This is a genomic window from Thermaerobacter composti (genome assembly GCF_033582035.1).
GTDB lineage: Bacteria > Bacillota > Sulfobacillia > Thermaerobacterales > Thermaerobacteraceae > Thermaerobacter > Thermaerobacter composti.
Genome location: NZ_CP132508.1, coordinates 2,883,576 through 2,939,572, shown reverse-complemented (window position 1 = coordinate 2,939,572; position 55,997 = coordinate 2,883,576). Strand labels below are relative to the sequence as shown.

Annotated in this window: 61 protein-coding genes and 5 tRNA genes (2 of these 66 cut by a window edge); 65 read left to right on the top strand and 1 reads right to left on the bottom strand. The window is 72.2% G+C overall.

Annotation, left to right across the window (positions count from 1 at the left end):
- From Q5761_RS12050 to rpsI, 63 genes are all read left to right on the top strand, one after another.
- Positions 1–1,073, top strand: the 3' portion of a protein-coding gene (locus Q5761_RS12050) for a PIN/TRAM domain-containing protein (protein WP_318750704.1). It extends 40 nt beyond the left edge of the window; 1,073 of the gene's 1,113 nt are visible here — the last part of the coding sequence; the start codon falls outside the window, past its left edge; the stop codon is at positions 1,071–1,073.
- Positions 1,070–2,524 carry a 2-C-methyl-D-erythritol 2,4-cyclodiphosphate synthase gene (ispF, locus tag Q5761_RS12045; RefSeq protein WP_318750703.1) on the top strand — a complete coding sequence of 485 codons (1,455 nt, stop codon included), beginning with the start codon at positions 1,070–1,072 and terminating at the stop codon, positions 2,522–2,524. The genes Q5761_RS12050 and ispF overlap by 4 nt, the downstream gene beginning before the upstream one ends.
- Before the next feature lie 570 nt (positions 2,525–3,094).
- The gene (locus Q5761_RS12040) at positions 3,095–4,168 is read left to right on the top strand and encodes a septal ring lytic transglycosylase RlpA family protein (protein ID WP_318750702.1); all 1,074 of its coding nucleotides are present in this window, start codon (positions 3,095–3,097) and stop codon (positions 4,166–4,168) included.
- A gap of 538 nt (positions 4,169–4,706) precedes the next feature.
- Positions 4,707–5,441 carry a serine O-acetyltransferase gene (gene cysE, locus Q5761_RS12035; protein ID WP_243123670.1) on the top strand — a complete coding sequence of 245 codons (735 nt, stop codon included), beginning with the start codon at positions 4,707–4,709 and terminating at the stop codon, positions 5,439–5,441.
- 131 nt (positions 5,442–5,572) lie between these two features.
- Positions 5,573–7,150 (top strand): cysteine--tRNA ligase, encoded by a 1,578-nt coding sequence (gene cysS, locus Q5761_RS12030; RefSeq protein WP_318751655.1) that lies wholly within the window; start codon positions 5,573–5,575, stop codon positions 7,148–7,150.
- Positions 7,147–7,938 carry a 23S rRNA (guanosine(2251)-2'-O)-methyltransferase RlmB gene (gene rlmB, locus Q5761_RS12025; RefSeq protein ID WP_318750701.1) on the top strand — a complete coding sequence of 264 codons (792 nt, stop codon included), beginning with the start codon at positions 7,147–7,149 and terminating at the stop codon, positions 7,936–7,938. The genes cysS and rlmB overlap by 4 nt, the downstream gene beginning before the upstream one ends.
- 214 nt (positions 7,939–8,152) lie before the next feature.
- Positions 8,153–8,836, top strand: coding sequence for an RNA polymerase sporulation sigma factor SigH (gene sigH / locus Q5761_RS12020; RefSeq protein WP_207669917.1), 684 nt, complete (start codon positions 8,153–8,155; stop codon positions 8,834–8,836).
- 221 nt (positions 8,837–9,057) lie between these two features.
- Positions 9,058–9,129: transfer RNA gene (locus tag Q5761_RS12015), tRNA-Thr, on the top strand.
- Positions 9,130–9,242: 113 nt separating this feature from the next.
- Positions 9,243–9,325, top strand: a tRNA-Tyr gene (locus Q5761_RS12010).
- 5 nt (positions 9,326–9,330) lie between these two features.
- A tRNA-Met gene (locus Q5761_RS12005) sits at positions 9,331–9,407 on the top strand.
- A gap of 40 nt (positions 9,408–9,447) precedes the next feature.
- Positions 9,448–9,520: transfer RNA gene (locus tag Q5761_RS12000), tRNA-Thr, on the top strand.
- 395 nt (positions 9,521–9,915) lie between these two features.
- Entirely contained in the window at positions 9,916–11,103 is a 1,188-nt protein-coding gene (gene tuf, locus Q5761_RS11995) for an elongation factor Tu (protein WP_135224557.1), read from the top strand.
- Positions 11,104–11,305: 202 nt separating this feature from the next.
- Positions 11,306–11,455 carry a 50S ribosomal protein L33 gene (gene rpmG, locus Q5761_RS11990; RefSeq protein ID WP_135224556.1) on the top strand — a complete coding sequence of 50 codons (150 nt, stop codon included), beginning with the start codon at positions 11,306–11,308 and terminating at the stop codon, positions 11,453–11,455.
- Positions 11,456–11,540: 85 nt separating this feature from the next.
- A tRNA-Trp gene (locus tag Q5761_RS11985) sits at positions 11,541–11,618 on the top strand.
- Between the two features lie 544 nt (positions 11,619–12,162).
- The gene (secE, locus tag Q5761_RS11980) at positions 12,163–12,456 is read left to right on the top strand and encodes a preprotein translocase subunit SecE (protein WP_243123668.1); all 294 of its coding nucleotides are present in this window, start codon (positions 12,163–12,165) and stop codon (positions 12,454–12,456) included.
- 401 nt (positions 12,457–12,857) lie between these two features.
- Positions 12,858–13,427, top strand: coding sequence for a transcription termination/antitermination protein NusG (nusG, locus tag Q5761_RS11975; RefSeq protein ID WP_318751654.1), 570 nt, complete (start codon positions 12,858–12,860; stop codon positions 13,425–13,427).
- 96 nt (positions 13,428–13,523) lie between these two features.
- Positions 13,524–13,952: a 50S ribosomal protein L11 gene (gene rplK, locus Q5761_RS11970; RefSeq protein WP_135224554.1), complete on the top strand. Its 429-nt coding sequence runs from the start codon at positions 13,524–13,526 to the stop codon at positions 13,950–13,952.
- A gap of 314 nt (positions 13,953–14,266) precedes the next feature.
- A complete protein-coding gene (gene rplA / locus Q5761_RS11965) occupies positions 14,267–14,968 on the top strand; it encodes a 50S ribosomal protein L1 (RefSeq protein ID WP_135224553.1) in 702 nt (233 codons plus the stop codon).
- A 560-nt stretch (positions 14,969–15,528) separates the two neighbouring features.
- Positions 15,529–16,056, top strand: coding sequence for a 50S ribosomal protein L10 (rplJ, locus tag Q5761_RS11960; RefSeq protein ID WP_318750700.1), 528 nt, complete (start codon positions 15,529–15,531; stop codon positions 16,054–16,056).
- Positions 16,057–16,161: 105 nt separating this feature from the next.
- A complete protein-coding gene (gene rplL / locus Q5761_RS11955) occupies positions 16,162–16,548 on the top strand; it encodes a 50S ribosomal protein L7/L12 (protein WP_135224551.1) in 387 nt (128 codons plus the stop codon).
- 978 nt (positions 16,549–17,526) lie between these two features.
- A complete protein-coding gene (gene rpoB / locus Q5761_RS11950) occupies positions 17,527–21,237 on the top strand; it encodes a DNA-directed RNA polymerase subunit beta (protein WP_318750699.1) in 3,711 nt (1,236 codons plus the stop codon).
- A gap of 3 nt (positions 21,238–21,240) precedes the next feature.
- Positions 21,241–25,104 carry a DNA-directed RNA polymerase subunit beta' gene (gene rpoC / locus Q5761_RS11945; RefSeq protein ID WP_318750698.1) on the top strand — a complete coding sequence of 1,288 codons (3,864 nt, stop codon included), beginning with the start codon at positions 21,241–21,243 and terminating at the stop codon, positions 25,102–25,104.
- Positions 25,105–25,252: 148 nt separating this feature from the next.
- Positions 25,253–25,504, top strand: a complete 252-nt coding sequence (locus tag Q5761_RS11940) for a ribosomal L7Ae/L30e/S12e/Gadd45 family protein (protein ID WP_135224548.1) — start codon at positions 25,253–25,255, stop codon at positions 25,502–25,504.
- 47 nt (positions 25,505–25,551) lie between these two features.
- Positions 25,552–25,926: a 30S ribosomal protein S12 gene (gene rpsL, locus Q5761_RS11935; protein ID WP_135224547.1), complete on the top strand. Its 375-nt coding sequence runs from the start codon at positions 25,552–25,554 to the stop codon at positions 25,924–25,926.
- 226 nt (positions 25,927–26,152) lie between these two features.
- Entirely contained in the window at positions 26,153–26,623 is a 471-nt protein-coding gene (gene rpsG / locus Q5761_RS11930) for a 30S ribosomal protein S7 (RefSeq protein WP_135224546.1), read from the top strand.
- A 61-nt stretch (positions 26,624–26,684) separates the two neighbouring features.
- Positions 26,685–28,781: an elongation factor G gene (gene fusA, locus Q5761_RS11925; protein WP_318750697.1), complete on the top strand. Its 2,097-nt coding sequence runs from the start codon at positions 26,685–26,687 to the stop codon at positions 28,779–28,781.
- Positions 28,782–28,838: 57 nt separating this feature from the next.
- Positions 28,839–30,026, top strand: coding sequence for an elongation factor Tu (gene tuf / locus Q5761_RS11920; protein ID WP_135224557.1), 1,188 nt, complete (start codon positions 28,839–28,841; stop codon positions 30,024–30,026).
- Between the two features lie 36 nt (positions 30,027–30,062).
- Positions 30,063–30,371: a 30S ribosomal protein S10 gene (gene rpsJ / locus Q5761_RS11915; protein ID WP_135224543.1), complete on the top strand. Its 309-nt coding sequence runs from the start codon at positions 30,063–30,065 to the stop codon at positions 30,369–30,371.
- A gap of 58 nt (positions 30,372–30,429) precedes the next feature.
- Complete coding sequence (gene rplC / locus Q5761_RS11910; RefSeq protein WP_135224542.1) at positions 30,430–31,080, top strand: 50S ribosomal protein L3; 651 nt, start codon at positions 30,430–30,432, stop codon at positions 31,078–31,080.
- A gap of 32 nt (positions 31,081–31,112) precedes the next feature.
- A complete protein-coding gene (gene rplD / locus Q5761_RS11905; protein WP_135224541.1) occupies positions 31,113–31,751 on the top strand; it encodes a 50S ribosomal protein L4 in 639 nt (212 codons plus the stop codon).
- Positions 31,751–32,044: a 50S ribosomal protein L23 gene (rplW, locus tag Q5761_RS11900; RefSeq protein WP_207669939.1), complete on the top strand. Its 294-nt coding sequence runs from the start codon at positions 31,751–31,753 to the stop codon at positions 32,042–32,044. Before rplD ends, rplW begins: the two co-directional genes overlap by 1 nt.
- A gap of 60 nt (positions 32,045–32,104) precedes the next feature.
- Positions 32,105–32,929, top strand: a complete 825-nt coding sequence (gene rplB, locus Q5761_RS11895) for a 50S ribosomal protein L2 (protein ID WP_318750696.1) — start codon at positions 32,105–32,107, stop codon at positions 32,927–32,929.
- Positions 32,930–33,044: 115 nt separating this feature from the next.
- Positions 33,045–33,329 (top strand): 30S ribosomal protein S19, encoded by a 285-nt coding sequence (rpsS, locus tag Q5761_RS11890; protein ID WP_318750695.1) that lies wholly within the window; start codon positions 33,045–33,047, stop codon positions 33,327–33,329.
- Between the two features lie 26 nt (positions 33,330–33,355).
- Entirely contained in the window at positions 33,356–33,697 is a 342-nt protein-coding gene (gene rplV, locus Q5761_RS11885; protein WP_135224537.1) for a 50S ribosomal protein L22, read from the top strand.
- A 1-nt stretch (position 33,698) separates the two neighbouring features.
- Positions 33,699–34,373 (top strand): 30S ribosomal protein S3, encoded by a 675-nt coding sequence (gene rpsC, locus Q5761_RS11880; protein ID WP_135224536.1) that lies wholly within the window; start codon positions 33,699–33,701, stop codon positions 34,371–34,373.
- A 3-nt stretch (positions 34,374–34,376) separates the two neighbouring features.
- Positions 34,377–34,808: a 50S ribosomal protein L16 gene (rplP, locus tag Q5761_RS11875; protein WP_135224535.1), complete on the top strand. Its 432-nt coding sequence runs from the start codon at positions 34,377–34,379 to the stop codon at positions 34,806–34,808.
- A complete protein-coding gene (rpmC, locus tag Q5761_RS11870) occupies positions 34,798–35,019 on the top strand; it encodes a 50S ribosomal protein L29 (protein WP_318750694.1) in 222 nt (73 codons plus the stop codon). The genes rplP and rpmC overlap by 11 nt, the downstream gene beginning before the upstream one ends.
- Positions 35,020–35,027: 8 nt before the next feature.
- Positions 35,028–35,345 carry a 30S ribosomal protein S17 gene (rpsQ, locus tag Q5761_RS11865; protein WP_135224533.1) on the top strand — a complete coding sequence of 106 codons (318 nt, stop codon included), beginning with the start codon at positions 35,028–35,030 and terminating at the stop codon, positions 35,343–35,345.
- Positions 35,346–35,381: 36 nt separating this feature from the next.
- Positions 35,382–35,750: a 50S ribosomal protein L14 gene (gene rplN / locus Q5761_RS11860; protein WP_135224532.1), complete on the top strand. Its 369-nt coding sequence runs from the start codon at positions 35,382–35,384 to the stop codon at positions 35,748–35,750.
- 66 nt (positions 35,751–35,816) lie between these two features.
- Positions 35,817–36,143: a 50S ribosomal protein L24 gene (gene rplX / locus Q5761_RS11855; protein WP_135224531.1), complete on the top strand. Its 327-nt coding sequence runs from the start codon at positions 35,817–35,819 to the stop codon at positions 36,141–36,143.
- A gap of 113 nt (positions 36,144–36,256) precedes the next feature.
- Entirely contained in the window at positions 36,257–36,808 is a 552-nt protein-coding gene (rplE, locus tag Q5761_RS11850; protein WP_135224530.1) for a 50S ribosomal protein L5, read from the top strand.
- A gap of 12 nt (positions 36,809–36,820) precedes the next feature.
- Positions 36,821–37,006 carry a type Z 30S ribosomal protein S14 gene (locus Q5761_RS11845; protein ID WP_135224529.1) on the top strand — a complete coding sequence of 62 codons (186 nt, stop codon included), beginning with the start codon at positions 36,821–36,823 and terminating at the stop codon, positions 37,004–37,006.
- 33 nt (positions 37,007–37,039) lie between these two features.
- The gene (gene rpsH, locus Q5761_RS11840) at positions 37,040–37,438 is read left to right on the top strand and encodes a 30S ribosomal protein S8 (protein WP_135224528.1); all 399 of its coding nucleotides are present in this window, start codon (positions 37,040–37,042) and stop codon (positions 37,436–37,438) included.
- Between the two features lie 85 nt (positions 37,439–37,523).
- On the top strand, positions 37,524–38,072 hold the full coding sequence (gene rplF / locus Q5761_RS11835; RefSeq protein ID WP_135224527.1) for a 50S ribosomal protein L6: 549 nt from the start codon (positions 37,524–37,526) through the stop codon (positions 38,070–38,072).
- A gap of 32 nt (positions 38,073–38,104) precedes the next feature.
- Positions 38,105–38,479 carry a 50S ribosomal protein L18 gene (gene rplR, locus Q5761_RS11830; RefSeq protein ID WP_135224526.1) on the top strand — a complete coding sequence of 125 codons (375 nt, stop codon included), beginning with the start codon at positions 38,105–38,107 and terminating at the stop codon, positions 38,477–38,479.
- Positions 38,480–38,503: 24 nt separating this feature from the next.
- Entirely contained in the window at positions 38,504–39,013 is a 510-nt protein-coding gene (gene rpsE, locus Q5761_RS11825; protein ID WP_135224525.1) for a 30S ribosomal protein S5, read from the top strand.
- A gap of 49 nt (positions 39,014–39,062) precedes the next feature.
- Positions 39,063–39,509 (top strand): 50S ribosomal protein L15, encoded by a 447-nt coding sequence (gene rplO / locus Q5761_RS11820; RefSeq protein ID WP_135224524.1) that lies wholly within the window; start codon positions 39,063–39,065, stop codon positions 39,507–39,509.
- A 1-nt stretch (position 39,510) separates the two neighbouring features.
- Positions 39,511–40,779, top strand: coding sequence for a preprotein translocase subunit SecY (secY, locus tag Q5761_RS11815; RefSeq protein ID WP_318750693.1), 1,269 nt, complete (start codon positions 39,511–39,513; stop codon positions 40,777–40,779).
- Between the two features lie 240 nt (positions 40,780–41,019).
- Positions 41,020–41,670, top strand: a complete 651-nt coding sequence (locus tag Q5761_RS11810) for an adenylate kinase (RefSeq protein WP_135224522.1) — start codon at positions 41,020–41,022, stop codon at positions 41,668–41,670.
- On the top strand, positions 41,667–42,422 hold the full coding sequence (gene map, locus Q5761_RS11805) for a type I methionyl aminopeptidase (protein ID WP_318750692.1): 756 nt from the start codon (positions 41,667–41,669) through the stop codon (positions 42,420–42,422). The genes Q5761_RS11810 and map overlap by 4 nt, the downstream gene beginning before the upstream one ends.
- 132 nt (positions 42,423–42,554) lie before the next feature.
- Complete coding sequence (locus Q5761_RS11800; RefSeq protein WP_135224520.1) at positions 42,555–42,872, top strand: KOW domain-containing RNA-binding protein; 318 nt, start codon at positions 42,555–42,557, stop codon at positions 42,870–42,872.
- Between the two features lie 4 nt (positions 42,873–42,876).
- Positions 42,877–43,101, top strand: a complete 225-nt coding sequence (gene infA, locus Q5761_RS11795) for a translation initiation factor IF-1 (RefSeq protein ID WP_006902860.1) — start codon at positions 42,877–42,879, stop codon at positions 43,099–43,101.
- A 93-nt stretch (positions 43,102–43,194) separates the two neighbouring features.
- Positions 43,195–43,308, top strand: coding sequence for a 50S ribosomal protein L36 (gene rpmJ / locus Q5761_RS11790; protein ID WP_006902861.1), 114 nt, complete (start codon positions 43,195–43,197; stop codon positions 43,306–43,308).
- Positions 43,309–43,324: 16 nt separating this feature from the next.
- Positions 43,325–43,705, top strand: coding sequence for a 30S ribosomal protein S13 (gene rpsM, locus Q5761_RS11785; RefSeq protein WP_318750691.1), 381 nt, complete (start codon positions 43,325–43,327; stop codon positions 43,703–43,705).
- Positions 43,706–43,724: 19 nt separating this feature from the next.
- Positions 43,725–44,147: a 30S ribosomal protein S11 gene (gene rpsK, locus Q5761_RS11780; protein WP_135224517.1), complete on the top strand. Its 423-nt coding sequence runs from the start codon at positions 43,725–43,727 to the stop codon at positions 44,145–44,147.
- A 45-nt stretch (positions 44,148–44,192) separates the two neighbouring features.
- A complete protein-coding gene (locus tag Q5761_RS11775; protein WP_135224516.1) occupies positions 44,193–45,140 on the top strand; it encodes a DNA-directed RNA polymerase subunit alpha in 948 nt (315 codons plus the stop codon).
- A 98-nt stretch (positions 45,141–45,238) separates the two neighbouring features.
- Complete coding sequence (gene rplQ / locus Q5761_RS11770) at positions 45,239–45,580, top strand: 50S ribosomal protein L17 (protein WP_135224515.1); 342 nt, start codon at positions 45,239–45,241, stop codon at positions 45,578–45,580.
- Between the two features lie 44 nt (positions 45,581–45,624).
- On the top strand, positions 45,625–46,605 hold the full coding sequence (locus Q5761_RS11765) for an energy-coupling factor transporter ATPase (protein WP_135224514.1): 981 nt from the start codon (positions 45,625–45,627) through the stop codon (positions 46,603–46,605).
- Positions 46,606–46,609: 4 nt separating this feature from the next.
- Positions 46,610–47,602 (top strand): energy-coupling factor transporter ATPase, encoded by a 993-nt coding sequence (locus Q5761_RS11760; protein ID WP_135224513.1) that lies wholly within the window; start codon positions 46,610–46,612, stop codon positions 47,600–47,602.
- A complete protein-coding gene (locus Q5761_RS11755) occupies positions 47,599–48,390 on the top strand; it encodes an energy-coupling factor transporter transmembrane protein EcfT (protein ID WP_318750690.1) in 792 nt (263 codons plus the stop codon). Before Q5761_RS11760 ends, Q5761_RS11755 begins: the two co-directional genes overlap by 4 nt.
- A gap of 223 nt (positions 48,391–48,613) precedes the next feature.
- Entirely contained in the window at positions 48,614–49,462 is an 849-nt protein-coding gene (truA, locus tag Q5761_RS11750; RefSeq protein WP_135224511.1) for a tRNA pseudouridine(38-40) synthase TruA, read from the top strand.
- A gap of 261 nt (positions 49,463–49,723) precedes the next feature.
- The gene (gene rplM, locus Q5761_RS11745; protein ID WP_135224510.1) at positions 49,724–50,212 is read left to right on the top strand and encodes a 50S ribosomal protein L13; all 489 of its coding nucleotides are present in this window, start codon (positions 49,724–49,726) and stop codon (positions 50,210–50,212) included.
- A gap of 174 nt (positions 50,213–50,386) precedes the next feature.
- Entirely contained in the window at positions 50,387–50,767 is a 381-nt protein-coding gene (gene rpsI, locus Q5761_RS11740) for a 30S ribosomal protein S9 (protein ID WP_207669937.1), read from the top strand.
- A gap of 242 nt (positions 50,768–51,009) precedes the next feature.
- Here the strand turns inward: rpsI and accC are convergent, their stop codons facing one another.
- Positions 51,010–52,368 carry an acetyl-CoA carboxylase biotin carboxylase subunit gene (gene accC / locus Q5761_RS11735; RefSeq protein WP_135224508.1) on the bottom strand — a complete coding sequence of 453 codons (1,359 nt, stop codon included), beginning with the start codon at positions 52,366–52,368 and terminating at the stop codon, positions 51,010–51,012.
- Positions 52,369–52,925: 557 nt separating this feature from the next.
- Between accC and Q5761_RS11730 the strand changes: the two genes are divergently transcribed.
- Together Q5761_RS11730 and Q5761_RS11725 are read left to right on the top strand one after the other, a co-directional pair.
- A complete protein-coding gene (locus tag Q5761_RS11730) occupies positions 52,926–53,897 on the top strand; it encodes a hypothetical protein (protein WP_135224507.1) in 972 nt (323 codons plus the stop codon).
- Between the two features lie 916 nt (positions 53,898–54,813).
- Positions 54,814–55,997, top strand: the 5' portion of a protein-coding gene (locus Q5761_RS11725) for a carbon starvation protein A (RefSeq protein WP_318750689.1). The gene runs 589 nt beyond the window's last position; the window shows 1,184 of its 1,773 coding nt (coding positions 1–1,184); its start codon is at positions 54,814–54,816; the stop codon falls past the right edge of the window.

The window sequence follows — 55,997 nt, the reverse complement described above, 5'->3', positions numbered from 1 at the left end:
GCGCCCTGGGCGGCTTCGGGCTGGCCTACTACGGGCTGCTGCAGCAGGAGTCGCTGCGCATCCTCGCCGAGCTGCCGCGGCATTGGACGTACGGACTCATGGTTCTTTTTTTGTTGCTCGGCGGCCTCGGCGGGTACGCGGCGGCCCAGCGCCTCTGGCAGCAGGTGGTGCAGTTCACCCAGTGGGTCGAGGCGCGGTTGGTGCGCACGCCCATCCAGGACACCCTGGCGGGCGTCCTGGGGCTCGTGGCGGGCCTGGTGATCGCCAACCTGCTCAGCGGCCCGCTGGGTCTGGTCCCCGTGGTGGGGCCGTTCTTGCCACCGGTCTTCGCGGTGCTGCTGGCGTACCTCGGGGCCGTGGTGGCGGTCAAGCGACGGGACGACCTGGTCCACCTGGTGGCGGCGCTGTCCCGGCCGGGCCGGGAGCGGGAGCGGAACCGCGATCGCGACCGCGCGGCCCCGCCGGGCGCGTACAAGGTGCTGGACACCAGCGCCATCATCGACGGGCGCATCGCCGACGTGGTCGAGACCGGCTTCCTCGAGGGGACGCTGGTGGTGCCGGGGTTCGTCCTGGAGGAGCTGCGGCGCATCGCCGACTCGGCCGACGCCCTCAAGCGCAACCGCGGCCGGCGGGGGCTGGAGATCCTGCGCCGCATGCAGCAGGAGTCGCCGGTGCCGGTGGAGATCTACGAGGGTGACGTGGAAGGCGACGACGTGGACAGCAAGCTCCTGCGCCTGGCCCGGCGGCTGAACGGCAAGGTGGTCACCAACGACTACAACCTCAACCAGATCGCCGGGCTGCAGGGCGTGCCCGTGCTCAACGTCAACGAGCTGGCCAACGCCGTCAAGCCGGTGGTGCTCCCGGGCGAGGCGATGCAGGTCCAGATCATCCGCGAGGGCAAGGAGGCCGGCCAGGGCGTCGGCTTCCTGGACGACGGCACGATGATCGTGGTCGAGGGCGGCAAACGCTACATCGGCCAGCGCATCGACGTGGAGGTCTCCACCGTGCTCCAGACCGCAGCCGGGCGGATGATCTTCGCGCGGCCCAAGGTGATGGGCCGGGCCGCGCCGTGACCGGTCGGGACGAACCGGCCGCGGTCGGCGCCGGGGAGGCCCTGGCCGACGTGGCCGCCGTCGTGCCCGCCGCCGGGCGCTCGGTCCGCGTCGGCGGCGGCGTGAACAAGGTCTTCCGCGAGCTGGGGGGGCGACCCGTCCTGGCCCACGCCCTGGCCGCCCTGGCGGCCGCCGGGGTGCCGCGGGCGGTGGTGGCCCTGCGCGGCGCCGATCGTCCCCTCTGGCAGGAGCGGGTGACGCCGTGGCTGCCCGCCCGCATGGCGGTCGATCTGGTGGAGGGCGGGGAGGAGCGCCAGGACTCGGTGTACGCGGCCCTGGCCCATCTCGCCGCCGGGTCCCGTCCGCCGCGGTGGGTGCTGGTCCATGACGCCGCGCGGCCCCTGGCGAGGCCGGCGCTGGTCGCGCGGGTGCTGGCGGCCGCCCGGCGGTACGGCGCGGCGGTCCCCGCCGTCCCCGTCGGCGACACCATCAAGGCGGTGGCGGCGGCGGACGTGGAGCCGGCGGGCTCCACGTCCGCCGCCGCGGGCGCCGCGGACGAAGGCCGTCGTCCCGGCGCACCCGCAGCCCCCGCCGCGCCCGAGAGCCCACAGCCCGGTGTCCCCACCGGCGGGTCCGGGGCGGAGCCCGACGCCGTCCCGCCGGGCGAGGGGCCCGTGGAGTGGGTGGCCGCCACGCTGCCCCGCCACCGCCTGCGGGCGGTGCAGACCCCCCAGGGGTTCGACTTCCAGCGGCTCTGGGCGGCTCACCAGCAGGCCCGCCGCCACGGCTGGCGAGGCTTCACCGACGACGCCTCCCTGCTGGAGCGCCTCGGGGTGCCGGTGGCGCTGGTCCCCGGCGACCCGGCCAACCTCAAGCTGACCTGGCCCACGGACTTCGCCGTCGCCGAGCACTGGCTGGACGCCGCCGCGTCGGCGTCGCCGGCCGCCGCGGCGGAGGGGGCCGGCGGTCCGCGGGACACCGGACCGGTCCCGTCCTTCCGGATCGGCCTGGGCTACGATGTCCACCGGTTCGCCGCGGGACGCCCGCTGGTGCTGGGCGGTGTGCCCATCCCGGCGGAGCGCGGGCTGGCCGGCCACTCCGACGCCGACGTGGTCCTGCACGCGGCCATGGACGCGCTGCTCGGCGCGGCGGGATTGCCCGACATCGGCCACTGGTTCCCCCCGGGCGATCCGCGCTGGGCCGGGGCCGCCAGCACCGCGCTGGCCGCCGAGGTGGTGGCGCTGCTCCACCGGCACGGCTGGCAGCCGGCGCAGGTGGACGTCACCGTCGTCGCCGAGGAGCCCCGCCTGGCGCCCTTCGTCGAGGCCATGCGTCGCTCCGTGGCCGGCGCCCTGGGCCTGCCGCCCACCCAGGTGGGGATCAAGGCCACCACCAACGAGGGACTGGGCTTCCCCGGCCGCCGCGAGGGCATCGCCGCGCTGGCGGTGGCGCTCATCACGCCGCGCCCCTGACCGATGCCCGCGGCCCTGACGGAGGCCCGCGGCGGCCCGGTCCGCGGCCCCTCGCCCGCCCCGGGTGAGGGGCGCCGCCTGCCCCGGAGCGGCGTGCTCGCGGCGCGGCGGCCCCTGCGCCGGACCGGGCATGACGTCGCCGCCCTTCCCCCGGACGAGCCCCGGCCATCCCCGTGGCCCCAGCGGCTCTGCTTCACTCCCCCGTGGCCGGCCCCGGCCGCCCCACCCCGCGGGTCCCGCATAGAGGCGACCCTCCCTGTCCAAACTGTCCGATGCTGGCGTTTCGTGCCAGCATCGGCAGGCCGCGCCATGGCGGAACCCCTCGGCCCGTGGCGCCCCGGTCCGGCGCCCGGGAGCGACGCGGGCCCGCCCCGCACGGCTCCCCCATCGCCATGGCCCGGCCGCGACGACGGGAGGGTGAAACCCATGGGTGCGGCAAGGGCTCTCGGGCGGACCGCGGGGAGGGTCCTGCTGCTGCTCGCCCTGGGAGCCGCTGCCGGAGGTGCCTGGCCGGCGACCGGCGGGCCCAGCGGATCGTCCGGCCCGGGGTCGCTGGGAGCCGGTGGCGCCGTGAGCGCATGGATCGATCCGTGGGCCGAGGCATGGGCCGGATCGGTGCAGCGGCTGGACGACTTCGCGGTCTTCCTGGTGGCGGACGCCGGGCAGCGGTGGCGGGAGGCCGCCGGCGACCTGGCCCGCTGGGGCCAGCAGGCCCTTCCGCGCCTCGAGGGGGCCGTGGTCACGGCCCGGCGCGCCGTGGCGGCCTCCTCGGACGTCGCCGCACCGATCTGGCGCCAGCTGCAGGAGCGGCTGGCGGGCTGGTGGCCGCCGCGGCCGCCGGCCCCTGGGCCGGGGGGCGCGGCACCTGGGCCCGCCGAGCGGGAGGGATCGGATCTCATGCCGCCGGGGAGCGGCGCCCCGTCGGCGGCCAGGGTCGCGGCTGGGGAGGTCCGGAGCGTAGCGCCGCCGGAGTCCCTGGCGGCCCCGCCCGGAACGGCCGGCGGGGCGGTGGTCGCCTCCGACCCCGTCCACCTCATCCCGGATCCGGCGCAACGGGCCGCGGAGCTGGCGTCCCAGCAGGGTGCGGCTTCCCCCGCGGCGGAAGCGGACCCGGCGGATCCGCGCACGCCCGCGACCGCCGGGACGGTCCCAGCCGGCAACCCCCCAGGGGAAACCCGCCCGGCCGACGAGGACCGCAGCGCGCCGGCCGCGGCGGCGGCGGAGCCCCGTCCCCCCGCGACCCGTGGTGACGGCGAGGCCGGGGGCAGCGGCACCGAGGGCGGCGCCGGGGAACGCGGGTCGCCGCGTCCAGCGGCGGCCGCGGCCGGGGACCGCGCCCAGGAGGGGTGGACCGCCGCGGTGGCCTCGTGGTACGGGCCCGGGTTCTACGGGCGGCCGACCGCCAGCGGGGAGATCTTCACCGGGCGCGAGCTGACGGCGGCGCACCGGACCCTGCCCTTCGGCACCGTGCTGCTGGTCCGGTACCCGGAGACCGGGCGCAGCGTCCAGGTGCGGATCAACGACCGCGGCCCCTATGTGGAGGGCCGCGACCTCGACCTCTCCGAGGCGGCCGCCGAGGCGCTGGGCATGATCGCCGTCGGGGTGGCCCCGGTGGTGTACCGGGTGGTGCGGTGGGGCGAATGACGGCGCGGTCCCCGGGGCCGCCTCGGGGGTCCCGCGGCCTCCCCGGGGGGTCCCGGGACGGTGCCGGCGGCCCCGCGTGCCCGGGAGGACGGCCGCGGGCGCCGCGTTGACCCTCCGCCGCGGGCGCCGATATAATGGCGGCGAGTTCACCGGATCACGGGGCGGGCCGCGCCGGCGGCCCGCCGGGAACCGGCGAGGAACGGGAGAGTAGGCGGACCCCGCCGCCAGAGAGGGATCGTCGCCGGCTGCAAGCGGTCCCCGGCCGGGGTGCGGCCGAAGTGCACCCGGGAGCCGCGCGCCGAACGGCCGCGTTCGGCCCAGTAGGTGCCGCCGGATGCCCACCGTTAGCGGGCGCTGCCGGAGCCCCGGGGCGGATCGGCGCCCTTGCCGCGTTCGTCCGGCACCGGGTGGCCACCGGGACCGGCAGGAGTGGGGTGGCCGGCCTTCCCGCCCCAGGCTCGGCGCCCAATCAGGGTGGAACCGCGGGCCCTCCCGCCTCTGAAGCGGCGGGAGGGCCCTTCCTTTCGGGGGTGGAGCCATGCTGCGCCGCCTGCTGGAACGCCTGCGGGAAGACGTGCGCGTGGTCTTCGAGCGGGACCCCGCGGCCCGCTCGGTGCTGGAGGTCATCTTCTTCTACCCTGGGCTGCACGCGCTCTGGTTGCATCGCATCGCCCACTGGTTCTACCGGCGGAGGCTGTACTTCATCGCCCGGGGCATCTCCCACTTCTCCCGCTGGCTGACGGGCATCGAGATCCACCCCGGTGCCCGCATCGGCCGGCGCTGCTTCATCGACCACGGCCTGGGCGTGGTCATCGGCGAGACCACGGAGATCGGGGACGACGTCACCATCTACCAGGGGGTCACCCTGGGCGGGACGGGCAAGGACCGCGGCAAGCGGCACCCCACCCTGGGCAACGGCGTCCTGGTGGGGGTCGGGGCCAAGGTGCTGGGCGCCATCACCATCGGCGACAACAGCCGCATCGGGGCCGGCGCGGTGGTGGTGAAGTCGGTGCCGCCCAACTGCACCGTGGTGGGCATCCCCGGCAAGGTGGTGATCCGCGACGGCCGCCGGGTCGGCATCGATCTGAACCATGGGGAGCTGCCCGATCCGGTGTCGGACGCGATCCAGCGGTTGCAGGACTACGTGGAGGAACTCGAACAGCGGGTCATGACGCTGGAGCAGGAACTGGAGGCCGTGCGACGCCAGCGGGCCTCGGCGGACGAACCCGGCCCCGGGCGGACGGCCGCCCGGGTCACCTGTGGCGGAGCCTGAGCAGCCGGCGGCTCGGAGCTGCGGCCCGGGCATGGGGCGAGGGAAGGCCGTCGACGCCTGGCGGCGCCTGACGCGGGCGATCCGGGTCCCAGCCCGCGGCATGGGGCGAGGGGAGGGGACGAGGCGTGGGCATCCAGATCTACAACACCCTGACGGGCGAGAAGGAACCCTTCGAACCCCTGGAGCCGGGCCGCGTGCGCATGTACAACTGCGGCCCGACGGTCTACGACTACTTCCACGTGGGCAACCTGCGCACGTTCCTCTTCTTCGACGTGGTGCGGGGATGGCTCGAGTACCGCGGCTACGCGGTCCGCTACGTCCAGAACTTCACCGACATCGACGACAAGCTGATCCGCCGCGCCGCGGAGCGGGGCATCACGGTCAAGGCGCTGGCCGACGAGCAGATCCGCGCCTACTTCGAGGACGCCGACGCCTTGGGCATCGTCCGGGCGGACGCCCATCCGCGGGTGTCCGAGAAGATCGACCGGATCATCGCCCTGATCCAGCGGCTGATCGACCGGGGCTTCGCCTACGTCGCCGGGGGCGACGTGTTCTTCGACGTGGGGCGCTTTCGCGACTACGGCAAGCTCTCCGGCCAGAGGACCGAACAGCTCCTGGCCGGGGCGCGCGTCGAGGCCGCCGAGAACAAGCGCAACCCCCTGGACTTCGCGCTGTGGAAGGCGCAGAAGCCCGGCGAGCCCGCCTGGGACAGCCCCTGGGGGCCGGGCCGGCCGGGCTGGCACATCGAGTGCTCGGCCATGGCCATGGACGAACTCGGCGAGACCATCGACATCCACTCCGGGGGGAGCGACCTGATCTTCCCCCACCACGAGAACGAGATCGCCCAGAGCGAGGCGGCGACGGGCAAGCCCTTCGCTCGCTACTGGATGCACGTGGCCCTGGTTCAGGTGGGCGGGCAGCGCATGGGCAAGTCCATGGGCAACTTCTGGCGCGTGCGCGACCTGCGCGCCCGCTTCCATCCCGAGGCGATCCGCCTGTTCATCCTCTCGGCCCACTACCGCAACCCGCTGGAGTTCAGCCTCGAGGCCCTGGAACAGGCGGAGCGGGCCCGGCAGCGCCTGGCCAACTTCATCGCCCACCTGGAGCACCTGGTGCAGGTGACCCGGCCGCGCCAGGGCGGTGCCGGTGCCGACGACCGGGCGGGGGCGCCGGTCCCCGGTGCCGCCGGTGAAGGGGAGCGGGGCGGCGGCGTGCCGTCCTCCCGCGCCTCCGCCTCCGCGGACCGCCGCGACGTCGTCGGGACGGAGCCGGGGGCCCACGGCGTCGCGGTGGACTGGCCGGCCCGGTTGGCCCGGGCCCGGGCGGAGTTCGAGGCGGCCATGGACGACGACTTCAACACCGCCGACGCCCTGGCCGCGCTGTTCACGCTGGCGCGGGACGGCCACAAGGTGCTCGGGCCGGACAGCCCGCGGGAGTGGATCGAGGCCACGCTGGCGACCGTCCGCCAGCTGGGTGCCCCGCTGCGCCTGTTCCGCGCCCGCGAGGCGGATGCACCGGCGGGGGATGCCCAGGCGCTGCTGGACCTGGTCCTGGAGGTCCGCCAGTACGCCCGCTCCATCCGCGATTACCAGCTGGCCGACCGCATCCGCGATCGGCTGGCCGAGCTGGGGTACGTGTTGGAGGACACGCCGGCCGGCACGCGGGTGCGCCGCCGCCCGGCGGCGGCTGCGCGGGGGCGGGGGACGTGACGACCCGGCGCTCCCGGGCGGCGCGTCGCGGCGGGCCGGCGGCCGGGTTCCTCCAGGTCGAGGGGCGACAGCCCGTCCTGGAACTGTTGCGCAGCGACCACCCCGTGGAAAGGGTCGTGGTGGCTCGGGGCCGGCACGGGGCGGCCGTGGCCGAGCTGCTGGAGCGAGCGCGCGCCCGCGGGATCCCGGTGGAGGAGGTCGACCCCGCGGACGTCCGGCGGTGGGCGCAGACCGAGGGCCACCAGGGGGTGCTGGCGCTGGCCGCGCCCCTCCCGCGCTACGACCTGCTGGATCTGCTCGACCGCGCGGCGGCGCGGGGCGAGCCGCCGCTGCTGGTGATCTGTGCCGAGATCCAGGACCCGCATAACCTCGGCGCCGTCCTGCGCACCGCCGAGGCAGCCGGGGCCCACGGGGCGGTGGTCCCCGTCCACCGCAGCGCGCCGCTGGGGCCGACGGTCTTCAAGAGCTCGGCGGGCGCCCTGATCCACCTGCCGGTGGCCCAGGTGACCAACCTGTCCCAGGCCGTCGCGCGCCTCCAGGAACGAGGGGTGTGGGTGGTGGCGGCCGATCCCGCCGCCGCCGAGCCCTACGACCGGTGGGACTGGACCCAGCCCGTGGCGCTGGTGCTGGGCAGCGAGGGGCGCGGCGTGCCGCCGCTGCTCCTGCGCCGTGCCGACCGGCGCGTGGCCATCCCCCTGGCCGGGCGGGTGGGATCCCTCAACGTGTCGGTCGCCGCCGGCGTCCTGCTGTTCGAGGCGTTGCGTCAGCGGCGGGCGGGCTTGGCTTGACCCTTGCCAAGGCCGCCGGTATAATGGCCTTGCGATTTGTCTCCATGGATGCGAAGGATCGAGAGCGTTTCCGTCCGATGGGGCCATCCCTTGTCGTATTTCCGCCAGTGCGTGCATAGCATGGGTACGAAACCCGAATCCATCCCCTAGCGTTCCACCACGTCGCGTCGCGCGCGGACCCCGCTAGCCGCCGTGACCCTGTCCAACGGAGGCGATGGAGACGGTGAACTCGCAGCCGCAAGCCCCAGCGCGATTCCAGCGGGATTGGGATCGCATGGACGACGAGGAGATCGTCGAAATCGCCCGACAGGGAGATGCGGAGGCGCTGGAATACCTGATCGGAAAGTACAAGAACTTCGTCCGCGCCAAGGCGCGCTCCTACTTCCTCGTGGGTGCCGATCGCGAGGACATCATCCAGGAGGGGATGATCGGTCTCTACAAGGCGATCCGCGACTTCCGCAGCGACAAGCTCTCGTCCTTCCGTGCCTTTGCGGAGCTTTGCATCACGCGCCAGATCATCACCGCCATCAAGACGGCCACGCGGCAGAAGCACATCCCGTTGAACTCATACGTATCGCTCAACAAGCCCATCTATGACGAGGACTCGGACCGCACGCTGCTGGACATCATCTCGGGTTCGCGGGTGACCGACCCGGAGGAGCTGTTCATCAGTCGCGAGGAGTTCGGCGACATCGAGCAGAAGATGGGCGAGATCCTGAGCGAGCTGGAGTGGCGCGTCCTGATCGCGTACCTGGACGGGAAGTCGTACCAGGAGATCGCCGACGAGCTGAACCGGCACGTCAAGTCCATCGACAACGCGCTGCAGCGCGTCAAGCGCAAGCTGGAGCGGTACATCGAGTCGCGCAACCAGCAGCTGGACCAACCGGCCCGGGCGTGACGCCCGGGCCGGCGCGTCGGCGCCACCGTCCCCAGTGGCGCCGTCCGTCCGGTTGGGGAAGCACCGGCCGGGCCCCCGGCACGATGGCGCCAGGCGGCGGCGCGCGGGCGCCGGGAGGAGGGCGATGGCGGCGGTGGGGAGCCGGGGTGGCCCAGGGCCGGCGGCCGGGCGTTGCGGGCGCCGCCGTCCCGTGGTATCATCGGGGGTGCGGTCGGGAGCGTGCTGGCGTAGCTCAACGGTAGAGCAGCCGCCTTGTAAGCGGCAGGTTGTCGGTTCGAATCCGTCCGCCAGCTCCGATCTCCGATCGCCGGCCCCGGGGTCGCTTGACAGGCCTGCTATAATAGGAAGCGGCATCGCGCCCGACGGTCCGCGCGGTGGCGGCCGTCGCGGCGGCGTGCCGAGGCATGGAGAGGTACCGAAGCGGCCAAACGGGGCAGACTGTAAATCTGCTGGCGTATGCCTTCGCTGGTTCGAATCCAGCCCTCTCCACACGACGCGGGGTAGAGCAGCCAGGTAGCTCGTCGGGCTCATAACCCGGAGGTCGTGGGTTCAAATCCCACCCCCGCAACCATTGCGATGGTCTCTGCATCGCGGGCCTGTGACGGCCCCGGGCTGCCGTAGCTCAGTCGGTAGAGCACAGCCATGGTAAGGCTGGTGTCGGCGGTTCGATTCCGCCCGGCAGCTCATCCCAGTCGGGGCGCCGAAGAGGGCGCCCCGTTCCATTGTGGGGGGGCGCAGTCGCCCCGCCGTGCTGCGGGGCGACTGCGCCCCCGTGGCTTCTTCGGCACCCGCGCCTTCGTGGGCGGCCGCCAGGGCGGCCGTGGCGCCGGGCCGCGGGGCGCCCCGCGGCGCCCCGCCGCGCTGCCCATCCAGCGGCACCCCGTCGGCCCCGCCTGCGGGACGAGGGTGGCGGTCCGCGCCGCGCGGGGCGCGGGACGATTCGGCCTGCGGCGCCGCCTGGGCTGGAGCGGGCGCGTGCGGGCGCCGCTTGTCCCGCCCCAGCCAGATCAGTACAATAGAACCGCTTGTTTGGGCGGAATGCCTGGAACCACCGTGCTGATCGGGAGGGTGTCGGCCCTATGGCCAAGGCGAAGTTCGAGCGGACGAAGCCGCACGTGAACGTGGGGACGATCGGGCACGTGGACCATGGGAAGACGACGCTGACGGCGGCGATCACGAAGGTGCTGGCGAAGCAGGGGAAGGCGCAGTTTGTGGCCTACGAGCAGATCGACAAGGCGCCGGAGGAGAAGGAGCGCGGGATCACGATTTCGGTCTCGCACGTGGAGTACGAGACGGAGAACCGGCACTACGCCCACGTGGACTGCCCGGGGCACGCCGACTACGTCAAGAACATGATCACGGGCGCGGCGCAGATGGACGGCGCGATCCTGGTGGTGAGCGCGGCGGACGGGCCGATGCCGCAGACGCGGGAGCACATCCTGCTGGCGCGGCAGGTGGGCGTGCCGTACATCGTGGTGTTTTTGAACAAGGTGGACATGGTGGATGATCCGGAGCTTTTGGAGCTGGTGGAGCTGGAAGTGCGGGAGCTTTTGAGCCAGTATGACTTCCCGGGCGATGAGGTGCCCGTGATCAAGGGGTCGGCGCTGAAGGCGCTGGAGGGCGATCCGGAAGCGGAGCAGGCGATCTTGGAGTTGATGAAGGCGGTGGACGAGTACATCCCGACGCCGCAGCGGGATGTGGATAAGCCGTTCCTGATGCCGGTGGAGGACGTGTTCTCCATCACGGGGCGCGGGACGGTGGCGACGGGTCGTGTGGAGCGCGGCCGCGTGAAGGTGGGCGACGAGGTCGAGCTGGTGGGGTTTGCGGACAAGCCGAAGAAGACGGTTGTGACGGGCGTGGAGATGTTCCGGAAGGTCTTGGACGAGGCGGTGGCGGGGGACAACATCGGGTGCTTGTTGCGGGGCTTGGACAAGGACGAGGTGGAGCGGGGGCAGGTGTTGGCGAAGCCGGGGTCGATCAACCCGCACAAGAAGTTCGTGGGGAACGTGTACGTGCTGAAGAAGGAGGAGGGCGGGCGGCACACGCCGTTCTTCAACGGCTACCGGCCGCAGTTCTACTTCCGGACGACGGACGTGACGGGGGAGATCCAGCTGCCGGAGGGCGTGGAGATGTGCATGCCCGGGGACAACGTGGAGATGACGGTGGAGCTGATCACCCCCATTGCCATCGAGGAGGGGCTGCGGTTCGCCATCCGGGAGGGCGGCCGCACCGTCGGCGCCGGCGTCGTCACCAAGATCCTCGAGTGACCGGGCGGGGTGACCGGGCGGTCGGGTTCCTGCCGGCCGGGCCGGGATCCGACGGCTGGACGGGGCGGGGCAGGACGGCGCTTTGACAGGCGCCCTGCCCCGTGCTACATTCTTGACGCCGTACCGGCTTGCGCCACAGGGATCCGACCCTGGCGGAAGGGGTCCCGCCGCTGGCAGAGGGTCGCAGACGGAGGAATGAGCGATGCGGGTGGTCATCAATCTGGAGTGCAGCGAGTGCAAGCGGCGCAACTACGCGACCACGAAGAACAAGCGCACCCATCCCGGGCGGCTCGAGCTGCGCAAGTACTGCAAGTGGTGTCGCCGCCACACGGTGCATCGCGAGACCCGCTGACCGGGGGCGTCCGGGGCGGGTCGCGCTGCGTTGACCGGCGCGGTGCGGCCGGGTATAATCAAACCGCTCGCGAGCGGAACCACGCAGGCCCGTAGCTCGAACTGGTTAGAGCGGCGGACTCCAAATCCGCAGGTTGGGGGTTCGAATCCCTCCGGGCCTGCCAATTTTCTGTCTGTGCGAGCTGTGCGAGGTCGCACCGCGACCCGTCCGACGGGGTTCGGCCGACCAGGTTCTCCGTAGGGGTTCGCTCCTTCGTCCAGTGTCGTAGGCATCGGCCCGGGGGCGCCGTGGACATCGAAGACCCGCCCGCGCGCTGGGTTGCACGGCATCGTGGCGGGCGCGCGGCGCGTGGGCCGTTGGGCGTGGTCGCGGGCGGTGGCCGCGGGCCGGGCGCGGAGGCTCCCGACCGAGGCGCTGGTCGCCGACCGGTGTCTCGCGTGGCCCAGGCGGCTCGGGCCGCCCAGTGGCTCGTGGAGGGCTCGTCTCGGGCAAGCCTCCCGGGCAAGCAGGGGAAGCCTTCGACCACCGGGGGGTGTGAGGGCGGCGGTCCCGGCGACAGGCTTGGGATCGGCGTCCCGGCGACGGGTGGCCAGGGCAGGGTGCCCGGCGATTTCCTGAGGTGGCGCAGCGGTCGTAGTGGTCTGAAGTCGACAAATCGAGCTTGACAGGAAGGCTTTCTTTTTTTGCCCGTGTGAGGTGACGGTGCCATGGTGCGGCAACGCGGAACGGCCCTCCCGCCGGCGACGGGCAGCCGACCGGCCGGGGCGGCAGGAAGGGATGCGGCGATGCGCAGGGGTTCGTCCTTGCGTGGGGCCTGGGAGCGGGTGGCCCGGTTCTTCCGCCAGACCGGGGCCGAGCTGCGCCGGGTGGTCTGGCCCGACCGCCGGCAGACCGTCACGTACACGGCGGTGGTGCTGGGCACCGTCGCCTTCCTGGCGGCCCTGATCTGGGTGGCCGACTTCGTGATCCGCGAGATCCTGGAGTTGATCCTTCCCGGCTGATGCGCATGGCCTGGCGCGGGGCCGCCCGCCGGGCCGTCTGCACCTCGCCGGCCACCGGCCGGCGAGGTGGCGGGCCGGTGCCGGCGCCCGCCGGACGGGGCCCGACCGCACCGACGACGGAGGGGCGCCGCGGGCCCGGAGCGACTGACCCCGCACCCGCGGTGGATGCCGGGACGTGGCGAAGGGGGTGACGGGTTCCTCCCGGGGAACCCGCGACCATGGCGAACGAGCGGCAGGCGGACTTCATCCCGGACGAACCGGCCTCGGACGCGGCCCATGCCGATCCGGTCGAGGCGGCGTCGGCGCGCTCCGCCGACGCCGCCTCGACCGGACGGGGGGCGGCGGCGAACGGGCGCGCCGAGGCCGGGGCCGACGTCGCCCAGGAGGCCGGCGAGCAAGGTGTGCAGGCGGCGGAGGGCGGAGGGCCCGCCGAGGCGGCTCGCGATCCCCGCCGGCAGTGGTACGTCATCCACACGTACGCCGGCTACGAGAACAAGGTCAAGGCGAACATCGAGAAGCGCGTGCGGACCATGGGCATGCAGGACAAGATCTTCGAGGTGCTCGTGCCGACGGAGGAGGCCATCGAGGTCAAGGACGGCAAGCGGCGCACCGTCCAGCGCAAGGTCTTCCCGGGGTACGTGCTGGTGGAGATGATCATGACCGACGAGTCCTGGTACGTGGTCCGCAACACGCCAGGCGTGACGGGCTTCGTGGGGGCGGGCAACAAGCCCACGCCGCTGCTGCCGTCGGAGGTCGAGCAGATCCGGCGCCAGATGGGCGTGGACGAGCCCCGGCCGCTGATCCGCTTCGAGGTGGGCGAGTCGGTCAAGGTGACGGAGGGACCCTTCGAGGGCTTCATCGGCCAGGTGGAGAGCATCGACCACCAAAAGGGCAAGCTGCGCGTCCTGGTGTCCATGTTCGGGCGCGAGACGCCCGTGGAGCTGGACTTCACGCAGGTCGAGAAGATTTAATGGATGGCGCAGTCTTCGCGCCCGTCCCGCCGCGGCCCGGTCCCTGGCGGGACGCGGCGCCGCGCCAGCCTGCGCGGCAGCGGGGGGAGAGGCGACGTGGCGAAGAAGGTGATCGCCAAGATCAAGCTGCAGATCCCGGCTGGCAAGGCGACCCCGGCCCCGCCCGTGGGGCCGGCCCTGGGCCAGCACGGCATCAACATCATGGCCTTCACCAAGGAGTTCAACGAGCGCACCAAGGACCAGGTGGGCCTGATCATCCCCGTGGAGATCACGGTCTACCAGGACCGCTCCTTCACCTTCGTCACCAAGACGCCGCCGGCGTCGGTGCTGCTGGCCCGGGCGGCCGGGGTGGAGAAGGGGTCGGGGACCCCGAACAAGAACAAGGTCGGGCGCGTCACCCGGAAGCAGATCCGCGAGATCGCCGAGCTGAAGATGCCCGACCTCAACACGTCCGACGTGGAGGCCGCCATGCGCATGATCGAGGGCACGGCCCGCAGCATGGGCATCGAGGTGGTCGAAGCCTGACCACCTGGAGCCCTGCGGGGAGTCCGGCCCCCGCCGGGGGCCGGACTCCCCCGCGCGGCTGAGCGCCGCCCGCCGACCAGGCCGGCGACGGCGCGCGGGCCGGGGGGCCGGACGGCCCCGCAGGGCTGAGCGCCGCCCCAGACCACGGGGCGCTCGGCCGACGGCGTGGGAGACGGCCGGGACCCGCGGCGGCCCATGGGGGCCGACCGTCACGATCCGCCAGCCGGGCCCGGTCCAGCGGCGCGGCCCGGCGCCGGGACGGCGTCAAGGGCCGGCATCCCGGCCGTCGCCTGAACCACGGAGGTGGAGCTGCCATGCCGAAGCACGGGAAGCGCTACCGGAGCGCACTGGCCCAGATCGACCGCCAGCGCCTGTACGAGCCCGAGGAGGCGCTGGCCAAGGTCAAGGAGCTGGCGTCGGCGCGCTTCGACGAGACGGTGGAGGTGGCCCTGCGCCTCGGCGTCGACCCGCGCCACGCGGACCAGGTGGTGCGCGGGACCGTGACGCTGCCCCACGGCACCGGCAGGCCGGTGCGCGTGGTGGTGTTCGCCAAGGGCGAGCCCGCCAAGGCCGCGGAGGCGGCGGGTGCCGACGTGGTCGGGGCGGAGGAGCTGGCGGAGCGCATCCAACAGGGTTGGGTGGACTTCGACGTGGCCATCGCGACGCCGGACATGATGGGCCTGGTGGGACGGCTGGGCCGCATCCTCGGCCCGCGGGGCCTGATGCCCAACCCGAAGACCGGCACGGTCACCTTCGAGGTGGCCGACGCCGTGCGCGAGTTCAAGGCGGGCAAGGTGGAGTTCCGGACCGACAAGGCCGGCAACGTGCACGTGCCCATCGGGAAGGTGTCCTTCACCGTCGAGCAGCTCAAGGAGAACCTGGATGCCCTGGTGGAGGCGGTGGTGCGCGCCAAGCCCGCGGCGGCCAAGGGACAGTACATCCGGTCGGTGACCGTCTCGTCCACCATGGGGCCGGGCATCCGCATCCGGCCCACCGCCTTCGCCCAGGTGGCGTGACACCGCCCGGCCCCCGCGGCGGGCCCGCCGCCGGGGGGCCGGGCGAACCGCCCCTTGTCTTGGCGTGGATTTTTTGCTTTTCTCGGTTTGGTCGTGTCGTATCCCGGGCCCATGGGGCCCGGGCCCGCTGCGCCGGTGCGGCCCAGGAGGGTGGCCGCGTCCCGGAGGGCCGGGTTCGTCCGGCGGGGCGGGCGCGTTACCAGAGACAGCAGGTGCCAAGGCTTAAAGGGCCGTCCACGCCCGCCTGCCGAGGTAACGGTGACGGTCTCATCGTGGCGAGGCCAGCCGGTTGCCTTGCGGGGCCTCCGCGGCGGGACGGAGCCGGGGCCGTGCCGGTCGCCCCCGGGATCCGCCCCACGAGGCCCACCCGCGGTCCGCCGGGTCGGCCCGGCCGCTCCGCAGGCCAGTCGCAGGCCAGTCGGGGAGTGACCCGCGGCGTCCCAGGCGTCCGCTGGCGTCGTCGCCATGGCGTCGACCGAAGCCGTGACCCCGGCGGGATGCGCCGGGGTCTTGCCTTTCCCGGCCGGGCGCCGGACGGCCGGCGGGAAGGGGGTGACGGGTTGCTCACCAGGGCCGAGAAGGAGGCGCTCGTGGAGGAGCTGGCCGGCAAGCTGCAGCGGGCGCAGGGGGTCATCCTGACCGACTTCCGCGGCCTCAACGTCGCCGACACCAACGAGCTGCGGCGCCGCCTGCGGACCCAGGGCGTGGAGTACCGCGTCGTCAAGAACACGCTGATCCGGCGGGCGGCTGCCAAGGCCGGCATCGACGGGCTCGACCCCCTGCTGGAGGGGCCGACCGCCCTGGCCTTCGGCTACGACGATCCGGTGGCTCCGGCCAAGGAGCTCTCCCAGTTCGCCAAGGACCACAGCCAGCTGAAGATCAAGGGGGGTCTGCTGGCCGGCCGGGTCATCGGGGTCGAGGAGATCCAGCGGCTCGCCGACCTGCCCTCCCGCGACGAACTGCTGGCCAAGGTGATGGGCGGCATCCAGGCTCCGCTGTACGGGCTCGTCGGCGTGCTGGCGGCGACCCTGCGGTCGTTCGCCTACGCCGTCGACGCGCTGCGCCGGCAGCGGGAGGCGCAAGCGTGAGCGCGGCACCGCGGCCACCCGCTGCGGCGCCGCGAGCGCGAGCGGGCGCCGGACGCCGGCGGGACGAGGCGCCCGCGCGATCCCAGGACACAGGAGGCGATGGGGATGTCCAAGGTCCAAGAGGTGCTGGACATCGTCAAGGGCATGACGGTCCTCGAGCTGGCCGAGCTGGTGAAGAAGTTCGAGGAGGAATTCGGCGTGTCGGCGGCGGCCCCCGTCGCCGTGGCGGCGCCCGGTGCGCCGGCGGCCGCCGGCGGCGCCGCTGCGGCGGAGGAGGAGAAGACGGAGTTCGACGTGATCCTCAAGGAGGTCGGCGGCAACAAGATCCAGGTCATCAAGGTGGTGCGCGAGCTGACCGGCCTCGGCCTGAAGGAGGCCAAGGACCTGGTGGACAACGCCCCCAAGCCGCTCAAGGAGGGGGTCTCCAAGGAAGAGGCGGAGCAGATCAAGGCGAAGCTGGCGGAGGCCGGCGCCACCGTCGAGATCAAGTGAATGGGGACAGCCCGCGGCCGACGTGGGAGTCCCTCTTCCCCCGCGGCGCTGGCAGGACGGCAACGGCGATCGGCAGGGCCCTCGCGGTGACGAGGGCCCTGCGCCTTCCGGGGCCGAGGGGCGGCCCACCGCGCCGTTACCGGGGCGCCGGATGACCCCGGCCGGACGTCCGCACCGGGGAGGTGGGAGGGAGGTGGGACGGCGGGGTGTGCGGGGCGTCCCTCGCGACCGGCGCCACGGGCTTCCCGGGGGTCCGTCCCCACGGCGTCGGGCGGGTCCCGCGCCAAGGGGCTCCGCGGCCCCCCGGCCAGGGTCATCCTTGCTGCAACCCACGGCCCGGGTGGGCCCTCATCCGATTCGTCCGGCACGCGGCGGTCGGCGTGCGCCGACAAGGCGCCACGGCACCGCACGGGACGGGCGGTCCACCCGGGGCCACGGCGCCGCAGGGGCGGCGCGCCTCGGTACGGCGCCACGGCACCCCAGGACCCGGCGTGCGGCGACAAGGCGACATGACACGCCAGGGGCCGGGGTGCGCCGGCACGGCGACGGGCGCTGCGTCGCGACGGGACGGTGCGTCGACCGGGGTGGGGGGTGCGTTGACATGGGGGTGGGCTTGCGCTAGCATTATACCTTGCCACTGTTGTTGGTTGCCGCCAGTGGCAGGTGCCCATGCGTCCAACATCCACGGGCCCCGGGCGCTCGCCCGGAGTCCTCGTCCTCGCAGAGGCGCCTTCGCTCAGGAGGTTCGGCGCCGGCATGCATGGTTCCTGCAACGCGACGCCATTCTTCCGGCGATCCTCTCTCCGGGTTCCCTCCCTCTGGGATGGCCAGCCCGATCCGTAGGGCCGCCGTCGAGACGGCCCGGCGGGCGGACCGCCCCCGGCGGGGGCGCGGGTCCGCCCAAGGGGGCGCTCCGAGGCGGAGGCAGGCTCTGAGGCGTGGTGGCGGATCCTGTGGCGAAGGGGTGTGAACCAAGGCATGCCGCACGTGGTCAAGAGCGGGAAGCGGGAGCGGCTGAGTTTCGGGCGCATCCACGAGGTCCTGGACCTGCCCAACCTGATCGAGGTGCAGCTCAACTCGTACCGGTGGTTCCTCAACGAGGGGCTGAGGGAGACCTTCCAGGACATCTCGCCGATCCAGGACTTCACCGGGAACCTGGTGCTGGAGTTCGTGGACTACTCGTTGGGGGAGCCCAAGTACTCGGTCCAGGAGTGCAAGGATCGCGACGTGACCTACGCGGCGCCCCTGCGCGTGCGGGTGCGCCTGATCAACAAGGAGACCGGCGAGGTCAAGGAGCAGGAGGTCTTCATGGGCGACTTCCCGCTGATGACGGAGCACGGCACCTTCGTCATCAACGGGGCGGAGCGCGTCGTGGTCAGCCAGCTGGTCCGGTCGCCCGGCGTGTACTACAGCGTGGACTACGACGCCAACGGCAACCCGCTCTACTCGGCCACGGTGATCCCCAACCGCGGCGCCTGGCTGGAGTTCGAGTCCGACGCCACGGGCGTCGTCTACGTGCGCGTGGACCGCACCCGCAAGCAGCCGGCCACCGTGCTGCTGCGCGCCCTGGGCTACCAGACCGACGCCGAGCTGCTGGAGCTCCTGGGTGACACCGAGCACGTGCGCGCCACCCTGGACAAGGACAACACCGACTCCCAGGCCGAGGCCCTGATGGAGATCTACAAGCGGCTGCGCCCCGGGGAGCCGCCCACGGACGAGAGCGCCCGCCAGCTGCTGGAGAACCTGTTCTTCGACCCCAAGCGGTACGACCTGGCCGCCGTCGGGCGGTACAAGCTCAACAAGAAGCTCAGCCTGCGGGCGCGCCTCATCGGCCTCTACGCCGCCGAGGACGTGGTCCACCCCGAGACCGGCGAGCGCCTGGTCGAGGCGGGCCAGCGCTTCGACCGGCAGCTGGCCCAGCGGGTCCAGGCGGCCGGCGTGCGCCGGGTGCGGGTGCGGACGCCGGACGACCGCGAGGTGGTGGTGCTGGGCAACGGCCAGCCCGACACCGGTGTGCGCACCCTGACCCGCGAGGACGTGGCCGCCATCGTCAACTACGCCTTCGGCCTCCTGGTCGGCGTCGGGACCACCGACGACATCGACCACCTGGGCAATCGTCGCCTGCGCTCGGTGGGCGAGCTCCTGCAGAACCAGTTCCGCATCGGCCTGGCCCGCATGGAGCGGGTGATCAAGGAGCGGATGAGCATCCAGGACGCCGATGCCATCACGCCCCAGGCCCTGATCAACATCCGGCCCGTGGTGGCGGCGGTCAAGGAGTTCTTCGGCTCCAGCCAGCTCAGCCAGTTCATGGACCAGACGAACCCGCTCACCGAGCTGACCCACAAGCGGCGCCTCTCGGCCCTGGGCCCGGGCGGGCTCAGCCGGGAGCGGGCCGGGTTCGACGTCCGCGACGTGCACCACTCCCACTACGGCCGCATGTGCCCGATCGAGACGCCGGAAGGTCCAAACATCGGCTTGATTGGCGCCATGGCGACCTATGCCCGGGTCAACGAGTACGGCTTCATCGAGACGCCGTACCGGAGGGTGGAAAAGGGCCGGGTGACCGACGACGTGGTCTACCTCACGGCCGATGAGGAGGACGAGTGCGTCATCGCCCAGGCCAACGCCGAGCTGGATGAGAACGGGTACTTCAAGGAGAAGCGGGTGGCCGTGCGCTTCCGCGACGAGGTGCGCCTGGCCGCGCCCGAAGAGATCGACTACATGGACGTCTCGCCCAAGCAGGTGTTCTCCATCGCCACGGCCCTGATCCCGTTCCTCGAGCACGACGACGCCAACCGCGCGCTGATGGGGGCCAACATGCAGCGCCAGGCGGTGCCGCTGATCCGCACGGAGGCGCCGTTGGTGGGCACGGGGATCGAGTACCGCACCGCCGTCGACTCGGGGGTGGTGATCACCGCCCGGCGGGCGGGCACCGTGCGCCGCGTCACCGCGCGGGAGATCGTCATCGAGACCGATGACGGCCAGCGCGACACCTACCACCTGATGAAGTTCGAGCGGTCCAACCAGGGCACGTGCTTCAACCAGCGGCCGCTGGTGCGCAAGGGCCAGCGGGTGGAGCAGGGCGAGGTCATCGCCGACGGCCCCTCCACGGACCAAGGCGAGCTGGCCCTGGGGCGCAACGTGCTGGTCGCCTTCATGCCCTGGGAGGGCTACAACTACGAGGACGCCATCCTGATCAGCGAGCGGCTGGTCAAGGATGACGTCTTCACCTCGATCCACATCGAGGAGTACGAGTGCGAGGCCCGCGACACCAAGCTCGGGCCGGAGGAGATCACCCGCGACATCCCCAACGTGGGCGAGGACCAGCTGCGGGACCTGGACGAACGCGGCATCATCCGCATCGGGGCGGAGGTGCGCGCCGGGGACATCCTGGTCGGCAAGGTGACGCCCAAGGGCGAGACGGAGCTCACCGCCGAGGAGCGGCTGCTGCGCGCCATCTTCGGCGAGAAGGCGCGGGAGGTGCGGGACACCTCATTGCGCGTGCCCCACGGCGAGAGCGGCATCGTCGTCGACGTCAAGGTCTTCTCCCGGGAGAACGGCGACGAGCTGGCGCCGGGCGTCAACCAGCTGGTCCAGGTCTACGTGGCCCAGAAGCGCAAGATCTCCGAGGGCGACAAGATGGCCGGCCGCCACGGCAACAAGGGCGTCATCGCCCGCATCCTGCCGGAGGAGGACATGCCCTTCCTCCCCGACGGCACGCCGGTGGACATCGTGCTCAACCCGCTGGGTGTGCCCTCGCGGATGAACATCGGCCAGATCCTGGAGTGCCACCTGGGCTGGGCGGCCAAGGCCCTGGGCCTCTGGGTGGCGACGCCGGTCTTCGACGGCACCGACGAGGAGAGCATCCGCGAGCTCTTGCGCAAGGCGGGCCTGCCCGAGAGCGGCAAGACCGTGCTCTATGACGGCCGCACGGGCGAGCCCTTCGACAACGAGGTCACGGTGGGCTACGTCTACATGCTGAAGCTGGCCCACCTGGTGGACGACAAGATCCACGCCCGGTCCACCGGCCCGTACTCGCTGGTCACCCAGCAGCCCCTGGGCGGCAAGGCCCAGTTCGGCGGCCAGCGCTTCGGCGAGATGGAGGTGTGGGCCCTGGAGGCCTACGGCGCCGCCTACACCCTGCAGGAGCTGCTGACCGTCAAGTCCGACGACGTGGTGGGCCGCGTGAAGACCTACGAGGCCATCGTCAAGGGCGAGAACGTGCCCGAGCCGGGCGTGCCCGAGTCCTTCAAGGTGCTGATCAAGGAGATGCAGAGCCTCGGGCTCGACGTGAAGATCCTGACCGAGGACAACCGCGAGGTCGAGCTGCGCGAGGACGAGGAGGCGCGGGAGGGCGCCGAGCTCGACCTCGACCTGGGCGAGCTGGCCCGTGCCGGCGCCCGCGCGCGCGCCGGGCGGCGGGCGGCGGAGGCCGGTTCGTCCGACGAGGACCACGGCCAGGCGGACTACGGCGATGGCTACGAGGACGAGGACGCGGACATGGAGGCCGACGAGGCCGACGAGACCGACGAGGAGGGCGACTGGGGCGACAACCCCGCCGCCTACGACGACAGCGACCTGGAGGCCGGGTTCGACCTGGACGAACCGGCGGACGACCTGGATGCGGACGCCGACGACGAGGCGGACGAGGACGGCGACGACGTGCGGGCCAGCGGAGGGGGCGACTGAGGCGTGAAGACCATCGAGAGCTTCCAGGACCGCATCGGGGAGGGCTTTGTCCAGGACGTCAACCACTTCGACGCCATCCGCATCAGCCTGGCGTCGCCCGAGAAGATCCGCGAGTGGTCCAAGGGCGAGGTGAAGAAGCCCGAGACCATCAACTACCGGACCCTCAAGCCCGAGCGGGATGGCCTCTTCTGCGAGCGCATCTTCGGACCGACCAAGGACTGGGAGTGCCACTGCGGCAAGTACAAGCGGGTCCGCTACAAGGGCATCATCTGCGACCGCTGCGGCGTCGAGGTCACCCAGTCCAAGGTGCGGCGCGAGCGCATGGGCCACATCGAGCTGGCCGCGCCCGTCTGCCACATCTGGTACTTCAAGGGCATCCCGTCGCGCCTCGGCCTGCTGCTGGACATGTCGCCCCGGGCGCTGGAGCGCGTGCTGTACTTCGCCGCCTACGTGGTCATCGATCCCGGTGAGACGGCGCTGCTGGAGAAGCAGCTGCTCACGGAGACCGAGTATCGCGAGGCGCGGGAGAAGTACGGCAACGCCTTCCGGGCGGGCATGGGCGCCGAGGCGATCAAGGAGCTGCTAGAGCGCCTCGACCTGGACGAACTGGCCGAGGAGCTGCGCGCGGAGATCAAGAACTCCAGCGGTCAGCGGCGGCTGCGGGCCGTGCGCCGGCTGGAGGTGGTGGAGGCGTTCCGCAAGTCGGGCAACGACCCGACGTGGATGATCCTGGAGGCCATCCCGGTCATCCCGCCCGACCTGCGACCGATGGTGCAGCTGGACGGCGGCCGCTTCGCCACGTCCGACCTCAACGACCTCTACCGGCGCGTGATCAACCGGAACAACCGGCTCAAGCGGCTGCTGGACCTGGGTGCGCCGGACATCATCGTGCGCAACGAGAAGCGCATGCTCCAGGAGGCCGTCGACGCCCTGATCGACAACGGCCGCCGCGGGCGGCCGGTGACCGGCCCCGGCAACCGGCCGCTGAAGTCGCTCTCGGACATGCTCAAGGGCAAGCAGGGGCGGTTCCGCCAGAACCTCCTGGGCAAGCGGGTCGACTACTCCGGCCGCTCGGTGATCGTCGTCGGCCCGCGGCTGAAGATGCACCAGTGCGGGCTGCCCAAGGAGATGGCCCTGGAGCTGTTCAAGCCCTTCGTCATGAAGCGGCTGGTGCAGCTGGGCTACGCCCACAACATCAAGAGCGCCAAGCGCATGGTGGAGCGGGTGCGGGACGAGGTCTGGGACGTGCTGGAGGAGGTCATCAAGGAGCACCCGGTGCTGCTCAACCGGGCGCCCACGCTGCACCGCCTGGGCATCCAGGCCTTCGAGCCCGTGCTGGTGGAGGGCCGCGCCATCCAGATCCACCCGCTGGTGTGCACGGCGTACAACGCCGACTTCGACGGCGACCAGATGGCCGTGCACGTGCCCCTGTCGGCGGAGGCCCAGGCCGAGGCGCGCATCCTGATGATGTCGGTCCACAACCTCCTGAACCCCAAGGACGGCAAGCCCGTGGTGACGCCCACCCAGGACATGGTGCTGGGCTGCTTCTACCTGACCCTGGAGCGGGAGGGCGCCAAGGGCGAGGGCCGCATCTTCAGCTCCGCCGACGAGGTGCTGATGGCCTACCAGCTCAAGCAGGTGGAGGTCCACGCGCGGATCAAGGCGCGGGTCCAGACCGCGGAGGGCCGCAGGCTGATCGAGACCACCGTCGGCCGGGTGATCTTCAACGAGGCGCTGCCGGTGGAGCTGCGGTTCATCAACGAGCCGGTCGACAAGAAGAAGCTGGGCGACATCGTGGCCGAGAGCTTCCGGCGCCTGGGGTACGCCAAGACGGTGGAGATGCTGGACGCCATCAAGGAGCTGGGCTTCCACTTCGCCACCCAGGCCGGCACCAGCATCGCCATCGGCGACGTCAAGATCCCCGAGAAGAAGGCGGAGTACATCGCCGAGGCGGAGGCCCAGGTGGAGCAGGTGGAGAGCCAGTACCGCCGGGGTCTCATCAGCGCGGAGGAGCGGTACCAGAAGATCATCGACATCTGGAACAAGACGAAGGACAAGGTGACCCAGGAGCTGACCCGGGTGCTGGACCACTTCAACCCGGTGTACATGATGGCGATCTCCGGCGCCCGCGGAAACCTCAGCCAGATCGCCCAGCTGGGGGGCATGCGCGGCCTGATGACCGACCCGTCGGGCCGGATCATCGAGCAGCCGGTGCGGTCCAACTTCCGCGAGGGGCTGACGGTGCTGGAGTACTTCACCTCCACCCACGGGGCGCGCAAGGGGTTGGCCGACACGGCGCTGCGCACGGCCGACTCCGGTTACCTGACCCGGCGGCTGGTGGACGTCTCCCAGGACGTCATCGTCCGCGAGGAGGACTGCGGCACCACCGAGGGCATCACCGTCTCGGAGATCCGCGACGGCGAGGAGGTCATCGAGTCCCTGCAGGATCGTATCGTCGGCCGCATCGCCGTCCGGGACATCGTGCACCCCGAGACGGGCGAGGTCATCGTGCCGGCGGGCGAGGAGATCGACGAGGACCGCGCCCAGGCCATCGTCGACGCCGGCATCCAGTCGGTGGAGATCCGGTCGGTGCTGGCCTGCCGGTCCCGGCACGGGGTGTGCGCGCGGTGCTACGGCCGCGACCTGGCGACGGGCAAGATGGTCAGCATCGGTGAGGCCGTGGGCACCATCGCCGCCCAGTCCATCGGCGAGCCGGGGACGCAGCTGACCATGCGCACCTTCCACACCGGCGGCGTCGCCGGCGAGGACATCACCCAGGGTCTGCCCCGGGTCGAGGAGCTGTTCGAGGCCCGCAAGCCCAAGGGGCAGGCGGTGATGACCGAGGTGGGCGGCACGGTCAAGGTGGTCGAGACCAAGCAGCGCCGGGAGGTGCGGGTCATCGCCGACGACGGGTCGTGGCAGGCCTACACCGTGCCCTTCGGCGCGCGCCTGCTGGTGCGGGACGGCGACCGGGTCGAACCCGGCGACGTGCTGACGGAGGGGCCCATCAACCCCCACGACATCCTGAAGATCAAGGGCGTCCAGGCCGTCCAGCTGTACCTGCTGCAGGAGGTCCAGAAGGTCTACCGCATGCAGGGCGTGGACATCAACGACAAGCACATCGAGATCATCATCCGCCAGATGATGCGGAAGGTGAAGGTGGAGGACGCGGGCGACACCGACCTGTTGCCCGGCGGCCTGGTGGACGTGTTCGAGTTCGAGGAGGCCAACGCCCAGCTGCCCGAGGGGGCGCGGCCCGCGGTAGCGCGGCCGGTGTTGCTGGGCATCACCAAGGCGGCCCTGGCCACCGAGTCGTTCCTGTCGGCGGCCTCCTTCCAGGAGACCACCCGGGTCCTGACGGAGGCGGCCATCAAGGGCAAGACCGACCCGCTCCTCGGGCTCAAGGAGAACGTGATCATCGGCAAGCTGATCCCCGCCGGCACCGGCATGAGCCGCTACCGCCGCATGCAGATCCTGGTGGAGGGCAAGTCGGAGCGGGAGGTCATGGCCCAGGTGCGCCGCGCCGAGACGCTGGCCGCCCGCGCCCTGGGTGAGGATGGTGCGGCGGCCCCGGCCGACGGCGTGGCGGTGGATGGGGCGGTCAACGGTCCCGTGGTCCCCCAGAGCCTGGCGGCGGGTGGTGACGGCGCCGCGCTGCTGGACGAGGCCGCGGGCGCGGCGGCGGGCACCGACGGCGCCGGGACCGGCGGCGCGGACGCGCCGGACGGCGAGGGCCAGGACGGCGCCGTGCCGGGCGGCGACGGCGCGGCCCCGGCGGCCGATGGCGCGGCCTCCGGCGCGGCCGGGCATGGAGTCGCGGACGAACCGGCCAGCGCGGCGGAGGACGACGCCGAGCGGTCTCCGTGACCGGCGCGGCCCGGCCCCGGCGGCGATGCCGGCCGGGGCCGGGCCGCGTTGACCTGCCCCAGGGCGGGTGCTACACTTATCGAGTGTGTCTTGGCCTGATGAATCGCGCCCGGCGGGCGGCCGGTCGCACGAAGGAGGGCCAGCGCGGATGTCCCTGGATCGCCTGCGGGCGGCCCGGCGCCGCACCGTCGGCACCAAGCAGACCCTGAAGGCGGTCCTGCGGGGCGAGGCGGTGCGGGTGTACGTGGCCCGGGACGCCGAGCCCCACGTGGTGCGCGACTTGGTGCAGGCGTGCCAGGCCCGCGGCGTCGAACTGGAGTACGTCGACACCATGCGCGAACTGGGCAGTGCGTGCAAGATCAAGGTCGGGGCCGCCTCCGCCGCCATCCTTGAGGAGTGAGGGCGGCCTGCGGCCGCGGGATCGCCGATGGGAAGGAGGTGACGGGCGTGCCGACCATCAACCAGCTGGTGCGCAAGGGACGACAGCGGGTGGTCCGCCGGACGGGCGCGCCGGCGCTGCGCGGGAACCCGCAGAAGCGCGGCGTGTGCCTGCAGGTGCGCACGACGACGCCCAAGAAGCCCAACTCCGCCTTGCGGAAGATCGCCCGAGTGCGCCTGACCAACGGCATCGAGGTGACGGCCTACATCCCTGGCGAGGGCCACAACCTCCAGGAGCACTCGGTGGTGCTGGTCCACGGCGGTCGCGTCAAGGACCTGCCGGGCGTGCGCTATCAGATCATCCGCGGCGCGCTGGATGCGGCCGGGGTGGAGAAGCGCCGCCAGGGGCGGTCCAAGTACGGGGCCAAGCGGCCCAAGTCCTGACGCTCTCGGCTGAACCACGGCTCGCGGGAAGCGGGCGGCCCGGGCCGGCGCTCGCTTCCGGGCGCATCCTCGCCGCCGGCGGCCCTGCCAGCGCGGGGCGGGTTCGTCCCCGAACCCGGCGAGGAATTTTTTACGCCCGGAGCGGGCGTCGCCGCATGTCACGGCGGGCCGCGGGTGGCACGAGGGGTGGCACGAGCACGAGGGGTGGCACGAAAGGAGGAGGGGCATGCCCAGGCGAGGCAGGGTGCCACGGCGTCCGATCGATCCGGATCCCGTGTACGGCAGCGAGCGGGTGGCCCGACTGATCAACAAGGTGATGTGGGACGGCAAGAAGAGCCTGGCGCAGCGCATCGTCTACCAGGCCTTCGAGCGGGTCAAGGAGAAGACGGGCCGCGACCCGCTGGAGGTGTTCGAGCAGGCGGTGCGCAACACGATGCCGGTGCTGGAGGTGCGGCCGCGGCGGGTGGGCGGCGCCACGTACCAGGTGCCGCTGGAGGTGCGGCCCGAGCGCCGGCTGTCCCTGGCGCTGCGCTGGATTGTGGAGTACGCGCGCCAGCGCCACGAGCGGACCATGGTGGAGCGCCTGGCCAACGAGCTGATCGACGCCGCCAACAACACGGGCGGTGCCGTGCGGCGCAAGGAAGAGGTGCACCGCATGGCGGAAGCCAACCGCGCCTTCGCCCACTACCGCTGGTGAGCAGGGGCGGCCGTCCGGGGCGGACCGGACGGCCGGGCGCGGCGGAGGAAGGAGGGACGACATGCCCCGGGAGTATCCCCTCGAGCGGACGCGCAACATCGGGATCGCCGCCCACATCGACGCGGGCAAGACGACCACCACCGAGCGCATCCTGTACTACACCGGTCGCGTGCACCGCATGGGCGAGGTCCACGAAGGCGCCGCCACCATGGACTGGATGGTGCAGGAGCAGGAGCGCGGCATCACCATCACCTCCGCCGCCACCACCTGCTTCTGGCGGGACCATCGGATCAACATCATCGATACGCCCGGGCACGTGGACTTCACCGTGGAGGTGGAGCGGTCGCTGCGCGTCCTGGATGGTGTGATCGCCATCTTCGCGGCCCGCGGCGGCGTCGAGCCGCAGTCCGAGACGGTGTGGCGCCAGGCCAACAAGTACCGGGTGCCCCGCATCGCCTTCGTCAACAAGATGGACGTGGTGGGCGCCAACTTCTTCCGGGTCCTGGACCAGATGCGGGAGCGCCTGGGCGCCAACCCCGTGGCCATCCAGCTGCCCATCGGGGTCGAGGACAGCTTTCGCGGCATCGTCGACCTGGTGGAGATGAAGGCCATCTTCTACCGGGACGATCTCGGCACCCGCTACGAGGCGGAGGAGATCCCCGCCGACATGCGGGAACAGGTCGAGGAGTACCGGGAGAAGCTGCTGGAGGCCGTGGCCGAGATCGACGAGGGGTTGATGGTCAAGTACCTGGAGGGCGAGCCCATCTCCGCCCAGGAGATCCGCGCCGCCCTGCGCCAGGGCACCATCAACCTCCAGCTGGTGCCGGTGCTGTGCGGCTCCGCCTACCGCAACAAGGGCGTGCAGCCGCTGCTGGATGCGGTGGTGGACTACCTGCCGTCGCCCCTGGACATCGCCGCCGTGCGGGGGATCGACCCGAAGACCGGCCAGGAGGTCGAGCGCAAGGTCAGCGACGATGAGCCCTTCGCGGCCCTGGTCTTCAAGATCATGACGGACCCGTACGTCGGCAAGCTGGCCTTCTTCCGCGTCTACTCCGGCCACCTCAAGGCCGGCAGCTACGTCTACAACAGCAACAAGGGGCGGCAGGAGCGGATCGGCCGCATCGTGCGGATGCACGCCAACTACCGCGAAGAGGTGGACGAGGTCTGGAGCGGCGACATCGCGGCGGCGGTCGGCCTCAAGGACACCATCACCGGCGAGACGCTGTGCGACCCGAACGCGCCCATCGTGCTGGAGTCCATGGAGTTCCCGGAGCCGGTGATCTCGGTGGCCATCGAGCCCAAGACCCAGGCCGACCAGGACAAGCTGGGCGAGTCCCTCAACAAGCTGGCGGAGGAGGACCCGACCTTCCGGGTCCACACCGACGAGGAGACGGGCCAGACCATCATCTCCGGCATGGGCGAGCTGCACCTGGAGATCATCGTCGACCGGCTCATGCGGGAGTTCAAGGTCGCGGCCAACGTGGGCAAGCCGCAGGTGGCGTACAAGGAGACCATCACGCGGCCGGCCCGGGCCGAGGGCAAGTACATCCGACAGACGGGCGGCCGCGGCCAGTACGGCCACGTGGTCCTGGAGATCGAGCCCCTGGAGCCGGGCGGCGGATTCGAGTTCGTCAACAAGATCGTCGGCGGCGTGGTGCCCAAGGAGTACATCCCGGCGGTGGAGGCCGGCGTCCGGGAGGCCATGCAGAACGGCATCCTGGCCGGCTACCCCGTGCTCGATGTGCGGGTGTCGCTGGTGGACGGCTCCTACCACGAGGTGGACTCCTCGGAGATGGCCTTCAAGATCGCCGGTTCCATGGGCTTCCGCAACGCCGCCCTGCAGGCGGGCCCGGTGCTGCTGGAGCCCATCATGAAGGTCGAGGTCGTCGTCCCGGAGGCGTACATGGGCGACGTCATCGGCGACATCAACGCCCGGCGGGGCCGGGTGGAGGGGATGGAGCCCGAGGCCGGCGGCCTGCAGGTGATCCGGGCGCTGGTGCCGCTGGCCGAGATGTTCGGCTACGCCACGGACCTGCGGTCCAAGACCCAGGGGCGCGGCACCTACACGATGCAGTTCAGCCACTACGAGCAGGTGCCGAAGAACATCGCCGATCAGATCATCGAGGCCCGGAGCGACCGGGCACGGGCCGCGCGCTGAGGCGACGCACGCCGGCGCGGTGACGGACGAACCGACGACGAGGGAGGCGGTCCGACGATGGCCAAGGCGAAGTTCGAGCGGACGAAGCCGCACGTGAACGTGGGGACGATCGGGCACGTGGACCATGGGAAGACGACGCTGACGGCGGCGATCACGAAGGTGCTGGCGAAGCAGGGGAAGGCGCAGTTTGTGGCCTACGAGCAGATCGACAAGGCGCCGGAGGAGAAGGAGCGCGGGATCACGATTTCGGTCTCGCACGTGGAGTACGAGACGGAGAACCGGCACTACGCCCACGTGGACTGCCCGGGGCACGCCGACTACGTCAAGAACATGATCACGGGCGCGGCGCAGATGGACGGCGCGATCCTGGTGGTGAGCGCGGCGGACGGGCCGATGCCGCAGACGCGGGAGCACATCCTGCTGGCGCGGCAGGTGGGCGTGCCGTACATCGTGGTGTTTTTGAACAAGGTGGACATGGTGGATGATCCGGAGCTTTTGGAGCTGGTGGAGCTGGAAGTGCGGGAGCTTTTGAGCCAGTATGACTTCCCGGGCGATGAGGTGCCCGTGATCAAGGGGTCGGCGCTGAAGGCGCTGGAGGGCGATCCGGAAGCGGAGCAGGCGATCTTGGAGTTGATGAAGGCGGTGGACGAGTACATCCCGACGCCGCAGCGGGATGTGGATAAGCCGTTCCTGATGCCGGTGGAGGACGTGTTCTCCATCACGGGGCGCGGGACGGTGGCGACGGGTCGTGTGGAGCGCGGCCGCGTGAAGGTGGGCGACGAGGTCGAGCTGGTGGGGTTTGCGGACAAGCCGAAGAAGACGGTTGTGACGGGCGTGGAGATGTTCCGGAAGGTCTTGGACGAGGCGGTGGCGGGGGACAACATCGGGTGCTTGTTGCGGGGCTTGGACAAGGACGAGGTGGAGCGGGGGCAGGTGTTGGCGAAGCCGGGGTCGATCAACCCGCACAAGAAGTTCGTGGGGAACGTGTACGTGCTGAAGAAGGAGGAGGGCGGGCGGCACACGCCGTTCTTCAACGGCTACCGGCCGCAGTTCTACTTCCGGACGACGGACGTGACGGGGGAGATCCAGCTGCCGGAGGGCGTGGAGATGTGCATGCCCGGGGACAACGTGGAGATGACGGTGGAGCTGATCACCCCCATTGCCATCGAGGAGGGGCTGCGGTTCGCCATCCGGGAGGGCGGCCGCACCGTCGGCGCCGGCGTCGTCACCAAGATCCTCGAGTGAGTCCGGTTGGTCCGGCGACGCAAGGGGGGATGAACCATGGCCCGGCAGAAGATCCGGATCAAGCTGCGGGCGTTCGACCACAGCGTGCTCGACCAATCGGCCGAGAAGATCGTGGAGACGGCGCGGCGCACGGGCGCGAAGATCTCCGGCCCCGTGCCGCTGCCCACGGAGCGCAGCGTGTTCACCGTGCTGACCGCGCCCAACGGGGAGAAGGACCACCGCGAGCAGTTCGAGATGCGCACCCACAAGCGACTGATCGACATCATCGACCCGACGCCCAAGACCATCGACGCCCTGCGGCGGGTCGACCTGCCCGCCGGCGTGGACATCGAGATCAAGCTCTGAGCCGTCGCGGGCGCCGCGCCGCGGGTCGGGGACAGCACGGCGAACGGAGGTGCAACCCATGGGCGTCGGCCTGTTGGGTCGCAAGCTGGGCATGACGCAGATCTTCGACGACGAGGGCCGGGCGGTGCCCGTCACCGTCATCCAAGCCGGGCCGTGCGTGGTGGTGCAGACCCGCACCAAGGAGCGGGACGGCTACCGCGCCGTGCAGCTGGGCTTCGGCGAGATCAAGCCGCGCAAGGTCAACAAGCCGATGGCCGGCCACTTCCGGAAGGCGGGGGTCGAACCGGTGCGGGTGCTGCGCGAGTTCCGGGTCGACGACGACGAGCCGCTGCCGGAGGTGGGCCAGCAGGTCACCGTGGACCTGTTCAAGGCGGGCGAGTACGTGGACGTGACGGGCACCTCCAAGGGCAAGGGGTTCCTGGGGCCCATCGCCCGGCACGGCTTCGGCCGGGGACCGATGAGTCACGGCTCCAAGTACCACCGGGGGCCCGGCTCGCTGGGGCCCTCCACCGACCCCGCGCGGGTCTTCAAGGGCCGCAAGATGGCGGGCCGCGCCGGCCACCAGCGGGTGACGGTGCGGGGCCTGCAGGTGGTGCGGGTCGACCCGGAGCGCAACCTGCTGCTGGTGAAGGGCGCCGTCCCCGGGCCCCGGGGTGGCCTGGTGGCCATCCGCAAGACCAACGTGCCGCGCAAGGCGCGGTTGGCCTGAGCTCGGGAGGGCGGCGAAAGGAGGACAACCCCATGCCGAGGGTGGCGGTCTACAACACCCAGGGCGAGCGGGTCGGGGAGATCGAGCTCAGCGAGACCGTCTTCGGGGCGCCGATCCGGGAGGCGCTGATGCACCAGGCGGTAGTCCGCTACCTGGCCAACCAGCGCCGGGGCACGGCGGCCACCAAGACGCGCGGCATGGTGTCCGGCGGCGGGCGCAAGCCGTGGCGCCAGAAGGGGACCGGCCGGGCTCGCCAGGGCAGCATCCGGGCGCCCCACTGGCGCAAGGGCGGCGTCGTGTTCGGCCCGCAGCCGCGGGACTACAGCCAGGCGATGCCCAAGAAGGCGCGGCGGGCGGCGCTGCGCTCCGCCCTGTCGGCCAAGGTGGCCGACGGGGAGCTGATCGTCCTCGAGGGGCTCAAGGACCTGGGTCTGGAGCGGCCGCGGACGCGGGAGATGGCCGCCCTGATCCGGCGCCTGGACCTCGAGGGCAAGCGACCGCTCTTCGTCCTGGCCGAGCCGGACAAGACGCTGTACCTGTCCGCGCGCAACCTGCCGGGGGTTGACACCGAGACGGTCGACCGGCTCAACGTCTACAAGGTGTTGCGCCACGGCCACGTGGTGCTCGCCCGGGAGGCGGTGGACCGGGTGGAGGAGGTGCTGGGGGCATGATCACCGATCCCCGCGACATCATCCTGCGCCCGGTGATCACGGAGAAGAGCATGGAGCAGCTGGCGCAGAACAAGTACACCTTCCTGGTGCACCCGAAGGCCAACAAGACCATGATCAAGCGCGCGGTGGAGGAGATCTTCAAGGTCAAGGTGCGCAAGGTGAACACCGTCCGGGTGCGGGGCAAGCTGCGCCGGGTGGGGCGCTACGCCGGATACCAGCCCGACGCCAAGAAGGCCATCGTCACCCTGGCGGAGGGGCACCGGATCAAGGAGTTCTTCGAGGACGTGTCGTGACGGAGGCACCAGGTGGAGCGGGCGCCGGCGACGCCGGCCGCCCGAAGGGGGCATCGAGCCATGGCGATCCGCAAGTACAAGCCCACGTCCCCGGGCCGGCGCCAGATGACGGTGCTGGACTACAAGCAGCTGATCACCCGGGACGAACCGGAGAAGTCGCTGCTGGCGCCGCTGAAGAAGAAGGCCGGCCGCAACGCCCAGGGGCGCATCACCGTGCGCCACCGCGGCGGCGGGCACAAGCGGCGGTACCGGATCATCGACTTCAAGCGCGACAAGGACGGCGTGCCGGCCAAGGTGGCGTCCATCGAGTACGATCCGAACCGGACCGCCTTCATCGCCCTGCTCCACTACGCCGACGGGGAGAAGCGCTACATCCTGGCGCCCGTCGGGCTGAAGGTGGGCGATACGGTGATGTCCGGCCCCGACGCGGACATCCGGCCGGGCAACGCCCTGCCCCTGCGCCACATCCCGGTGGGGACCACGGTGCACAACGTGGAGCTCAAGCCGGGCAAGGGGGGCCAGATCGCCCGGGCGGCGGGGGCGGAGGTCCAGGTGGTGGCCAAGGAGGGCGACTACGCCCACCTGCGGCTGCCGTCGGGCGAGGTGCGCCTGGTCCGCCTGGAGTGCAAGGCGACCATCGGTCAGGTCGGCAACCTGGACCACGAGAACGTGACCATCGGCAAGGCCGGCCGCAGCCGTTGGCTGGGGCGCCGGCCTGCGGTCCGCGGCTCGGCGATGAACCCCGTGGACCATCCCCACGGCGGCGGCGAGGGCAAGGCCCCCATCGGGCGCCATCCCGTGACCCCGTGGGGCAAGCCGGCCATGGGCAAGAAGACCCGTCGCAAGAAGCCCTCGGACCGCCTGATCGTCCGGCGGCGGAAGTAGCCGGCCGGTGCGCTGGAGGCGGAGGCGCGGCCGCGGCACCGCGGCGCCGCCCCTGGGGCGGCCGAGGGTGGCGGGGCGGCGCGGTCCGGCCCGCGGACAAGGAGGTGCAGTCTGCGTGGGGCGTTCCCTGAAGAAGGGGCCATACGTGGACCCGAAGCTCTTGAAGAAGATCCGAGCTCTCAACGAGAAGAACCAGCGCCGGGTCATCCGCACCTGGTCGCGGGACAGCACCATCGTGCCCGAGATGGTGGGGCACACCATCGCGGTCCACGACGGCCGCAAGCACGTCCCGGTCTACATCACGGAGGACATGATCGGCCACAAGCTGGGTGAGTTCGCGCCCACCCGCACCTTCCGCGGCCACGCCGACAAGACGGAGCGGCAGGCCCAGGTGCGGTGAGGGCGAGCCGCGAAGGGGGGAACGCCATGGAGGCCCGGGCGGTGGCACGGTTCGTCCGGGTGTCGCCGCGCAAGGCGCGCCAGGTGATCGACCTCGTCCGCGGCAAGCCCGTGGGCGAGGCGTTGACGTTGTTGCGGTACACACCGAAGAAGGCTGCGCGCATCGTGGAGAAGGTGGTGCGCTCGGCGGTCGCCAACGCCACGAACAACCACGACATGGACGAGGATCGGCTGTACATCACCAAGGCGTACGTGGACGAGGGGCCGCGCCTCAAGCGCTGGCGCCCGCGGGCCCGGGGACGGGCCTTCCCCATCCGCAAGCCCACCAGCCACGTGACGGTGATCGTGGCGGAGAGGAAGGAGGGGTAAGGTGGGGCAGAAGACGCACCCGAAGGGGTTTCGGCTCGGCATCATCCGGGATTGGGACTCGCGCTGGTATGCGCGGCGCCAGGAGTTCGTCGACCTGCTCCTGGAGGATCACAAGATCCGCCAGCACATCAAGAAGCGCCTGTACGACGCCGGCATCTCCCGGGTGGAGATCGAGCGGGCGGCCAACCGCATCCGCCTCACCATCCACGCGGGCAAGCCGGGGATGGTGATCGGCAAGGGCGGTACCGGCGTCGAGGCGCTGCGCCAGGACCTGGAGCGCATGACCGGCCGCCAGGTGGCGATCAACGTGGTCGAGGTCAAGGAGCCCGAGCTGGACGCCCAGCTGGTGGCGGAGAACATCGCCGCCCAGATCGAGCGACGCATCTCCTGGCGGCGGGCGATGAAGCAAGCCCTGCAGCGGGCGATGCGGGCCGGCGCCAAGGGCTGCAAGATCCGCGTCTCCGGGCGCCTGGGCGGCGCCGAGATCTCCCGCAGCGAGTGGACGGCGGAGGGGTCCGTGCCGCTGCATACCCTGCGCGCCGACATCGACTACGGCCAGGCCGAGGCGTTCACCACCTACGGCCAGATCGGCGTCAAGGTGTGGATCAACCGCGGGGAGGTCCTGCCGGGGGCCCAGCGGGCCACGGCCGAGCAGGGCGCCCAGGGAGGCCGATGAGCCATGTTGATGCCCAAGCGTGTCAAGTGGCGCAAGCAGCATCGCGGCCGGATGCGGGGCGTGGCCCAGCGCGGCAACACGGTGACCTTCGGCGAGTACGGCCTGCAGGCCCTGGAACGGGGCTGGGTCTCCGACCGCCAGATCGAGGCGGCGCGCGTGGCCATGACCCGTCACCTCCGGCGCGGCGGCAAGGTGTGGATCAAGATCTTCCCGGACAAGCCGGTGACCAAGAAGCCCGCCGAGACCCGCATGGGCGGCGGCAAGGGCAGCCCCGAGTACTGGGTGGCGGTGGTCAAGCCCGGGCGCGTGCTCTTCGAGATCGCCGGGGTGCCCGAGGAGACGGCCCGCGAGGCGATGCGGCTGGCCTCCCACAAGCTGCCCATCAAGACGAAGTTCGTCACCCGCGCGGTGGGTGGTGAGGCCCATGAAGGCTAGGGAGCTCCGCGAGCTGTCCGACGAGGAGCTGGCGAAGAAGCTGCGCGAGCTCAAGGAGGAGCTCTTCAACCTGCGCTTCCAGGCCGCCACCGGGCAGCTGGACAACCCCATGCGCCTGCGCCAGGTGCGGCGGGACATCGCTCGGGTGCAGACCATCCAGCGCGAGCGGGAGCTGGCCGCCCTGCGGGGCACCGGTAGCGAAGGGAGGTAGTCCGGTCCATGGCCCAGGAACGGGGGAAGCGCAAGACGCGGGTCGGCGTCGTCGTGAGCGACAAGATGGACAAGACCGTGGTGGTGGCGGTGGAGCGGCTGGTGCCCCACCCCCTCTACGGCAAGCGCATCCGCCGGACGAAGAAGTTCATGGCCCACGACGAGAACAACGAGTGCCGCGTGGGCGACAAGGTGCGGATCATGGAGACCCGTCCGCTGAGCCGGCACAAGCGGTGGCGGGTGGTGGAGATCCTGGAGCGGCCGAAGCTGGCCCTCATCGAGGAGGCCGCGGAGGAGCCGGTGGAGGACCAGCAGCCTCCCGCATGAGGCCCGCACGACGGCGCCGGAAGGAGGTGTTGGCGGATGATCCAGCCCCAGTCGCGCCTGGTCGTCGCGGACAACACCGGCGCCAAGGAGATCATGGTCATCCGCGTCCTGGGCGGTTCGGCGAAGCGGTACGGGAACATCGGCGACGTGGTGGTGGCGTCGGTCAAGTCCGCAACGCCCGGGGGCGTGGTCAAGAAGGGCGACGTGGTGCGGGCGGTGGTGGTCCGCACGCGCCACGGATTGCGGCGTGAAGACGGTTCGCACATCCGGTTCGACGACAACGCGGCCGTGATCCTGCGGGATGCCCACGAGCCGCGGGGCACGCGCATCTTCGGTCCGGTGGCCCGCGAGCTGCGGGATCGACAGTTCATGCGCATCATCTCCCTGGCGCCCGAGGTGCTGTGAGCCGGCGGACGCCGGCGGTCGACGCCCTGCGGGCGCACGCGGGAGGGCGCGGGAAGGGGATCCCCCATGGCGCGCAAGATGAGCATTCGCAAGGGTGACACCGTCCTGGTCATCTCCGGCAAGGACGCCGGTAAGAAGGGCAAGGTGCTGCGGGCGCTGCCCGCCGAGGAGCGGGTGGTGGTGGAGGGCGTCAACATCGTCAAGCGCCACCAGCGGCCGCGGCCGGGCGTGGTGCAGAGCGGCATCATCGAGAAGGAGGCGCCGATCCACCGGTCCAACGTGATGCTGGTCTGCCCGCGGTGCGGCCGGCCCACCCGCGTGGCCAAGAAGCAGCTGGACGACGGGCGCCGGGTCCGGGCGTGCAAGAAGTGCGGCGAGGTCATCGATCGCTGAGGCCTTGCCGGGGCCCGGCCGGGTTCGTCCGCGGTGGAGGGCGGCAGGCATCGTGAGGCCGGCGCGAACGGCCGGGAGCCACCGGCGCGGCGCCGGCGGGGGAGGGCAAGTCCATGGCCACCGTGGTCACCAATCTGAAGGAGAAGTACGAGAAGGAAGTGGTCCCGGCGCTGATGGAGCGCTTCGGGTACACCAGCATCATGCAGGTCCCCCGGATCGAGAAAATCGTCATCAACATGGGCGTGGGGGACGCCATCCAGAACCCGAAGCTGCTGGACAGCGCCGTCAAGGAGCTGGCGCTGATCACCGGCCAGCGGCCGATGGTCACCCGGGCGAAGAAGTCGATCTCGGCCTTCAAGGTGCGCAAGGGCATGGCCATCGGCTGCAAGGTGACCCTGCGCAAGCAGCGCATGTGGGACTTCTTGACGAAGCTGATCTTCCTGGCGCTGCCGCGGGTGCGCGACTTCCGCGGGCTCGACCCCGACAGCTTCGACGGACGGGGCAACTACACCCTGGGACTGCGGGAGCAGCTGATCTTCCCGGAGATCGACTACGACGACATCGAGAAGGTGCGCGGGATGGACGTGACCATCGTCACCACGGCCGAGACCGACGAGGAGGCCCGCGAGTTGCTGCGCCTGCTGGGCATGCCGTTCCGCCAGTGAGGAGGTGGGTCCATGGCGCGCAAGGCGCTGATCGTCAAGGCCAACCGGGAGCCGAAGTACGCGGTGCGCAAGCGCAACCGCTGCAAGATCTGCGGCCGGCCCCGGGCGTACATGCGCCGCTTCGGCCTGTGCCGGCACTGCTTCCGGCAGCTGGCCCATCGCGGCGAGATCCCGGGCGTCAAGAAGGCCAGCTGGTGAGCTCCCGGCGTGGCGGGAAAGGGGGTTCTGCCCATGACCATGACCGACCCCATCGCGGACATGCTGACGCGCATCCGGAACGCGAACATGGTGGGGCATGAGCGGGTCGACGTGCCGGGATCGAAGATCAAGCGGGCCATCGCCGACATCCTCAAGCAGGAGGGCTACATCCACGACTACCAGTGGATCGACGACGGCAAGCAGGGCGTGATCCGCATCTTCCTCAAGTACGGGCCGGGCAAGAAGCGGGTCATCCAGGGGCTGAAGCGCATCTCCAAGCCCGGCCGGCGGATCTACGCCAGCAAGGACCAGATCCCCCGCGTGCTGGGCGGGCTGGGGATCGCGGTGCTGTCCACGTCCCGCGGCATCATGACCGACAAGCAGGCCCGCGCGGAGGGTGTCGGCGGCGAGGTGCTGTGCTACATCTGGTGAGCGCCGCGGGGCGAGGGCCCGCGGGATCGCCGGCACCGGTCGGGCGCGGGAGGCGCGGGAATCTGCCGAGCGGGAGGTGGATCGCGTGTCGCGGGTTGGCAGGAAGCCCATCCCCATCCCCCAGGGGGTGCAGGTGACCGTCGAGGGCAACGTGGTGCGGGTCAAGGGACCCAAGGGGCAGCTGGAGCGCACCATCCCCGCCGGCCTGGAGGTGGCGGTGGAGGACGGCCAGGTGGTGGTGCGCCGTCAGGACGACGAGCGCCAGCGTCGCGCCCTGCACGGCCTGTTCCGCACCCTGGTGGCCAACATGATCACCGGGGTGACCCAGGGCTACGAGCGCTCCCTGACCCTGGAGGGCGCGGGCTACCGCGCGTCCAAGCAGGGGCGCAAGCTGGTCATGAGCCTCGGCTACTCGCACCCGGTGGAGTACGTGCCGCCGGAGGGCATCGAGATTGAGGTGCCGGCGGCCAACACCGTGGTGGTGCGGGGCATCGACAAGGAACTGGTGGGCAACGTGGCGGCGACCATCCGGGCCAAGCGGCCCCTCAGCCGGTTCCGCTACGCCGACGGTCCGCGGGGCATCCGCTACACCGACGAACGGGTGGCCCTGCGGCCGGCCAAGACGGGCAAGTAACGCTGGTCGCGAAGGGACGGGGTGTCCGGAACATGGCGCGGAAGCCCAAGACGCGGGAGGAAGCCCGCCAGCGCCGGCACCGGCGGGTTCGGAAGAAGGTGTTCGGGACGCCGGAGCGCCCGCGGCTCAACGTCTATCGCAGCCTGAAGCACATCTACGCCCAGGTGATCGACGACGAGGCGGGCGTCACCCTGGTGGCCGCGTCCACCGTCGAACCCGAGCTGCGCGAGGCGGTGGGCGGCTACGGCGGGAACGTGGAGGCGGCCAAGGTGGTGGGGCGGGCCATCGCCCAGCGGGCGCTGGCGCGCGGCATCACCAAGGTCGTCTTCGATCGCGGGGGCTACCGGTACCACGGGCGGGTCAAGGCGCTGGCCGAGGCGGCCCGGGAGGCGGGTCTGCAGTTCTGATCCCAGCCGGAAGGAGGGGACGGCGTGGCGCGTCATCGCAGGCGGCAGCAGGACGGTGACGAGCTGCAGGAGCGGCTGGTGGCCATCAATCGCGTATCCAAGGTGGTCCAGGGCGGCCGCCGCTTCAACTTCAACGCCCTGGTGGTGGTTGGCGACGGCAACGGCCGGGTGGGCGTCGGCATGGGCAAGGCGGCGGAGATCCCGGATGCCATCCGCAAGGCCGTGCAGAAGGCCAAGAAGAACATGATCGAGGTGCCCCGGGTGGGGACCACGATCCCCCATCCCGTGGTGGGCGAGTTCGGGGCCGGGCGGGTGCTGATGAAGCCGGCGGCGCCGGGGACGGGCGTCATCGCCGGCGGCCCCGTGCGGGCGGTGATGGAGGCGGCCGGCATCCGGGACGTGCTGACCAAGTCGCTGGGCTCCAACAACCCGGCCAACGTGGTGTACGCCACCATGGAGGGCCTGAAGTCGCTGCGCAGCGCCGAGGAGGTGGCCCGGCTGCGGGGCAAGCCGGTGGAGGAGCTCATCGGCTGACGGAGCCTGGGCCGGGTGCCGGTCGAGTCGGACGACGGGGGTAGGGAGCATGGCAGGCTTGCACCAGCTGAAGCCGGCGCCGGGTGCCCGCCGCCGCCCCAAGCGGGTGGGCCGCGGCATCGGCTCCGGTCACGGCAAGACGGCGGGACGGGGCACCAAGGGACAGAAGGCGCGCTCGGGTGGCGCCAAGGGGCCGGGCTTCGAGGGCGGGCAGATGCCCCTGCACCGGCGCATCCCCAAGCGCGGCTTCACCAACGCGCCCTTCCGCAAGGAGTACGCCGTGATCAACGTGGAGGACCTCAACCGCTTCGAGCCGGGCACGGAGGTGACCCCCGAGCTCCTCCAGGAGCACGGCCTGATCAAGAAGGGCCGGGATGGCGTCAAGGTGCTCGGCGACGGCGAGATCAAGGTGGCCCTGACGGTGCGGGCCCACAAGTTCAGCGCCTCGGCCCGTGCCAAGATCGAGCAGGCGGGCGGCCGGGCCGAGGTGATCTGACATGCTGGCCACCCTGGGCCGCGCCATCAAGATCGGCGACCTGCGCGCCCGCATCCTCTTCACGCTGGCGATGCTGCTGGTGTTCCGCCTGGGGGTGCACGTGCCCACGCCGGGCGTGATCCCCGAGCGCGTGGCGCCGCTCTTCGCCACGGGCTCGATCTTCCAGCTGCTGGACCTCTTCGCCGGCGGCGCGCTGGCCACGGTGTCCGTGTTCGCCATGAGCATCACGCCCTACATCAACGCGTCGATCATCGTCCAGCTGCTGACGGTGGTGATCCCGCGGCTGGAGGAACTGGCCAAGGAGGGCGAGGAGGGGCGCCGCCGGCTGACCCAGCTGACCCGCTACGGCACCGTGGTCATGGCGCTGCTGCAGGCGGGCGGCATCGCCTACTACCTGCACCGGGCCGGGGCCCTGGAGTGGCCGGGCTTCCCCGGGATGGCCGTGGTGGCCATCACGCTGACCGCCGGCACCGTGCTGCTCATGTGGATCGGCGAGCAGATCACGGAGAACGGCATCGGCAACGGCATCAGCCTGCTGATCTTCGCCGGCATCGTCTCGCGGCTGCCCCATGGCCTGGTCACCCTGACGGAGATGTGGCGGGCCGGGTCGGTGACGCTGTTCCAGATCCTGTTGCTGGTCGTGCTGGGCCTGGCGGTGATCGTCGCCGTGGTGTGGGTGACCGAGGGCCAGCGGCGCATCCCGGTGCAGTACGCCAAGCGCGTGGTGGGGCGACGGATCTACGGCGGCCAGAGCACCCACATCCCCATCCGGGTCAACCAGGCGGGCGTGATCCCGGTGATCTTCGCGGCTTCCCTGGTGGCCCTGCCGCTGACGGTGGCCGGGTTCTTCCCCCAGGCGGGGTGGTCGCAATTCATCGGCCGCTGGTTCGGCTGGGGCACGCCGCTGAACACCGTCATCTACTTCTGGCTGATCGTGGGGTTCACGTTCTTCTACACGGCGATCACCTTCAACCCCCAGGACATCGCCGACAACCTGCGCAAGTACGGCGGCTACATCCCGGGCCTGCGGCCCGGCCGGCCGACCGCCGAGTACCTGGCCCGCGTGGTGACCCGCATCACGGTGGCGGGGGCGCTGTTCCTGGCGCTGATCTCCGTGCTGCCGCTGCTGGTCCGCGGGGTCACCCAAATCGCCACCGTGTACTTCGGCGGCACCGCCCTGCTGATCGTCGTCGGCGTGGCCCTCGAGACGATGAAGCAGATCGAGGCCCACCTGCTGATGCGGCAGTACCAGGGCTTCATGAAGCGGTGAGAGCCGCCGACCGGACGAACCGGCCCCGGGCCGGGGTCCGGGCCAGGCCGGCGGCGCGGTCCAGGGGGCGCGCTGCTCCCGTCGGATCGCCCCCGGGGCCCCCGGGCGCTGGGCCGCGCGGCCGGCCATGCGGCGGCCGACGGCGGTCCGGACCGCTCGGCAACGCGCCCGGCCGCGGCCGCCGCGGGGCCGACCGGGACCGGCGGCGTTGGCCGCCGGCCAGCGGTGGGGAGGGGTAACGTGCGCTGGATCTTTCTCGGCCCGCCGGGGGCGGGCAAGGGGACGCAGGCGGCACGGCTGGCCCAGCGTGCCGGGGTGCCGCAGATCGCCACGGGCGACATGTTCCGCGCGGCGGTGCGCGAGGGGACGCCTCTGGGCCGCGAGGCCAAGCGGTACATGGACGCGGGCCAGCTGGTGCCCGACCACGTGACCCTGGGCCTGGTGCGGGAGCGGCTGGCGCAGCCGGACTGCCGGGCCGGGTTCCTCCTGGACGGGTTTCCGCGCACGGTGGCCCAGGCCGAGGGGCTGGAGGCGGTGCTGGCCGAGCTGGGCGTGGGGCTGGACGGCGTCCTGTACTTCGACGTCCCCGACGCCGTGGTGGTTGAGCGCCTGAGCGGTCGCCGCGTCTGCCCTGCGTGCGGCGCCACCTACCACGTGCGCTTCGATCCGCCGCAGGTGGAGGGCCGCTGCGACCGCTGCGGCGCCGAGCTGGTCCAGCGGCCCGACGACCGCGAGGAGACGGTGCGCCAGCGGCTGGAGGTCTACCGTCGCCAGACCCAGCCGCTGGTCGACTACTACCGGGACGCCGGCCTGTTGCACACCGTGGCGGCCGACCGCCCCATCGCCGAGGTGGAGGCGGAGATCGCGCGGATCACGGGGGTCGGTCGATGATCGAGCTCAAGTCCCCGCGGGAGATCGAGTTGATGCGCGAGGCGGGACGCATCGTGGCGGCGGTGCTGCGGGAGCTGGCGTCGGCGCTGCGGCCCGGCATCACCACCGCGGACCTGGACCGCCTGGCGGAGCGGCTGATCCGCGAGGCCGGCGCCGAGCCGGCCTTCAAGGGCTATCAGGGGTTCCCCGCCAGCATCTGCACGTCGATCAACGACGAGGTGGTCCATGGCATCCCCAGCCCCCGCCGGGTGATCCGGGAGGGCGACGTGGTCTCCATCGACGTCGGGGCGCGCTATCACGGCTATCACGGCGACTCGGCGGCCACCTTCGCCGTCGGGGCGGTGTCTGCCGAGGCACGCCGCCTCTTGGAGGTCACGCGCCGCTCGCTGGAGGCCGGCATCGCGGCGGCGCGGCCGGGGCACCGGGTGGGCGACGTTGGGCACGCCGTCCAGCAGGTGGTGGAGGCGGCCGGCTTCTCGGTGGTGCGGGACTACGCCGGGCACGGCATCGGCCGGGCGATGCACGAGGACCCGCAGGTGCCCAACTACGGCCGGCCCGGGACGGGTCTGCGGCTGCGGCCGGGACTGGTGTTGGCCATCGAGCCGATGGTCAACGCGGGCGGTCCCGCCGTGCGCACCGACCCCGACGGCTGGACGGTGCGCACCGTGGACGGCAGCCTGTCGGCCCACTTCGAGCACACCGTGCTGATCACCGAGGGCGAGCCGGAGGTGCTGACCGCCGGCGCCTTCTAGGCCCATGGACGGACGAACCCGCCCGGCGGGGGACGATGCCGACGGGTGGCGTGGGCGGCCTGGGGAGGCGTCGGGGCGGAATCTTGAGGCGCTGGACTGGCGATACTATAAATTGTGGCCGGAGGTGGCCCCGTGCACGAATCTATCGGGCAACTGGTCACATCCCGTGCTGGGCGCGACCGCGGCCGCCCCTATCTGGTCGTGGCCGTGCTGGACGACCGGTTCGTCCTGGTGGCCGACGGCGACCTGCGGCCGGTGGACCGGCCGAAGCGCAAGAACGTGCGTCACCTGGTCTTCCACCGGGCCTGGGCGCAGGAGATCCGGGAGCAGCTGGCGGCCGGCAAGCGACCGGCCAACGCCGAGCTGCGCCGCGCCCTGACGGCCCTGGTGGAGGCGTACTTCGGGGAGCGGGAAGACGAGGACGGGAAGCCGGAGGTGCAAGGGGGGTGAGGCCGTGGCACGCAAGGAGAACGTGGTCGAGGTCCAGGGGACGGTGGTCGAGCCCTTGCCGAACGGCATGTTTCGTGTAGAATTGGATAATGGCCATAAAGTGATGGCCCACGTCTCGGGCAAGATCCGCATGCACTTCATCCGCATCCTGCCCGGCGACCGGGTAACCCTGGAATTGTCCCCGTACGATCTCACCCGGGGGCGCATCACCTATCGCCACCGGAGTTGACCCGGGCGGTTGCGATCCGAGGTCGCGAACGGAGGGCAGCGAGGGCTGGCTCCGTCCCCCGGGCGGGGCGGCGCCGCGAGGAGGCTTCCATCGATGAAGGTTCGTCCGTCGGTCAAGCGCATCTGCGACAAGTGCAAGATCATCCGCCGCAAGGGCAAGGTGCGGGTGATCTGCGAGAACCCCAAGCACAAGCAGGTGCAGGGTTGAGCCTGGAGGTGTTCGGATGGCCCGCATCGCAGGCGTCGACCTGCCGCGCGACAAGCGCGTCGAGTACGCGCTTCCTTATATTTATGGCATCGGTCTGTCTCGTAGCCGGGAGATCCTGGCCAAGGCGCAGGTCAACCCCGACACCCGGGTGCGGGATCTGACGGAGGATGAGATCAACCGCCTGCGCGCCATCATCGAGCGCGACTACAAGGTGGAGGGCGAGTTGCGCAGCGAGGTCCAGCGCAACATCAAGCGGCTGATCGACATCGGCTGCTACCGCGGCTTGCGCCACCGTCGGGGTCTGCCGGTGCGCGGGCAGCGGACCAGGACCAACGCCCGGACGCGCAAGGGGCCGCGCCGCACGGTGGCGGGCAAGAAGCGTCCGGGGAAGAAGTGAGGCGCGAGGAGGCTGACCCATGGCACGAGGGGGCGCACCGCGCCGGGGTGGCCGCCGCGGAGCGGCCACCCGGCTGCGCCGCAAGGATCGGAAGCACGTCGAGCGCGGTATCGCGCACATCCGATCCACGTTCAACAACACCATCGTCACCATCACCGACGTGGAGGGCAACGCCATCGCCTCCGGGTCGGGCGGGACCAACGGCTTCACAGGCTCGAAGAAGGGCACGCCCTACGCCGCCCAGCTCGCCGCCGAGCAGGCGGCGCGCGAGGCCATGGAGCACGGCATGCGCGAGGTGGAGGTGTGGGTGAAGGGTCCGGGGCCGGGTCGGGAGGCGGCCATCCGCTCCCTGCAGGCCACGGGCCTGGAGGTGACCGCCATCAAGGACGTCACCCCCATCCCCCACAACGGGTGCCGCCCGCCGAAGCGGCGCCGCGTCTAGGCCGGCGCGAGCCCGCTGTCGGCGGCTCGACAGGAGGGCGGAGCCATGAACGAGATGGAGAAGCCGACCATCGAGACCGCGGAGATCAGCGACGACGGCAAGTACGGCCGATTCGTGGTCGAGCCGCTGGAGCGCGGGTACGGCATCACCCTGGGCAACGCCATGCGTCGGGTCCTGCTCTCGTCCTTGCCCGGCGCGGCGGTGACCAGCATCCGCATCGAAGGGGTGCTGCACGAGTTCTCCACGATCCCCGGGGTGGTGGAGGACACGACGGAGATCATCCTCAACCTCAAGGAACTGGCGATCAAGATGCACACCGATGAACCCCAGATCCTGCGCATCGAGGCCCAGGGTGAGGGGGGGGTGCGGGCGGCGGACATCATCACGCCTCCCGAGGTGGAGATCGTTAACGGGGACCACCTGATCGCCACGCTGGAACACGACGGTCGGCTGTTCATGGAGATGACGGTCAAGCGCGGGCGCGGCTACGTCCCCGCCGATCGCAACAAGGACCCCGACCGCAGCATCGGCGTGATCCCCGTCGACTCGATCTTCACGCCGATCCGCAAGGTCAACTTCCAGGTGGAGAACACCCGGGTCGGCAAGATCACCGACTACGACCGGCTGACCCTGGAGATCTGGACCAACGGCACCGTGGCGCCCGACGAGGCGGCCAGCCAGGCGGCCCGCATCCTGACCGACCACCTGGCGCTGTTCCTCGGCCTGACCGACCAGTCCCGCGGCGCCGGCGCGGATGCGGCCAAGGAGGACGACGAGCGGGCGAAGCTGCTGGAGATGAGCATCGACGAGCTCGACCTCTCCGTGCGCTCGTACAACTGCTTGAAGCGGGCCGGCATCAACACCATCGGGGAGCTGGTGGAGAAGACGCCGGAGGACATGATGCGGGTCCGCAACCTGGGCAAGAAGTCGCTGGAGGAGATCGAGGAGAAGCTGGCTGCCCTGGGGCTCTCGCTGAAGCAGCCGGAGGACTGAGCAGCGGGGGCGGCGCGGCGGCGCCGCACGATGGCGTGCGGGCCGGCCGCTCCGAGGCGTGGCCCCGGCCCGGGGCAGGCGGCAGGAGGGAATGGGCGATGGGCCACAAGTCGCGGTTGAACCGGCCGACGGATCAGCGGCAGGCCATGGTGCGCAACCTGGTGACGTCGCTGTTCATCCACGAGCGCATCGAGACCACGGTGACCCGGGCGCGGGAGGCCCAGCGCCTGGCGGAGCACCTGATCACCCTGGCCCGCCGCGGCGACCTGCACGCTCGCCGCCAGGCGGCCGCGGTGCTCTACGACAAGCAGGTGCTGAAGAAGCTGTTCGACGTCATCGGGCCGCGCTACAGCGACCGGCCCGGCGGCTACACCCGCGTACTGAAGCTGGAGCCGCGCCGCGGGGACGGCGCGCCCATGGCGCTGCTGGAGCTGGTGTGAGCCCCGGCGGTCCCGCCCGGCGCGGCGGTGGAGGGCCCGGCGCCGTGACGGGGGACGCGTTCATCCAGATCCGACAGGTCCACTTCGTGTACCACCCCGGCCAGCCGGATGCCGTCGAGGCCCTGCGGGGCATCGACCTGGAGGTGCGCCGGGGTGAATTTTTGGCCGTGGTCGGCGCCAACGGCTCCGGGAAGTCGACCCTCGCGCGGCTGCTCAACGGCCTGCTGCTGCCGACCCGGGGCGAGGTGCGGGTGGCGGGCCGGTCCACCGCCGATCCCGCGGCCCGGGGAGAGATCCGGCGCCTGGTGGGCATGGTCTTCCAGAATCCCGACAACCAGCTGGTGGCCCCCACCGTGGAGGAGGACGTGGCCTTCGGGCCGGAGAACCTCGGGCTGCCGCGGGACGAGATCGCCCGCCGCGTGCGGCGGGCGCTGGAAGCGGTGGGCCTGTGGGAGCGGCGCGCCGATCCACCCCACCGGCTCTCGGGGGGCCAGAAGCAGCGGGTCGCCCTGGCCGGGGTCCTGGCCATGGAACCGGCGTGCCTCGTGCTGGACGAGGCCACCGCCATGCTGGATCCCGCCGGACGGGCGGAGGTCCTCGACGCCGTCACCCGGCTGCACCGGGAGCAGGGGATCACCGTGGTGCTGATCACCCACTTCCTCGAGGAGGCGGCCCGCGCCCAGCGGGTCGTCGTGATGCACCGGGGGCGCGTGGTGGCCGGGGGCCCGTCGGCGGAGGCGTTCGACGGCCCCGACTGGCTGGAGGCCGTGGGGTTGGCGGCGCCGCCCATGGGGCGCCTGGCCGACCGCCTGCGTCGCCGCGGGTGGCGCCTGCCCTCCGGCATCGTCACCGTGGAGCAGCTGGTGGCGGCCCTGCTCCGCCCGGGGTCGCCGGCGCCCGGCGCCGGCGACCTCGGGGGCGGGTCGGCAGCGCCCGGGTCAGGGGGGCCGGGCATGGGGCAGCGAGGGGGAGGACCCGCCGCCGCGGCCCGCAACCCGGCCGCCGGCGGGGTGGGGGGCGGGTGAGGCCGTGGGGATCCAGGTGGAGGGGCTCCATCACGTCTACGGCGCCCCCGGGTGGGCCCACCGCGAGGCGCTCCGCGGCGTCGACCTCGCCATCGCCGACGGGGAGCGCGTGGCCATCATGGGGCCCACGGGGAGCGGCAAGTCCACCCTGGTGCAACACTTCAACGGCCTGCTGCGCCCGACCCGCGGCCGGGTGGAGGTGGACGGGATCGACCTCTGGGCGCCCGGCCCCGATCGCGACGATCGCCTGGCCGAGGCGCGCCGGCGGGTCGGGCTGGTCTTCCAGTTCCCCGAGCAGCAGCTGTTCGCCGAGACGGTGTGGGACGACATCGCCTTCGCCCCGCGCAACCTGGGCTGCGACGAGGCGGAGGTCGCCGCGCGGGTGGAGCGGGCGATGGCGCTGGTGGGCCTGGACCCCGACCTGGGCCGGCGCTCGCCCTTCAGCCTCAGCGGGGGGCAGATGCGGCGGGTGGCCATCGCCGGGGTCCTGGCCATGATGCCGCGGGTGCTGGTGCTGGACGAGCCCACGGCCGGCCTCGACCCGCGCGGAAGGCAGGCCCTGGTCGAGCTGTTGCGCCGGCTCCACCGGGAATCGGGGATCGCCGTGGTGCTGGTCTCCCACGACGTGGACGAGGTGGCCGCCGTGGCCGAGCGGGTGGTGCTCCTGCGCGACGGCCGCATCGAGGCCGACGGGCCCGTCGAGGCCGTCCTGGCCGATGCCGACCTGCTCGCCCGCTGCCGCCTGACCCCGCCGGCCACCGTTCGGCTGCTGGACGAACTGGCCCGCCGGGGGGTGCCGGTGAACCGCGCCCGAGTCGACCTGGACGCGGCCGAGGCGGAGCTGGTGGCGGCGGCCCCCTTCCTGCCCGCCGCGCCCCCCGTTGCGGGGGACGGGCCGCGGCGCCGGAGGGGGGATCGCGGGCCCTCGGGGCCCGCATCGCCACCCGCGCCGCGGGACGACGGCAACCGCGTGCCGCGGCGGGAGGGGTCGCCGTGATCCCCGAACCCGTGCTGGGCCAGTACGTCCCCGGGGACAGCCCCCTGCACCGGCTGGACCCGCGCACGAAGGTGGTGCTCCTGGCCGCCTACTCCCTCGTCCTGTTCCTGGTGCGACAGTGGGCGGCGTACGGCGTGCTGGCCGGGTTCGTCCTGGGCGCGGCCGTCCTGGCGCGGCTGCCCCTGGCCGGTGTCCTCGGCGGGATGCGGCCGATGCTGTGGCTGGTGGGCCTGACCCTGGTCCTCAACCTGGTGGCGGTGCCGGGTGACCCGCTCCTGACCCTGGGCCCGCTGGTGGCGACGCAACAGGGCCTGGAGCTGGGGCTGCGCCTGGCCGTGCGCCTGCTGCTGCTGGTGACCGCCGCCGCGTTGCTCACGCTGACCACCTCGCCCATCGCCCTGACCGACGGCCTCGAGGCCTTGCTCCGGCCGCTGGGGCGCCGGGTCCCCGCCCACGAGCTGGCGATGATGATGACCATCGCGCTGCGCTTCATCCCCACCCTGGCGGAGGAGGCGGAGCGCATCATGAAGGCGCAGATGGCGCGGGGAGCCCAGTTCCACCGGAGCGGTCCCCTGCGGCGGCTGCGGGCGCTGGTGCCGCTGCTGGTCCCGCTCTTCGTCGGCGCCTTCCGGCGCGCCGACGAGCTGGCCCTGGCCATGGAGGCCCGCGGCTACCGGGGTGGGGCCGGCCGGACGCGCTACCGCGAGCTGCGGGTGGGTCGCCGGGATGCCGCGGCGGTGCTGCTGACCGCGCTGGTCTTGGGCGTCGCCCTCCGTTGGGGACGCTAGCGCCCATGGGACGAACCGGCGCGGCCCACCGCGCTCCGCGGGCCCCGTCGCCGCCGGCTCACACCGCGCGGGCCGCAGGGGCCCTCGGTCGCCGCGGGCCGTGCCGCCGACCCGCGGATCCCACGAGGCGGGGCGGGCCGCGCCCCCGGTCCCCCGATCGAGCGGATGGGCGCGACGGCCACCGGCGCCGACACCTGGGACGCGTCGGGGAGGCGGTGAGGCGTTGCCAGCATCGGAAGATGCCGCTCCCAACCCAGCGGCCGACGGCCCCGGGCGCGACCGGGGCGAGGCTGCCGCGGAGGGGCGCCTCTTGCGGGCCATCCTCGCCTACGACGGCACGGACTTCGCCGGCTGGCAGCGCCAGCCCGGGCGCCGGACGGTGCAACAGGTGGTCGAGGAGGCCCTGGCGCGGCTCCTCGGGCATCCGGTGCGGGTGACGGCCGCCGGCCGCACCGATGCCGGCGTGCACGCCCGGGCCCAGGTGATCCACTGGCGCACGCCGCGGCCCTTCCCTGCCGAGCGTCTGGTTCCCGCCCTGCGGGGGTTGCTGCCCCCCGACGTGGTGGCCGTGGCGGCCGACGAGGCGCCGCCCGGCTTCCACGCGCGGTATGGTGCGCGCCGCAAGACCTACGTCTACCACCTGGCGCGCGGGCCGGTCCCCGATCCCCTGCACCGCCGCTGGCAGTGGCACGTGCCGCTGGAACTGGACGTGGCGGCCATGCGGGCCGCGGCGCGCCGGCTGGAGGGCACCCACGACTTCGCGGCCTTCAAGGCCTCCGGCTCCGCCGTGCGACGAACGCGGCGCACCCTGTACCGCTGCGTGGTGGAGGAACGCGGCCCGCTGCTGCGGTTCGTCCTGGAGGCGGACGGCTTCCTCATGCACATGGCCCGGGGCATCGTGGGCACCTTGGTGGAGATCGGACGCGGGCGCTGGTCCCTGGACCACCTGGATGCCCTGCTGACCCAGCGGCGGCGTGACCTGGTGGGGCCGACGGCGCCGGCCCACGGCCTGGTGCTGTGGCGGGTGGCGTACGACGACTGGGTGGCCGAGGGGCCGCCCTGGCCGGGGTGAGGGCGCGGGGCCTGCGAGGCCCGTCGCGCCCGGACGGGACCGACGGGGCAGGGCGCCGGCCGGGGCATCCCATCGACCGCCGCCCCGCCGGCCGATGGGGGCCAGGGATCGCCTTGACAGGCCCCAATCCAGCGTCTAGCATAGGAGATGCTGTTTTCATCGGGTTGCTGGCGTTCCATCGGCCCCGGCCGCGCCGCGGGCCCGTTTGTTGATTGGCGGACCCGGGCCCCCTGCCGGGGCCCGAGGACGGGAGGCAACACCATGCGGACCACCTTCATGGCCCGCCCCCAGGACGTGCAGCGCCAGTGGTACGTGATCGACGCCGACGGCGTGCCCCTGGGCCGCCTGGCGAGCCAGGTGGCGAAGATCCTGCGGGGCAAGCACAAGCCCATCTACACGCCCCACGTGGACACGGGGGACCACGTGATCGTGGTCAACGCCGAGAAGGTGCGCCTGACTGGCAAGAAGCTGGACAAGAAGGTGTACTACCGGCACACGGGTTACCCCGGCGGCTTGAAGGCCATCACCGCGCGGCGGCTGCTGGAGACGCGTCCCGAGCGCATGATCGAGCTGGCCGTGCGCCGCATGTTGCCGCGCAACGCCCTGGGGCGGCGGCAGTTCCGCAAGCTTCACGTCTACCGCGGGCCGGATCACCCCCATGCCGCCCAGCGTCCCCGGCCGCTGACCATCCGGCCCGACGGCACGCCCCAGTGGGAGCAGGCCGCCGCACAGACCGAACCCGGCGCGTGACCGGGCGAAGGTGGCTCGACGTCGGCTGCGACCCACCCGGACGGGGGCCCGCCGGGGCTGCGTCCCGGCCGGCCCCCACGGGGAGGCGGTAGGGTGCTGGCTCGGGCGTCTCGATCGGGCGTGGGAACTCGATCGGGCCTGGGAAAGCGAGGTGAGACGGTGGCGACCACCGCCGTGTACTGGGGTACGGGTCGGCGCAAGGAGGCCGTGGCCCGGGTGCGCCTGATCCCCGGCGACGGGCGCATCGTCATCAACGGCCGCCCCTTCGAGGAGTACTTCCCGACCATCGCCCAACGGGCCGAGGTGGAGCGGCCCCTCAAGGTGACGGGAACCCTGGGCAAGTACGACGTCCTGGCCCGGGTGGCCGGGGGCGGGATCTCCGGGCAGGCGGGCGCCGTCCGCCACGGCATCGCCCGCGCGCTGCTCAAGGTCGACGAGGCGTACCGGAAGCCGCTGAAGCAGGCCGGCCTGCTGACCCGGGATCCGCGGGTCAAGGAGCGGCGCAAGTACGGCCTCAAGAAGGCGCGCAAGGCGCCCCAGTTCTCCAAGCGCTGAGGGATGGGGCGCCCCGGAGGGGCGGCCGTTCCTACGCTCCTGTGGGCGTCGACCGCTCCTGTGGGCGTCGACCCCGCCGGGCCGCGATGCCGGCGACGCAGGCAGCGACGGCCGCGACGCTCTCGCGATTCCCCGCGATGCTCTCGCCATTTCCCGGGAAAAGCGGGGCACCCGGCGGGACCGCCGTCCCGCCGGGTGCCCCGCGTTGCCTTGGCGGCCGTGATCCGTGGCCTCGCGTGGCCTCAGGCGCCCTGCCGCCCGGCCAGCACCTCCTCCTCGAGCCAGCGGGTGTGGAAGCGCCCCTGCTGGAAGTCGTCCCGCTGCAGGATCTCCCGGTACAGCGGGATGGTGGTGCGGATCCCCTCGATGCGGAACTCATCCAGGGCGCGCCGCATGCGGGCGATGGCCTCCTGGCGATCGCGGCCCCACACGATGAGCTTGCCCACCAGCGAGTCGTAGAAGGGCTGCACCGTGGTGCCTGCGCGGAAGCCGGCGTCCAGACGCACCCCGGGACCGCCGGGCGGCTCCCAGAGGGTGATGGTCCCCGGCGACGGCAGGAAGCGATTGCCGGGATCCTCCGCGTTGATGCGGCACTCCATGGCCCAGCCCCGGAACTCCACTTGGTCCTGGGTGAAGGAGAGCGGCTCGCCCGCCGCCACGCGGATCTGCTCCTTCACCAGGTCGATCCCCGTGACGAGCTCGGTGACCGGGTGCTCCACCTGGATCCGCGTGTTCATCTCGATGAAGTAGAAGTTGCCGTCCCGGTCGACCAGGAACTCCACGGTGCCTGCGCCGACGTACTCCACGGCCTCGGCCGCGCGGATGGCGGCTTCGGCCATGCGCTGGCGCAGCTCGGGGGTCATCGCCGGCGACGGCGCCTCCTCGATCATCTTCTGCCGTCGCCGCTGCACCGAGCACTCGCGCTCGCCCAGGTGCAGGGTGTGACCGTGCTTGTCGGCGATCACCTGGATCTCGATGTGCCGCGGCTCCTCCAGGAACTTCTCCAGGTAGACGGCGCCGTTGCCGAAGGTCGACTCCGCCTCCCGGCGCGCCGAGGCCAGGGCCTGCACCAGCTCCTGCTCGTCCCGGGCGACGCGGATGCCGCGCCCGCCCCCGCCGGCGGCCGCCTTGACCAGCACGGGGTAGCCGATGTCGCGGGCGATCCGCAGGGCCTCGTCCTCGTCGTCCACCGTGCCCTCGCTCCCCGGCACCACCGGCACGCCGGCCCGCCGCATCGCCTCCCGGGCCAGGGACTTGAGGCCCATGGTCTCGATGGCCTCCGGCGACGGCCCGATGAACTCGATGCCCCACGTCTTGCACACCGCGGCGAAGTGGGCGTTCTCCGAGAGGAAGCCGTACCCCGGGTGGATGGCGTCGACCCCGGCCTTGCTGGCCGCCTCGATCAGGCTGGGGATGTGCAGGTAGCTGCGCGGCGCCGGGGGAGGGCCGATGCAGTAGGCCTCGTCGGCCATGGCGACGTGCAGCGCATCCGCGTCCGCCTCGGAGTACACCGCCACGGTCCGGATGCCCAGCTCGCGGCAGGCACGGATGATGCGGACGGCGATCTCGCCCCGGTTGGCGATCAGGATCTTCTGGAACATGGCCTCGACCTCCCCGGGAGGGTTCGCAGCGCGGGCCGTCTCTCCTGCACCGCCCGCCGCGGCCCGGGCCCCTGCCGCCGCGCGACGGCCCGGCCCGACCGTCCCCCGTTGCGGCCTTCGTCGCTGGCCCCCTTGCCCGACCGTCGGCCGTTGCCGCCGTCGCGGTCTGCCGTCGTGGCCTGCCTGTCCCCGCCGGCGTCGCCACCCGCCCGTCCGCCCGTCGCCGGACGGCACCGCCGGAGGCCCGACGTCGCAGGGGCACCGGGGACGGGCGCCACGGGGTGGGCAGCGCGGGACGCCCGGCGCCGCAGGGCCCTGGCCGGGGTCTTGAATCCACGCCCAGGCCCGCATCGCGGCCAGGGGGCGGGAGGCCCGCCACGAGGACCCGGCCGGCGCCGGCACCCCGGTCGGCGCCGGCCGGCGGGTCGCCCGCCGGCCCTTGTCCTCCGCCGCCCACCCGTCCATGCTGAAGCTGGAGAGCCTCACGGAGAGGGCTCGGGAGACCGGGGAAGGGATGACCCATGGTGTCCTCCGGCGGTGTCCGACGGGATGACGGCATGGCGTACCCTCTCCCACGCGTCCAACCCGAGGGCAGCGCCGACCGCGGACGGCCCTCCGAGCGGCTGGTGCCGTGGGAACCGGGCGACCGGTGGCTGGTCCCGGCGGAGCCGGGCGTCGACCGGGCCCAGGGGGCGGCGGACCTGCCGGACCCCTCGTCCCGCCGCAGCGGGCCGCCCGCGGGAGTGGAGGCCGCCGGCTCGCCGCCGACCGTCTCTCGCCATGCCATAGCTTACCTCACCGCCCTGGACGAACCGGCCCCGGGGGCGCGCATCCCCACGGCGGACGACCCGGCGCCCACCTGGGCGGACGGCACCAGCCCGGCCGGCGGGCCCCCGCCGCCCGCCGCCGTCCCGCGGGTGTTGCTGGCCGTGGCCGAGCCGGAGGCCGTGGCCCCCCTCTGGGGGCAGGGGCTCCATGGCGTCCTGGTTCGGGACCCCGACCACCTGCGGGCCCTCCTCGCCCGCGCGGGCCGCCGCGCCACGGGCGGCGGCCCGCGCTGGGTCCTGCTCCCCTGGGACGAGATCGCCCATCCCGGCCTGTGGGCGCGCGGTTGGGCGCGGGTGGTGGAGTGGGCGCCCGGAGCGATGCAACCGGCGATCGTGCCCCGGGCGGCCCTGGCGGCGGCCTGCGGGGACGAGACGACACCGGCCCCGGCCGGCCGAGGCCGGCCCGGGCCGGGTGGACCGGCGGCCGGGGCCGGCCTGCGGACGACCTCGCCGCCGGCCGCGCCGGCCGCCGGGGACGGTTCGCCCGCCGCGCCCGGCCGCTCCGCGGCGGGACCGGGTTGGCTGCGCGGGGCCACCCGGGCGCGCAGCGAGCTGTTGCGCCAGCTGGAGGAGTTCGTGCCCGCGCCGGTGGTGATCCCCGTGGCCGACGCCCCGCCCTCGGCGACCGCCCGGGCGACGGCCGGGCTGGCGGGGGTGCCCGTCTGGTGGCTGTGGCCTCCCCGGGGCGTGGACGGAGGGTGAGGGCAGGTCGGGCGGCGCCCGGCTCGTCGGGCCCACCGTCCGCCCGGCGCGGCCGTCCCACCGTGGGTCCGGCGCGGCCATCTCTTGGTGAATCCGGCGCGGTCCTCCCATCGTCCGCCGGGAGCGGCCCTCGTCAGCGGGCCCCCGGGCCGGTGGCGGCCGAGCCGGTGGCGCCGGCAGGAGGAACGTGGCACCGGCCGACGAAATTCCCCACGGGAACGGGCGACGACGCCGGTTTCCTTGCCGGTTGGCCGTCGTCGGCGGGGGAAAGCGATCAGGCTGTGGTCCCGGCTGGGGCGGGACCACAGCCTGGTGAGCGGCCGCTCGCGCGGGGGGTGAGAAGGCCGCCTGGCCGTCGGGCGGAGGGCTCCGGGTGGAGGCCGCGCGCCCCAGCCGGCAACGGTGGGGTGCGGTCCCGGCCGTCCGGGAGCACCGCCCCCCACAGCATGGGGAGCGCCGACGGATCCCGGCCGCAGGCGGCCTGCGTCCACACCGAGCCATCACCGAGCCATCCTTCTGTCTTGTGGGGCTTGTGGGGGACCGGACGCGGGTGTGCCTTGCTGGTGCACCCGGCGGGCGGGGCCGCCTGCGGCACGCAGGCCCCGCCCCTCGGCGTCCCGAATCCCCCGACCGCAGCGGATCCCATCCCAGGCCGGTGCAGCGGCCGCAGACCCCAAAGGCGGTCGCGCCACCGGCATCCCTCTGCAGCGTCGCGGCGGGCGGACGGGTGCCCCCGCCGGTGCCCGCCAACGGTCCGCCGCGATGGCCCCCGACCCGCTCCGGTCACGCGCCAGTGCCGCCGGGCCGGGTTCGTCCCGGGTGACCGCGCTGGACCCTTCGCGCGACGCCCGCGCCGGGGGCCGGAGCCGACGCCGTCGTTCCCAGCGGCCTTGCGCAGGGGAAAGGGGAGCGGACCATGCTGAATTCGCCGGCGATGTTCGTGGTGCTGGCTTTGATCGCCTACGGCATCGCCTACTTCGTCTACGGGCGGTGGTACGACCGCACGGTCTGGCAACCCGACGCCAACCGCACCACCCCCGCCCACATGTACACCGACGGGGTGGAGTACTTCCCCGTCAGCCGCTACGTGCTGTGGGGCTACCAGTACAAGAGCGTGGCGGCGCTGGGCCCGATCCTGGGGCCCTTCGTGGCGTTGCAGTTCGGCTGGGTCCCGGCGCTCCTGTGGATCATCTTCGGCAACTTCTTCATCGGCTGGCTCCAGGACTACGGGTCCATCATGCTGTCGGTGCGCAACCAGGGAAGGTCCTTCGGCCCCATCACCTACGAGTTCACCGGCGCCGCGGGGCGCAGCACGCTGCTGGGCTTCATCCTGTTCTACCTGCTGATCATCTCGGCGACCTTCATCCAGCTGATCGCCGTCTTCTGGAACACCTTCGCGGGCTCCTTCGTGGCGACGGTCGGCATCATCCTGACCGGCGTGATCTGCGGCCAGCTGCTGTACAAGCGGCGCATGAACGTGGGCGCCGTGACCCTCCTCGCCTTCGTCCTGATGATCCTGTCCTTCTGGCTGGGGTCCACGGAGGTCGGCCGCGCCGTGCGGCTGAACCTGGGCGCCCAGGGCGCCCTGAACTTCAACGTCTGGGTGTGGGCGGCGCTGTGCTGCGCCATCCTGTACGTCGCGTCCATCCTGCCGCTGCCGACCTTCATCCAGCCCTTCAACTACGTCTCCTTCTTCCCGGCGATGTTCGCCGTGCTGGTGATCCTGCTCGGCGCGCTGATCACGCCCATCACCGGCGTGACCCTGGCGCAGCCCGGCTGGAAGGGCTTCTGGGGTCCGGCGGGCAGCTTCGCCGCCGGGGGCAACCCGATGTGGCCCGTGCTGTTCACCGCCATCGCCTGCGGCGCCATCTCCGGCTGGCACAGCCTGGTCAGCTCGTCCAGCACGGCCAAGCAGCTGGACGTCGAGCCCGACGCCCATCCGGTGGGCGCCGGGGCCATGCTGGGAGAGGGCCTGCTGGCGCTGGTGTCCCTGGCCTCGTACATGGTGCTGAGCCCCGAGCGGATCGCCGAACTGGGCGGCGCCAGCGTGGGCGCGTGGGTCTACGGCGCCACCCTGCTGACCGAGCCGATCCTCGGTCT

Excerpts from the sequence above, each read along its gene's own strand:
- cysE (WP_243123670.1), top strand. The coding sequence starts at position 4,707 with ATGCTGCGCCGCCTGCTGGAACGCCTGCGGGAAGACGTGCGCGTGGTC.
- sigH (WP_207669917.1), top strand. The coding sequence starts at position 8,153 with ATGGAGACGGTGAACTCGCAGCCGCAAGCCCCAGCGCGATTCCAGCGG.
- tuf (WP_135224557.1), top strand. The coding sequence starts at position 9,916 with ATGGCCAAGGCGAAGTTCGAGCGGACGAAGCCGCACGTGAACGTGGGG.
- rpmG (WP_135224556.1), top strand. The coding sequence starts at position 11,306 with ATGCGGGTGGTCATCAATCTGGAGTGCAGCGAGTGCAAGCGGCGCAAC.
- secE (WP_243123668.1), top strand. The coding sequence starts at position 12,163 with ATGGTGCGGCAACGCGGAACGGCCCTCCCGCCGGCGACGGGCAGCCGA.
- rplA (WP_135224553.1), top strand. The coding sequence starts at position 14,267 with ATGCCGAAGCACGGGAAGCGCTACCGGAGCGCACTGGCCCAGATCGAC.
- rplL (WP_135224551.1), top strand. The coding sequence starts at position 16,162 with ATGTCCAAGGTCCAAGAGGTGCTGGACATCGTCAAGGGCATGACGGTC.
- rpoB (WP_318750699.1), top strand. The coding sequence starts at position 17,527 with ATGCCGCACGTGGTCAAGAGCGGGAAGCGGGAGCGGCTGAGTTTCGGG.
- Q5761_RS11940 (WP_135224548.1), top strand. The coding sequence starts at position 25,253 with ATGTCCCTGGATCGCCTGCGGGCGGCCCGGCGCCGCACCGTCGGCACC.
- rpsG (WP_135224546.1), top strand. The coding sequence starts at position 26,153 with ATGCCCAGGCGAGGCAGGGTGCCACGGCGTCCGATCGATCCGGATCCC.
- fusA (WP_318750697.1), top strand. The coding sequence starts at position 26,685 with ATGCCCCGGGAGTATCCCCTCGAGCGGACGCGCAACATCGGGATCGCC.
- tuf (WP_135224557.1), top strand. The coding sequence starts at position 28,839 with ATGGCCAAGGCGAAGTTCGAGCGGACGAAGCCGCACGTGAACGTGGGG.
- rpsJ (WP_135224543.1), top strand. The coding sequence starts at position 30,063 with ATGGCCCGGCAGAAGATCCGGATCAAGCTGCGGGCGTTCGACCACAGC.
- rplC (WP_135224542.1), top strand. The coding sequence starts at position 30,430 with ATGGGCGTCGGCCTGTTGGGTCGCAAGCTGGGCATGACGCAGATCTTC.
- rplD (WP_135224541.1), top strand. The coding sequence starts at position 31,113 with ATGCCGAGGGTGGCGGTCTACAACACCCAGGGCGAGCGGGTCGGGGAG.
- rplB (WP_318750696.1), top strand. The coding sequence starts at position 32,105 with ATGGCGATCCGCAAGTACAAGCCCACGTCCCCGGGCCGGCGCCAGATG.
- rplV (WP_135224537.1), top strand. The coding sequence starts at position 33,356 with ATGGAGGCCCGGGCGGTGGCACGGTTCGTCCGGGTGTCGCCGCGCAAG.
- rplP (WP_135224535.1), top strand. The coding sequence starts at position 34,377 with ATGTTGATGCCCAAGCGTGTCAAGTGGCGCAAGCAGCATCGCGGCCGG.
- rpmC (WP_318750694.1), top strand. The coding sequence starts at position 34,798 with ATGAAGGCTAGGGAGCTCCGCGAGCTGTCCGACGAGGAGCTGGCGAAG.
- rpsQ (WP_135224533.1), top strand. The coding sequence starts at position 35,028 with ATGGCCCAGGAACGGGGGAAGCGCAAGACGCGGGTCGGCGTCGTCGTG.
- rplN (WP_135224532.1), top strand. The coding sequence starts at position 35,382 with ATGATCCAGCCCCAGTCGCGCCTGGTCGTCGCGGACAACACCGGCGCC.
- rplX (WP_135224531.1), top strand. The coding sequence starts at position 35,817 with ATGGCGCGCAAGATGAGCATTCGCAAGGGTGACACCGTCCTGGTCATC.
- rplE (WP_135224530.1), top strand. The coding sequence starts at position 36,257 with ATGGCCACCGTGGTCACCAATCTGAAGGAGAAGTACGAGAAGGAAGTG.
- Q5761_RS11845 (WP_135224529.1), top strand. The coding sequence starts at position 36,821 with ATGGCGCGCAAGGCGCTGATCGTCAAGGCCAACCGGGAGCCGAAGTAC.
- rpsH (WP_135224528.1), top strand. The coding sequence starts at position 37,040 with ATGACCATGACCGACCCCATCGCGGACATGCTGACGCGCATCCGGAAC.
- rplR (WP_135224526.1), top strand. The coding sequence starts at position 38,105 with ATGGCGCGGAAGCCCAAGACGCGGGAGGAAGCCCGCCAGCGCCGGCAC.
- rplO (WP_135224524.1), top strand. The coding sequence starts at position 39,063 with ATGGCAGGCTTGCACCAGCTGAAGCCGGCGCCGGGTGCCCGCCGCCGC.
- secY (WP_318750693.1), top strand. The coding sequence starts at position 39,511 with ATGCTGGCCACCCTGGGCCGCGCCATCAAGATCGGCGACCTGCGCGCC.
- map (WP_318750692.1), top strand. The coding sequence starts at position 41,667 with ATGATCGAGCTCAAGTCCCCGCGGGAGATCGAGTTGATGCGCGAGGCG.
- rpmJ (WP_006902861.1), top strand. The coding sequence starts at position 43,195 with ATGAAGGTTCGTCCGTCGGTCAAGCGCATCTGCGACAAGTGCAAGATC.
- rpsM (WP_318750691.1), top strand. The coding sequence starts at position 43,325 with ATGGCCCGCATCGCAGGCGTCGACCTGCCGCGCGACAAGCGCGTCGAG.
- rpsK (WP_135224517.1), top strand. The coding sequence starts at position 43,725 with ATGGCACGAGGGGGCGCACCGCGCCGGGGTGGCCGCCGCGGAGCGGCC.
- Q5761_RS11775 (WP_135224516.1), top strand. The coding sequence starts at position 44,193 with ATGAACGAGATGGAGAAGCCGACCATCGAGACCGCGGAGATCAGCGAC.
- rplQ (WP_135224515.1), top strand. The coding sequence starts at position 45,239 with ATGGGCCACAAGTCGCGGTTGAACCGGCCGACGGATCAGCGGCAGGCC.
- rplM (WP_135224510.1), top strand. The coding sequence starts at position 49,724 with ATGCGGACCACCTTCATGGCCCGCCCCCAGGACGTGCAGCGCCAGTGG.
- accC (WP_135224508.1), bottom strand. The coding sequence starts at position 52,368 with ATGTTCCAGAAGATCCTGATCGCCAACCGGGGCGAGATCGCCGTCCGC.
- Q5761_RS11730 (WP_135224507.1), top strand. The coding sequence starts at position 52,926 with ATGGCGTACCCTCTCCCACGCGTCCAACCCGAGGGCAGCGCCGACCGC.